Origin of the sequence: Diaphorobacter sp. LI3 (assembly GCF_022807955.1) — a bacterium.
GTDB classification, from domain to species: domain Bacteria; phylum Pseudomonadota; class Gammaproteobacteria; order Burkholderiales; family Burkholderiaceae_C; genus Diaphorobacter; species Diaphorobacter nitroreducens.
Genome location: NZ_CP094346.1, coordinates 1,912,013 through 1,968,438, shown reverse-complemented (window position 1 = coordinate 1,968,438; position 56,426 = coordinate 1,912,013). Strand labels below are relative to the sequence as shown.

The window sequence follows — 56,426 nt, the reverse complement described above, 5'->3', positions numbered from 1 at the left end:
ACGATCTGACGATCACGGACTGCCGCGCCCGCACGACGTTCTTCTTGTGCCAAAAGGAGGCCAAGAACACCGCCCACATGGGGCGCACAAGCGCCACGGCTCTGCCTCTGTTACCGCTGCCTCACCCGCAGCGAGCTGCACACCCCCGCCACCACCGCGCACGCCCCTGCCACCAGCAGTGCCAGCGACTCCGCGCTTCCATCGTGCCCCGGCCGCAGGGCGAAGATGGCTGCGAGCGACACGGCGCCCAGTGTCTGGCCCGTCAGGCGCGCGGTGCCCAGCATGCCGCTGGCCGCGCCGCTGCGGTGCAGCGGGGCCGAGGTGACGATGGTGTGGTTGTTGGGCGACTGAAACAGCGCAAAGCCCGCACCGCACAGCGCCATGCGCCAGGCCACGTTCCAGTCCGCGGGCTGCGCGGGCATCAGGCCCAGCGAGACCAGGCCGGCAGCAAACACCGCCATGCCAATGCCGCCGAGCAGGCCGTCCGGGTAGCGGCCAATCAACCGGCCCGCCAGCGGCGCCACCGCGGCGGTGGCCAGGGGCCAGGCCGTGATGAGCAGCCCGGCCTCCAGGTGGGTGCGGCCCTGCGCCTCCAACAGCAGGAAGGGCAGCGACAGAAAGCCCAGCATCTGCGCGCAGAACGCCCCCACGGACGAGCCCATCGACAGTGCGAACACCGGAATGCGCAGCAGGTCCACCGGAAACAGCGGCGCCGCCAGGCCGCGCTGGCGCCACAGGAACACCGCCCCCACGGCCACACCCGCGGCCAGCAGGATCGCACCCGTGGCCGCACTGCCGCCCTGCGCCGCGCTGCGCACGCCCAGTTGCTCCCCGCCCAGGAACAGCAGCGTGAACATGGCGCCGTTGAGTAGCACGTCGATGGCGGAAAAGCGCGGCGCATGGTTGGCGGACGGAGGATTGACCGGCAGCGCGCGCCGCCCCAGCCACCAGACTCCCACGCCCAAGGGCAGGTTCATGGCAAACAGCCAGGGCCACGACGCCACCGACAGGATGGCCGCCGCCACCGACGGCCCCGCCATGGACGCAGTGGCCACCACCAGCGAATTGATGGCCATGCCGTGGCCCAGCTGCGCGCGCGGATAGATCAGGCGCACCAGCGCCGCGTTCACGGCCATCACGCCCGCGGCGCCCAGGCCTTGCAACGCGCGCGCGGCAATCAAGGCGGGCATGCTGGCCGCCAGCATGGCGCCCACCGACGCCAGCGCGAACAGCGCCATGCCCACCAAGTACACGCGCCGGTAGCCCACGCGCTCGCCCAGCGCGGCCAGCGGCAGCAGCACGACCAGCGTGGCGAGCTGGTAGGCGTTGACCACCCACACGCTCTGCGCCGCGCCCGACTGCAACTGGCGTGCGATGTCGGGCAGCGCCAGGTTGACGATGCTGCTGTCGAGCACCGCCAGCGTGAGCCCGAGAACGATGACCAGCATCGCCTGGCGGCGTGCGGGCTGCGGCAGGCCGTCGGCCAGGAGCGGCGCACCCACGGGTAAGCCGCTCATGGCCGGCGCTCCGGGGCGATGTCTTTCGCGGCGCCGTGCGCGATGCGCTGCGCGCCCGCCGGCCCCAGCGTGATCCAGGTCAGCGCCACCCCCGTCAGCGCCCCTGTGGCCATGCCCACCACCATGGGCAGGGGCGCGTCGCTGGCAAACAGGCCCACCGCCGCCATGGCGAGGGTGCCGATCAGCATCTGCAGCGTGCCCATGAGGGCGGACGCCGTCCCCGCAATGGTGCCGTGCTCCTCCAGCGCCAGCACGGAGGTGGTGGGGATCACCAGCCCCATCAGCGCGCTGGCGACGAAGTACAGCACCAGCAGCACGGCCAGCCGGTCTCCGCCCAGCAGATAATGCGCCAGCAGGGCCAGCATGACCGCGCCCGCGCCGCTGGCGGCCGCCTTCACCACCGGCGCCATGCCGTAGCGCCGCCCCAGCCGCGCCGTGAACTGCGCGCTGGCGAAGAAGGCCGCCGCGTTGACCGAAAACGCCACGCTGTACTGCACCGGCGACAACCCGTAGTGGTTGATCAGCACGAAAGGCGAGCCCGCCAGATAAACGAAGAAACCCGCCATGGAGCAGCCGCCGATGCCCACCAGCCCCAGGTAGTGCCAGTCGCGCAGCAGCGTCGTGTAGGCCGCGGCCGCGCTGCCCACGGAACTACGCACCCGCTGGCCGGCGGGCCGTGTCTCGTGCAGCGCCCGCTGGACCAACACCAGCCCGGCCAGCGCCGCCACCGCCACCACCCAGAACACGCCGCGCCAGCCGGCCAGCGCGATCACGCCGCTGCCCACCAATGGCGCCAACAAGGGCGACACGCTGAACACCAGCATCAGCAGCGACATGAGCCGGGCCGCCTCGGTGCCCGTGTGCAGGTCGCGCACCACCGCGCGCGGAATCACCATGCCCGCCGCCGCGCCCAGCCCCTGCACAAAGCGCAGCAGCACCAGCGTGTGCACGTCGGTCGCCAGCGCGCAGCCCACGCTGGCCAGCGTGAACAGGCCCAGCCCGAAGAACAGCGGCGGCCTGCGCCCGACCATGTCGGACACCGGGCCGTAGACCAACTGGCCCACGCCCAGTGCGAGGAAGAAGGCCGTCAGGCTCCACTGCACCGCCCCCACGTCGGCCCGCAGCGCCGCGCCGATGGCCGGCAGCGCCGGCAGGTACATGTCGATGGCAAATGGGCCGATGGCCGAGAGCAGGCCCAGGATCAGGGCCATGCGGAAGAACGGGGAAAAGGGGCATTCGGGCGATTGTCGCCACACTGGCCGGATCGTGCTGGCGCGCTGCGCGAAGGCCCACATCGCCTCCCATGCAGCGCCGCGGCCGGCACCCGCGTGCGTTCGATGGCCGCAAAAGCCGCCCTTCCAGCCCGCTGTTCACGGGTTGCCTGGCCCTGCCGCCGCCCGACAATCGCGTGCGCGGCTCGGCCCCACTGTTCCTGCCGTCCTGTACTGCCTCGCCCGGAGACACCGCATGCCCCTGCCCCCGATCGCCCCCGCCCTGCGCGGCTGGGCCGCCACCCTGGCCCTGTGCGCTGGCGCCCTGCTCCTGGCCGCGCCCGCCCTCGCCGCCACGGACCGTGAGGACGAGGCCGACGACGCCCCGCCCGTTCCGGTCGCGCCCGCCCAGCCGGTGCTGGTGCCGTCGCCCGACGGCGCACTGGTGATCGACACGCAGGCGCGGCTGGCCTGGCCGCGCTGCGCGCAGGGCATGCAATGGACAGGCGCCACCTGCACCGGCGTGGCCCTGCGCTACACCTACGGCGAGGCCCAGGCGCTGGTGCGCCAGCGCTGGAAGGACGAGGGCGTGCGCTGGCGCCTGCCGCGCGTGCCCGAGCTGCGCCGCCTGGTCAACCGCAACGCGCAGCCGCCCTCGGTCGACCCCCAACTCTTTCCCAATGCACCGCTGGAATGGCACTGGACCGGCACCGCCAGCGTCAACACCCTCAGCGTGAACCCCTACGCCTACGGCAACGTGGCGCGCGGCGGCGCGGGCGAGAGCAGCCTGTCGGTGCAGCAGGGCTGGGCCGTGGACATGACCAGCGGCGAGGCCCGCGGCGACGTGGGCCGCAGCACGCGCCTGCCCATACGGCTGGTGCGCCCGGCGCCCTGAGCGGACGCTCTGCGCACCCTGCACCTGGGCGGACGCGCAAACGCTACATTTTCAATAGCTGCCAGCGCTTATCCAGCAAGCGCCAGAAGCCATTTCAATTCAAAAGCCGGTCACTGCGCGCGCAACGCCGCCCGCAGTTGCGCCCCCAGCTCGGGTTTGTCCGCGAACGGGTCGGTGGGGTTGCGTGCCTGCACCACGTCTTCCATGCGCGTGCGCACGGCCCCCAGCGCCTGCGGGTGGCTGTAGATGTAGAACTGCCCCGCCGCCACGGCGTCGAAGACCTTCTGCGCCACCTCGGCGGCCGTCACCTTGCCGCTGGTGACGGCCTTGCCGATCATGGCCTGGCCGATGAGCTGGCTCTTGGTGGGCCGCTCGTCCGCCAGCACCTGCGGGCGGTTGCGCTCGCTCTGGCTGATGCCCGTGGGCACGAAATACGGACACAGCACGCTGGCGCCCACCTGGTCGGTGACCAGCGCCAGATCCTGGTACAGCGTCTCGCTCAGTGCCACCACGGCGTGCTTGCTGACGTTGTAGATGCCCATGTTGGGCGGGGCCAGCAGGCCGGCCATGCTGGCGGTGTTGACGATGTGCCCGCGCCAGGCGGGGTCGTCCTTGGCGGCCTGCAGCATCAGCGGGGTGAACAGGCGCACGCCGTGCACCACGCCCATGAGGTTCACGCCCAGCACCCATTCCCAGTCGCGGGCCGAGTTCTCCCACACCAGCCCGCCCGATCCCACGCCCGCGTTGTTGAACACCAGGTGCGGCGCGCCGAAATGCTGCACCACGTCCTGCGCCAGCTGCTCCATCTGCGCGGCGTTGGACACGTCCACCCGGCGCGCCAGCACGGGGGCGCCAGCGGCGGCCAGCTCCACGGCGGCGCGCTCCAGCGCGTCCTGCTGCACGTCCACCAGGACCAGGTTCATGCCCAGGCGCGCGCCGATGCGGGCGCACTCCAGGCCAAAGCCCGAGCCCGCCCCCGTGAGCACGGCGGTCTTGCCGGCGAAGTTGTCGATCATGCTGTGTGTCTCCTGCGGTCTATGAATGGAAATCTCATGCGGCGCGGCGCAGCACATAGCCCACGCGTGGGAAGTGCACATGCACGTCGCCCGCGCGCGGATCGGTGCGCGCCAGCGTGTAGCGCGTGCGCGTGGCAGCGATCAGCGTGCCTTCGGTGGGCTCGGGCCCAAAGCTCTCGGCGGTGATCGTCACGCGGCTGCCCAGGGGGATGCCATGCTCGTCCTGGAAGGCCTCGGCGGGCAGCGGCTGGGGTAGCGCGCCTGCGGCAACGGTGACGGCGTCCTGGGCGCTGAACTTCTCCGCGCGGCCCTGGCCCTGCGCGGCCATGCGATCCATCCACTCCAGCACCGCCGGCGTGGCCGAGAGAATGTCGGCCATCACCGGCACGCATTCGCGCGTGAACCACAGCGGGTGGTAGGCGGCAAAGTCGGCCACGCAGGGCTCGGCGCCGAAGAGGAAGTCGTGCTCTTCCACCATGTTGGCGATGCGCCGCAGGTACGAGCGGTAGGCCGCCGTGGCGTCCGCCGGGTGGGTGCGCGCCGTGCCCATGGCGCGGCGGTCGTTGCGAAAGGCCTCGGCCGCACCATCGGGCAGGCCGGCGAACAGCGCCTGTGCACCGCGCGGCTGCAGGCAGTAAGCCATGGCGGCCCCGAACAGCACCATGTCCGCCCACTGGGCGAACACGCGCGAGACGCCTTTGAGGTGCGGCGGGTACAGCACGGGCTCGGGCTGCAGATGCTCCAGCACATCGCAGATCAGCACCGTGTCGCAATAAATGTCAGCCCCGATCTGCAGGAAGGGCGTGCGCCGGTAGCCGCCGGTGAGTGCCACCACGTCGGGTTTGGGCATGACGCTGGGCACGATCACCGACTTCCACGCCAGTTGCTTGAAGCCGAGCACGCAGCGCACCTTGTGTGCGAACGGCGAGGCGGGATAGTGGTGCAGGATGAGTTCGGTCATGCGCGCTCTCCGGTGCGGTGCGAAAGACGGCCCCTGCCTTGCGCCCTTTCAGGCCTGTGGCGGCGGGCTCCACAGCATCTCGACATGCGGGATGTCGTCTTCCAGATAGGGATCGGACACCGTAGCAAACCCCAGGCTGCCATACAAGCGCTGCAGGTGCGCCTGCGCGCTGATGCGCACCGGGCGCCCCGGCCATACCCGCTGGCACTGCGCCAGCCCTTCAGCCACCAGCGCGCGGCCCAGGCCGCTGCCGCGCGCCTCGGGCGCGCAGACCACGCGGCCGATCGAGGGCTCGGCGTAGTTCACGCCGGGGTCCACCACGCGCAGCGTGGCCAGCAACGGCCCCTGCGGCTGTGCGCGGCCCAGCAGGTGCCAGGCGTGCTTGTCCGCACCGTCCGGGTCCTGGTAGGGGCCCTGCTCCAGGATGAACACCCGGCAGCGCAGGGCCAGTGCATCGTGCAGCGCGTGCACGCCCAGGTCGTCAAACCGTGCCCAGCTCCACTGCACCGTCAAACCAGCTTCACCAGTTGCTTGCCGAAGTTCTTGCCCTTGAGCAGGCCCAGGAACGCCTCGGGCGCCGCGGCCAGGCCCTGGGCGATGGTCTCGCGCGGGCGCAGCTTGCCGCTGGCCGCCAGGCCTCCCAGTTCCTTGAGCGCCTCGGGCCACACCTCCATGTGTTCGCTGACGATGAAGCCCTCGACCCTCATGCGGTTGATGAGGATGAGCGCGGGGTTCTGCAGCGGCAGCGGCTGGCCGTCGTAGCCGGCGATCATGCCGCACACGGCCACGCGGGCGAACGCGTTGGCGCGCAGCAGCACGGCGTCCAGGATGTAGCCGCCCACGTTCTCGAAGTAGCCGTCGATGCCGTCCGGGCAGGCTTCCTTGAGCGCGCGGGCCATGCTCTTCAAATCGCCGTTCGCACGGTGGTCGATGCAGGCGTCAAAGCCCAGCTCTTCAGTCACATAGCGGCATTTGTCCGGGCCGCCGGCAATGCCCACCACGCGGCAGCCGCGCGCCTTGGCCAGCGCGCCGAAGGCACTGCCGACGGCGCCGCTGGCGGCGCTCACCACCACGGTCTCGCCCGCCTTCGGGGCGATGATCTTCACCAGGCCGTACCAGGCGGTCACGCCGGGCATGCCCACGGCCCCCAGGTAGGCCGACAGCGGCACGTGGGTGGTATCGACCTTGCGCAGCATGCCGGGCGTGTTGCCGTCGGCCACGCTGTACTCCTGCCAGCCGCCCATGCCGACCACCTTGTCGCCCACGGCATAGGCCGGGTGGCGGCTCTCGACGACCTCGCCCACCGTCCCGCCGATCATCACCTCGCCCAGCGGCTGGCTGGCGGCGTAGCTCTTGCTGTCGTTCATGCGCCCGCGCATGTAGGGGTCCAGGCTCAGGTAATGGTGGCGCACCAGCACCTGGCCGTCCTGCAGTGCAGGCGTATCGGTGGTGACCAGGCGGAAGTTGTCCACCGTGGCTTCACCCTGGGGGCGGTTGTCGAGGAGGATCTGTTGGTTGCGTGGCATGCGAAATCTCCAGGTTAAATTTTGCTATTGTTTCAATAGCTTCTAGCGCTTGATACACAAGCGCCAGAGCCACTTTTCATTCAAGACTCAGTCGGTGGACACGCCGCCGGGCACGGCCTTGGGCACGTATTTGAAGGTGCCCGTGGCATGGCTGCAGACGCGCCCTTCGGCGTCGTACACCGCCCCTTCGACGAAGGCCAGCGAGCGCGTGCGGTGCAGCAGCCGCCCCTTGGCCACCAGCGGGCCGCGCGCCGGGTGCATGAAGCTGGTCTTCATCTCGATGGTGACCACGCCCATGTCCGGCGTATCGCTGCGCGCGGCCGTGGCCAGGGTCACGTCCAGCAGCGTCATGGTGGCGCCGCCATGGGTGACGGCGTAGGAATTCATGTGCTCGGGCCGCGCCTCAAAGTGCAGTTCGGACGTTCCGCCCTGCATGTGATGCAGGGTGAAGCCCAGCTCTTTGACGAAGGGAATGTCGGCACCAAAATCCAGCACGGGAAGCTCCTTGCTCAAGGTAAAAAAAGACCGCAAGGATAGTGCCCCTGGCGCGGTGGTTCGCCCTTGCCGTCAGCCGCCGATGACCGCGCTCACGCCCCCGTCCACGGCCAGCCACTGGCCGGTGATGTGCTTGCCCGCCTCGCTGGCGTACAGCAGCGTGATGCCCTTGAGGTCTTCGTCGTCGCCCAGGCGGCGCAGCGGCGCGTGCGCGGCCATCTTTTCCTCGCCCAGCGTCTCGATGAGCACGGTGGCCATCTTGGTCTTGAAGAAACCCGGGCAGATCGCGTTCACGCCGATGCCATGCACGCCCCACTCGCAGGCCAGCGCGCGCGTGAAGTTGATCACCGCGCCCTTGGAGGTGTTGTAGGCAATGGTCTTCATCTCGATCGGGTTGCCCGCCAGCCCTGCGATGGATGCCACGTTGATGATGCGGCCGCTCTTGCGCGGGATCATGCTGTGCTTGCCGATCGCCTGCGACAGCAGGAAGTAGCCGCGCACGTTCAGGTTCATGACCTTGTCCCATGCGGCCACGGGGTGGTCCTCGGCCGGCGCGCCCCAGCTCGCGCCGGCGTTGTTGATCAGGATGTCCACGTCGCCCATGCGCTGCAGCGTCTCGCTGGCCAGGCGGTGGATGTCTTCCTCGCGCGCGCAGTCGGCGGCGACCCAGCGCGCGTCGATGCCGGCGGCCTGCAACTCGGCGGCGGCCTGCTCCAGGTCTTCGGCCTTGCGCGAGCTGAGCATGATGCGCGCGCCCGCCTCGCCCAGCGCGTGCGCCATCTGCAGCCCCAGGCCGCGCGAGCCGCCGGTGACGAGGGCGGTCTTGCCCGAGAGGTCGAAGAGTTGTTGCGCGGTACGGGCCATGAAGGTGTCTCCCCAAGAGTCTGTGGTACGCCGTGCCATCGCCCACAGTGGGCAACGGAGGCGCGGCGGCAGGATTTTGAGCGGCTATTGTGGCGAGCGGCCCGCGCCACACATGTCACATGCGTGATTCATCGGCAGGGTTTTTGTGTCCAAAGGACAATCCGGCCGCGGCGCCCGCGGGGAAAGCGGGGGCCGCTCATTTTTCAGGAGTTCCCATGTCCAGCGATACCGCCCTGCTGCGCCGGGCCGTGCACCTGGCCCACGACAACCGGGCCCGCGGCGGCCGGCCCTTCGGCGCGGTGATCGCGCGCGGCGGCGAGGTGATCGCCACCGGCGTGAACGACATCGTGCACAGCCACGACCCCAGTACCCACGCCGAGATGCAGGCCCTGCGCGCCGCAACACGCCAGCGGGCGAACCCCAGCCTGGCGGGCTGCACGGTCTACGCCAGCGGCCACCCCTGCCCCATGTGCCTGGCGGCGCTGGTCATGGCCGGCGCGGACAGGGTGTTCTACGCCTTCGACAACCGCGACGCCGCGCCCTACGGCCTGTCCAGCGAAGGCGCCTACCAGCGCCTGCGGCTGCCGCTGGACCCGCCGCCCCTGCCGCTGCAACGCCTGGCCACGGGCATTGGCGTGGAGCAGCTCTACGGCGACGCGCCCTGGCCCACGGACGGCCCCTGACACCCCTGACCACAGCGCCGCAGGGGCCGGTGCCGGCCCCTGCGTATAGGAATGCCTGGCGACGGTGGCGCTGGCCACGCTGAACCGGGGCCCCTTCCCCACGGCCATGGGATCGCCGGGCCGGCATGGGGATTCTCGGCGCCTGCATGTCCCACCCTGCGGCCCATGGCGCTGATGGGCGCGGGGCATGGTTGGCCCCCGCGGCGCTACTGCGCCTGGGCGCGCGCGCCACGGCCACGGCCACCGGCGCGCCGGCATGCGTCGCCGGGCTGCGCGCGGCGCCGTGCAGGCGCGCCCATTGCACCTGGCCACCGCCGCAGGTTATCGCGCCGTGCGGCTGGCAGCATCGGCGGCGCCGGGCTGGCTCGACAACGGTAGGTGCGTGATGCGGGGATGTGCGTTCCGGTATGTGACCTTTCTGGCGCGGCACGCGCACCACGTACGCCGGCCGTGCCACATCGCGGTCACAACATGCACCTTTTGAGGGACTGCAGCCACCCGCTGCCAGTGCGAAACCACAGCCCATGCACCCACTTGGTGCAACGCGGGCACAGGGAGGAACCATGAACCAGAAACCCCATGGGCGCCTGCGCGCCTGGCAAGCCGCCTGCTTGCTGGCGGGCGCCCTGAGCGGCGGCGCCGCCTCGGCCGACATCCTGATCGGGCAGACCACGGCCGTCAGCGGCCCGGTGGCCGCCAGCGTGGGCGAGACCCTCGCGGGCGTGCACCTGTATCTGGACCACATCAATGCCAAGGGTGGCGTGCATGGCGAGCGCATCAAGCTGATCACGCTGGACGACAAGTTCGAACCCAAGCTCGCCGGCGAGAACGCACGCCGCCTGATCGAAGACGACAACGTGGCCGCGCTGTTCATGAGCCGCGCCACGCCGCACACCGAAGCCATACTGCCGCACCTGGCCAAGCACGGCGTGGCGCTGGTGGCGCCCTCCACGGGTGCGATGACCTTCCACAAGCCCGCCAACCCACTGGTGTTCAACGTGCGCTCCAGCTACCAGGCCGAGACCGAGAAGGCCGTGGAGCACCTGCACACCATCATGGTCCAGCGCATCGCTGTGGTGCATGTGGACGACAGCTTTGGCGAGGACTGCCTGGCCGGTGCCCAGAAGGGCTTTGCCAACGTGGGCAGCAAGCCCGTGGCCGTGATCAAGGCCGACCGTGCCAAGCCGGACTACGCCACCATCGTGCCGCAGCTCATCCAGGCGCAGGCCCAGGCGGTCATCTGGATCGGCTCCAGCGTGGCGGTGAGCGACGGCGTGAAAGCGCTGCGCAAGGCCGGCTCGTCCATGCAGGTGGTCACGGTGTCGAACAACGCATCCCGCGGCTTCGTCGCCCAGCTGGGCGACTCGGTGCGCGGAGTGATCGTCACGCAGGTGTTCCCCAACGTGCGCTCCATGGGCTACGCCATCAACCGCGAGGCCGCCGCCCTGGCCAAGGCCAAGGGCAACCTGACGCTGTCGCCCTCGGTGATGGAGGGCTTCACCTCCGCCAAGGTGCTGGTGGAAGGCCTGCGCCGCGCCGGCCCCAAGCCCACGCGCGAGAAGATCGTCACCGCGCTGGGCGGCATGAGCCACTACGACCTGGGCGGGCTGGAGCTGGGCTACGGCCCCGGCGACCGCACGGGCCTGAGCTACGTGGAGCTGTCCATCATCGACGCGGACGGACTGTTCCGCCGCTGACGCCGTCGCTGCCGCGCCACCGGGTCACCGGGTCACCGGGCCACCGGGTCACCGCCCCTCGCGCGCCGCGGCAGCCCCCATCGCCAATCGCGATGCGCCGCCGGCCGCAGCCGGCGCACACGGCCCACGGCAGCCGTTACAACCAAGGGTCGCATTCACCCGGACCCACGCCCGTCGCCCCTATGTCCTCTCAAGATTCCTCACCGGCCCGCTGGTATTTCGGCTGGAACATCGTGGCCGCGGCCACCGTGCTCACAGCCCTCACCGTGGGCCTGCGCCTGGGGCTGGGCCCGCTGTTCCTGCCCATGGCCGAGGACCTGGGCTTTTCGCGCAGCCTGCTGTCGGCCATCGTCGCCGTGGGCATGCTGTGCTACGGCGCGGCCATGCCGCTGGCGGGCTGGCTGGTGGCGCGCCGGGGCACGCGCTTCGTGCTGCTGGCGGGCACGGTCCTGCTGGTGGTGTCGACACTCTGGGCAGTGAACACACGCACGCCGCTGGGGCTGCTGCTGAGCTTCGGCATCCTCATGTCCGTGGGCGCGGGATTCACCAGCCCGGTGGCGCTCACACCGGTCATCAGCCGCTGGTTCAACCGCCGCCGGGGCATGGCGCTGTTCTTCTTGTCCACGGGCTCCATGGCCGGCATCGCCATCATGACGCCCGCACTGGGCATCGCGCTGCAGCATCTGAGCTGGCAGGCCACGCTGCTGGGCTTTGCCGCGCTGTTCACCGCCATCACCGTGCCCACGGCGCTGTGGGTGATCCGCGACGAGGCGCCTGCCGATGGCGATGCCCCGCTGCCCGGCAGCCCCGTTCGTGCGGCGAACCCGGTGGCTCCCGCAGGGCAGCACTACACGGTGCTGCAGGCCATGCGCACCGGCACCTTCTTCAAGATCACGCTGGGCCTGTTCGCCTGCGGCTTCAGCATGAACCTGCTGGGCACGCACGGCATGCCCATGCTGATGGACCATGGCTTTGACGCCACCACCAGCGCCTTCGGCATCGGCCTGATCGGGCTGGTGGCCATTCCCAGCACCATGGTGCTGGGGCGCCTGGCCGACCGGCTGCCGCGACGCAAGCTGCTGGCCGCCATCTATTGCGTGCGCGGCGTGGGGTTCTTCGCGCTGCTGCTGGCGGGCAATACCCTGGAGCTGTACGGCACCTCGGTGATCGGCGGCATTGCCTGGGCGGGCAGCATCGCGCTGTCGTCCGCCATCCTGGCCGACATGTTCGGCGTGCGGCTGGTGGGCGTGCTCTACGGCTGGGCCTACCTGGGGCATCAGGTGGGGGCCATGATCAGCGCCTGGCTGGGCGGCTGGGGCTATGAGCATTTCGGCACGCACTGGATCGCCTTCGGCCTGTCGGGCGCACTGCTGATGGTGGCCGCGGGGGTGGCGCTGCTGCTGCCGGGGCGGCGCCCCCCGGCGCTGCCCACGCCCCAGGCGGCGGGCTGAGCGTTCACCGCCGGCCGCGCGCCACCCGGGCAGCCGGCGCCACCTTGGGCGACAATGGCGGCCCTCGCGCACACCCCGCAGGCCCTTGGCTTGCAGCGCGCTCGATTCAACTTTCCCGCACCGCCATGACCTCTTCAACGACCGCACGCCGTGCGGCGCTGCGCCGCTTTGCCGCAGCCGCCGCCGCTGTCGCCAGCTTCTCTCCCTTCCTTTCCACCCAGGCCGCCGAGCCGCAGGTGCTGCGCGTATCCGCCATCCCCGACGAAGCGCCTACCGAACTGCAACGCAAGTTCAAGCCGCTGGGCGATTACCTGTCGCAGGCCACCGGCATGAAGGTGGTGTTCACCCCGGTAACCGACTACGCCGCCGTGGTCGAATCCCTGGCCACGCGCAAGCTGGACCTGGCCTGGCTGGGCGGCTTCACCTACGTGCAGGCGCGCATCCGCACGGGTGGTACGGCCATTCCGCTGGTGCAACGGGAGGAGGACGCACGCTTTACCTCGCGCTTCATCACCGCCGACCCCATCATCCAGGGCCTGGCCGACCTCAAGGGCAAGACCTTTGCCTTTGGCGCTCCCTCGTCCACCTCGGGCAGCCTGATGCCGCGCTACTTCCTGCAGCAAGCCGGCGTTCAGCCAGAGCGGGACTTCAAGACCGTGGCCTATTCCGGCGCGCATGACGCCACCGTCGCCTTCGTGGCCGCCGGCAAGGCGCAGGCCGGCGTGCTCAACGCCTCCGTCTGGGACAAGCTGGTCGAGACCAAGAAGGTGGACCCGTCCAAGGTACGGGTGTTCGCCACCACCCCACCCTACTTCGACTACAACTGGACCGTGCGCGGCGATCTCGATCCCGCCGTGGTGCAGAAGATCAAGGCCGCCTTCCTGGCGCTCGACCCGGCCAAGCCCGAGCACAAGGCCATCCTGGAACTGCAGCGCGCCTCGCGCTTCATCGCCACCGAGCCGCGCAACTACGACGGCATCGAAGACGCCGCCAAGACGGCCGGCCTGCTGAAGTAAGCGCGCCGGCGCGCGCGGGCCTGGCCCAGGTAGCCCGCGCGTGCACCATTGGCGTTATTGATCAAATCAGCCCCTAGCGCTTGCTGGATAAGCGCTAGCAGCTATTGAAACAAGAGCAATCATGAGCTTCGAGCTGGACGGCGTGGATCTATGCCACCCCGGCGGCCATGTGGCGCTGCGCGGCATTACCCTGGCCGCGCGCCAGGGCGAGAGCCTGGCGCTGATCGGCCCCTCGGGGGCGGGTAAGACCACCCTGCTGAACCTGCTGGGCACAGCCCTGCCCGCCAGCGCCGGCCGCGTGCACGTGCTGGGCTCCGCCCTGGGCGCGTCGTCGCCCGACACGCCCCATGCTTCGTGGCCTCCGCCGCGTGCGCTGCGCGCGCGCATCGGCACCGTGCACCAGGCCCCGCCCCTGCCGCCGCGCCAGCGCGTGGTGACCGCCGTGCTGGCCGGGCGCCTGGGCCAATGGCCCGCATGGAAGGCGCTGGCCTCGCTGCTGTACCCGGCCGACCTGCCGGGTGCGCACGCCGCGCTGCAGCGCGTGCAGTTGCAGGACAAGCTGTTCGCGCGCTGCGACCAGCTCTCGGGCGGGCAGCTGCAGCGCGTGGGCATTGCCCGCGTGCTGTACCAGCAGCCAGCGCTGCTGCTGGCCGACGAGCCCGTCTCTGCCCTCGACCCCACGCTGGCGCTGGCCACCGTGCAGCTGCTGGTGCAGGACGCGGCCGCACGTGGCGCCACGCTGGTCGCCAGCCTGCACGCGGTGGACCTGGCGCTGGCCTGCTTTGCGCGCGTGGTGGGCCTGCGCGAGGGGCGCATCACCTTCGACCTGCCGGCCGGCGCGGTCACGCCCGACCTGCTGCAGGCGCTGTACGCCCCGCCCGGCGACGGCGCGCTCGCGCCGGATGAAACGCCCACGCCGCCCCCGACCACCAGCAGCTACGCCTCATGCCGTTGACGCACCCCGCCCCGCACCTGCGCGACCCGGCCGCACGCGGTCGGCTGGGCGGCGCGCTGCTGGCCGTGGTGCTGCTGTGGCCGCTGTTGCAGGCGTCGGGCTTTGACCTGGCAGCGCTGCTGGCGCCCGAGAACCTGCGCGTGCTGGGCGGGTTCCTGCGCCAGTTTCTGCCGCCTGAAACGGGGGCCGACTTCCTGGCCCTGCTGGCGCGCGCCACTCTGGAAACGCTGGCGATTGCCACTACGGGGCTGGCATTGGCCTTCGTGCTGGCGGTGCCGTTGGCCTACTGGGCCAGCAACGCTGCACGCGAACGCCCCCGGCTGAACCCGGCAGCGCGCGGCGTGCTCACGGTGCTGCGCGGCATCCCTGAGCTGGTGTGGGCGCTGGTGTTCGTGCGCGTGTTCGGCCTGGGTCCGACGGCCGGCGTGCTGGCGCTGGGGCTGGCCTACGGCGGCATGCTGGGCAAGGTGTACGCCGAGATCCTCGAATCCGTGCCCGCCGCACCCGCCCAGGCGCTGGCGCGCAGTGGGGCGCGCCGGCCCATCGCCCTGCTCTACGGCCTGCTGCCGCAGGCGGCGCGCGAACTCACGTCTTACACCGTGTACCGCTGGGAATGCGCGGTGCGCGCCTCGGTGGTGATGGGCTTCGTGGGCGCGGGCGGGCTGGGCCAGCTCATGGACCAGGCCATGAAGATGCTCAACGGCGGCGAGGCGTGCACCATCCTTGTGACCTTCATGCTGCTGGTGCTGGCGGCCGATGCGCTGTCGGGCGGGCTGCGCCGCGCGCTGGATGCGCCCCCCGCGGCACGCGCAGCGCCGCTGGGCTGGCGCAGCGGCGCGTTGACCGCGACGGTGCTGGCCGCCCTGGCCGCCAGCCTGTGGCTGCTGGACATGGACCTGCCCGCGCTCTTCACCGCCGAGGCGGCGCGCAGCATGGCGGAGTTTGCCGGCGGCTTCTTCCCACCCGAGCTGGGCAGCACCTGGCTGCGGCAGGTGGCGCGCGGTGTGTGGGAGACGCTGGCCATCTCCATCGTGGGCACGCTACTGGCCGCCCTGCTGGCGCTGCTGCTGGCCCTGCCGCGCCGGCGCGCGGGCTGGAACCTGCTGCTGAACCTGCTGCGCTCGGTGCCCGAACTGGTATGGGCCACGCTCACCGCCCTGGCCGTGGGCCTGGGGCCGTTTGCCGGCGCCCTGGCCCTGGCCCTGCACACCACCGGCGTGCTGGGCCGGCTGTATGCCGAGGCGCTGCAGAACACCCCGGCCACGGCCGCGCGTGCGCTGCGCCAGGCCGGCAGCGGCGGCGCCATGGCGTTCCTGTACGGCACGCTGCCCGGGGCGGCGCCGCAACTGGTGGCGTACACGCTGTACCGCTGGGAGATGAACATCCGCATGGCCGCCATCCTCGGCTTCGTGGGCGCGGGCGGCCTGGGGCAGTTGCTTTACGTGGAGCTGTCGCTGTTCCACCATGCGCAGGCGGGCACGGTGATCCTGGCGATGCTGGCGCTATCGGTCGCGGTGGACTGGGCCAGCGCGGCGCTGCGCCGCTGGATGGGCAGGGCCTAGTACCGCAACCGGGGAGTGGAGGAACAAAAGGCGATCGATGGCTTCGCCCCAAGGGTCAGGCGCGAACCGCAGCAACGACCGTGGCCATTGCGAGGATTGGCAACGCCGCCTCGCGGGCGAAGGCGCGCTTTCATGTCCCAACACTTTCGGGTCGCAGCACTAGAACACCCCCAGCGCGAGCCCGGTGGCCAGTGCCTCGCCCAGCGCACGGCAGCGCTCCAGGTCCGCCGCGCCGATCTGCTTGGGGGCCAATATCGCCTCGGGCGTCTGGGCGTGGGTGCAGACGATCAGCGGCTCGGCCACGGCCTTCAGCCGCCAGCCCGTGGCGATGCGGGCGATCTGGCGTGCGGCGTTCTGGCCGTCGCTGCCGGCGCAGACCAGGCTGGCGTAAGGCCGGCCATTGATGCGGTCCAGCACCGGGTAGTAGCAGCGATCGAAGAAGTCCTTGAGCTGGCCGCTGATGGCCGCCAGGTTTTCCGGCGTGGCGAACAGGTAGCCCTGCGCGGCCAGCACATCGTCCGGCCCCGCCTGCGCCGCGTGGAGCAGGCGCACCGATACGGCGGGCTCGGCCGCGGCGCCGGCGCGCGCGGCCTCGGCCATCTGGCGCGTGCCGCCGGTCAGCGAGTGGTAGATGATCAGCAGGGTCTGGGGCGCATCCATGCGGCAAGCATAGACCGTTGCCCATGCGGGCGACCACCACCCTGCGGAGAGCGCGTCGCGTCAGAACGCGTCTTCATCCAGTGCCGCGCAGGTCAGGTCCCGCTGGCGCACCACCTGCAGCCAGGCACCGATGCGCGGCAATTCATAGTGGTAAAAATAGCGTGCAGCGCCCATCCTTCCAGCGCTAGCAGCTATTGAAAGAGTAGCATTCCGTGCGAGCACGCTGCACGCCACGTCCAGCCACACCCAGGCCAGCACCGTGTGGCCGAAGGCCTGCATGTAGGGCACGGCGTTGGCCAGCGCCTCGGTAGGGTTGCCGGTGGCCCAGGCGGCCTGCGTGGCTTCGCCCACGTCCTGCAGGGCCTGGGCCAGCTGGTCCGCCCAGGCGGCGAGTTCCGGATGCTTGCGCGCCTGGGCAATGGTGGCGCCAATGGTGCGCGCCAGCAGCTGCAGGCCTGCGCCGCCCTGCATCACCACCTTGCGGCCCAGCAGGTCGGCGGCCTGGATGCCGTGCGTGCCCTCGTGGATCATGTTCAGGCGGTTGTCGCGCCAGTACTGCTCCACGGGGAAGTCGCGCGTGTAGCCGTAGCCGCCGTGAATCTGGATCGCCAGGCTGTTGGCCTCCAGACAGAACTCGCTGGGCCAGCTCTTGGCGATGGGGGTCAACACCTCCAGCAGCAGCTTGGCATCCTGCGCCGCCTGGGGCTCGCCCGTGCGGCCCTCGTCCACCAGCCGCGCGCAGTACAGGTTGAGCGCCAGCGCGCCCTCGCAGTAGCTCTTTTGCGCAAGCAGCATGCGCTTGATGTCCGCGTGCCGGATCAGCGGCACGGGCGGCTGGCTGGCGTCCTTGCCGGCACTGCCCGCGGCGCTGGTGCTGCCCTGTACCGGGCGGCCCTGCAGCCGCGTTCTGGCGTAGTCCAGGCTGGCGTAGTAGCCTGCCAGGCCCAGCGTGGTTGCCGCCATGCCGATGGCGATGCGTGCCTCGTTCATCATGTGGAACATGCACTTCAGGCCCTCGCCTGGCCGCCCCACGAGGTAGCCGATGGCGCCGGCGCCGCCGCGCACGGGGTACCTGCCCTCGCCAAAATTCAGCAGCGTGTTGGTGGTGCCGCGCCAGCCCAGCTTGTGGTTCAGTCCGGCCAGCGCCACGTCGTTGCGCTCGCCCGTCAGTTGGCCATCGGTATCCACCAGCTTTTTTGGCACGATGAAGAGCGAAATGCCCTTCACTCCCGGCACCAGCTTGCCATCCGGCCCGGGGATCTTGGCGAGCACCAGGTGCACGATGTTCTCGGTCAGCTCATGGTCGCCGGAGCTGATCCACATCTTGTTGCCACGCAGGCGGTAGCGCGGGCCCAGCGGGTCGACCTCGAAGTCTGCGCCGTCGGCCTCGGCGCGCGTGGTGATGTCGCTCAAGCTGGACCCCGCCTGAGGCTCCGAAAGGCACATGGTGCCCGCCCAGCGGCCGTTGAATTCATTGGCGGCAAACACCTGCTGCTGCAGAGGCGTTCCATGCACCAGGATGGCGTTGGCGTTGCCCGTGGTCAGCAGGTTGGAGCCAATGCTGATCGACGCGCAGCCAAAGAAACTGTTGGCCGCCGACTCCACGACATACGGCAGTTGCATGCCGCCCAGCGCGTAGTCCTGCGCCGCGCTGAGCATGCCGCTGTCGGCAAACGCCTGGCGTGCGTCGTGCGTGCATTGGGGCAGGATGACGCGCTCACCGTCGAACTGGGGCTCCTGCGTATCCACCGTGCGGTTGAACGGCGCGTACTTCTCGCGCGCGATGCGCTCGCAGGTGTCCAGCACGGCGTCAAACGTCTCGCGCGAGTGGTCCGCAAAGCGCTCGCGCGCATTGAGCGATCCAGCCTGGAGCCAGTCGTAGAGCAGGAAGTCGAGCGTGGAGCGCAGGGAGGTGGTCATGCTCGAAATTATGGAAGGGACGGGCCGATGAAGCCTGTCCGCTGGGTGACGCGCACCGCGGGGGTCCATTGGATCGCGCGCTGGAACACCGGGGCTTTGACCAAATCACCGTCTCGGCGTCTCGGTATTGCCCGTGATTCAGGCGTACGAAGCGGTGGCCATAGACGGCCCGGCCGTTTCGACGCGGTTGCGTCCCGCGGCTTTGCCACGGTACAGAGCCGCGTCGGCTTGTTGCAGGGCCGCCTCCAAGGCGTGTGCATCTGCAAAGCCCTGTGAAACCCCGGCCGTGACCGTGCACTGCAGCGGATGACCACCCTCTGCAATGTCGATGGTTTGCGTCTCGATGGCTGCACGCAATCGCTCCGCCATGTGCATGGCCCCGGGAAAGTCGGTGTTCAGGCAGATCACCGCGAACTCTTCCCCGCCCAGACGGCTTACCAAATCGCCACGGCGCGCCGTGGCCTGGAGTATCTCCGCAACGCGGCACAGGACGGTGTCTCCGGCGTGGTGGCCGTAGGTGTCGTTGATCCGCTTGAAGTGGTCAACGTCGACAACGAGCAAGTGCGCATGCTCCGCCCGGCGCTGGTTGAAAGACAGCTGCAGCGCCTCGGTGAGACCTCGCCGATTGAGCAACTGCGTCATCGGGTCGCGCGCAGCGATATGGCGCAACTGATCGGTCAAGCGGCGCAGAACCAGCCAGACGATCGATGGCGGCAGCACCGTGGCCAGGAATGACGTGTAGATGTAGAACACCAGCTGGAACTGGCGGTCCATCTGCAATGCATCCAGGCCGCCATCCAGAAGCTTCATGAACTTGAGCGCGTTAAGTACGCATAGGCCGCTGATCAGCGCGGCAAAAAAGACCATCTCGCCATACAGATCCTTGGCAAATGTGCGAGCGCCGTAGATCACCGTCAGGGCCATCACAAAAAACAGGAGTGCCGATCCCCCTGAAAGCATGGCGTAGCGTGCCACCGGCCCCAAGCTCCATTGCACCAGTACCTGCGCAAGGCTGTAGAGCGCCCCAAATACGAGAAGTGGAGACAGCAAGGGGACGGCGTGCCCAAAGAAACGCATGGCTCCGAGCCAGTAAACCACCGGGGAGGCCAGCGTCAGCGTGTGGTTCACCACACTCATCGCACTCCAGGCGGGGCCGCCCTCCAGCAGATGCAGCACATAGGCGGAGCCCAGTAGAAAGTTGCCGAGCGCGAAAAGATCCATCCCCATTTTTTGCCCATGCAGCCGTTTGCTGATCAGCAAGAACATCACCGCAAAGCACAGCAGATGCGCGCAGAGCATGCCAACGAGAACGCTTGCGACCATGGGGATATTCAAGGGGACTTGGCCGACCCTTAGGGCGAGTCGTCCAAGCCAGGACGACGGGCAGGGATTGTTGTAACAACCAGTAATTCAGAGGAGTTAAATCGTCCTCACCCGCAGCCGCCTGCTGGGCGGAACTTCAGGACGCTTGCAGCCCCCTCCAGCGGCTGGCTCGCTGCGTCGCTCCCTGTACAGGAACCCGTGTCACAAAAATATCGCTCGTTTCTCCTGCTACCGCCCATGCAGCAAGCGCAGACAGCTATCAAAATAAAAGCAAGCGCCCCGCGCAGACCACATCGTCTGCGCGGGGCGCTTGTTGTTTCAGTCCGAAAGCGGATCAGCGCTTACAGCACTTCAAACACGCCCGCCGCGCCCATACCGCCACCAATGCACATGGTCACGCACACGCGCTTGGCACCGCGGCGCTTGCCTTCGATGAGGGCGTGGCCCGTGAGGCGTTGGCCCGAAACACCGTAGGGGTGGCCCAGAGCGATGGCGCCGCCGTTCACGTTCAGGCGGTCGGCGGGAATGCCCAGCTTGTCGCGGCAGTACAGCACCTGCACGGCGAAGGCTTCGTTCAGCTCCCACAGGTCGATGTCCTGCACCGTCAGGCCCAGTTTTTTGAGCACCTTCGGTACGGCGAACACGGGGCCGATGCCCATTTCGTCAGGCTCGCAACCAGCCACGGCAAAGCCCAGGAAGCGGCCCAGCGGCTGGAGGTTGTTGCGAGCAGCGTAGTCCTCGCCCACCACCACGCAGGCGCCCGCGCCGTCCGAGAACTGGCTGGCGTTGCCCGCCGAGATCAGCCCGCCAGGCATGGCCGGGCGGATACCGCTGATGCCTTCCTTGGTGGTGCCCTCGCGCGTACCCTCGTCGCGGCTCACGGTGACCTGCTTGGTGATCAGGCCCAGCGTCTTGTCCGCGATGCCCGCGGTGACGGTGATGGGCGCGATCTCGGCGTCGAACAGGCCGGCTGCCTGGGCGGCGCAGGCCTTTTGCTGGCTGGAGGCGCCGTACTCGTCCATTGCGTCGCGGCCGATGTGGTAGCGCTTGGCCACCTGCTCGGCGGTCTGCAGCATGCTCCAGTAGATCTCGGGCTTTTGCTTGGCCAGGGCCAGGTCCTGGATCATGTGCAGGTTCATTTCCTGCTGCACACAGGAGATGCTTTCCACGCCACCGGCCACATACACCTCGCCCTCGCCCGCGATGATGCGCTGCGCGGCGGTGGCGATGGTCTGCAGGCCCGAGGAGCAGAAGCGGTTGATGGTCATGCCCGATGTGGTGACGGGCAGGCCAGCCTTGAGCGCGATCTGGCGCGCGATGTTCATGCCGGTGGCGCCTTCGGGATTGGCGCAGCCCATGATGACATCATCGACGGCGGCGGGGTCAATGCCCGCGCGCTGCACGGCGTGCTGCACGGCGTGGCCGCCCAGTGTGGCGCCGTGGGTCATGTTGAACGAGCCCTTCCAGCTCTTGGCGAGCGGCGTGCGGGCGGTGGAAACGATCACTGCGGAGGTCATTGCAATATTCCTTGTTCTGCGTGCTTCAGGCGGACGAACGGGCGCTCAGGCAAAGGCCTTGCCTTCGGCGGCCAGCCGGGCCAGCAGCGGCGCGGGCTCCCAGGCACGGGCGTCGTCCAGCGGGTTGCGGGCAAAGCGCTTCATGGACTGCACCACATTGAACAGGCCCACTTCGCTGGCGTAGTGCATGGGACCGCCGCGGTGGATGGGGAAGCCGTAGCCGGTCAGGTACACCATGTCGATGTCGCCCGACTTGCTGGCGATGCCCTCTTCCAGGATCTTGGCGCCCTCGTTGACCAACGCATAGACCAGGCGCTGCACGATCTCCTCGTCGCTCACCTTGCGCGGCGTGATGCCCAGGGCCTTGCGGTGCTCCTCGATCATCTGGTTCACCACGTCGCTGGGAATCGCGTCACGCTTGCCAGCCTGGTAGTCGTACCAGCCCGCCCCGGTCTTCTGGCCGAAGCGTCCCATCTCGCACAGCAGGTCGGCTGTCTTGCTGTACTTCATGTCGGGCTGCTCGACGGCGCGGCGCTTGCGGATGGCCCAGCCGATGTCGTTGCCGGCCAGGTCGCCCATGCGGAACGGGCCCATGGCGAAGCCGAACTTCTCGATGGCCTTGTCCACCTGCTGGGGCGTGCAGCCTTCGTCCAGCAGGAAGCCGGCCTGCTGGCTGTAGCGCTCGATCATGCGGTTGCCGATGAAACCGTCGCACACGCCGGAGACCACGGCCGTCTTCTTGATCTTCTTGGCCAAGGCCATCACGGTGGCCAGCACGTCCTTGGCCGTGGCCTTGCCGCGCACCACTTCCAGCAGCTTCATCACGTTGGCGGGACTGAAGAAGTGCATGCCCACCACGTCCTGCGGACGCTGGGTGAAGGCGGCGATTTTGTCCACGTCCAGCGTGGAAGTGTTGGACGCCAGGATGGCGCCGGGCTTGGCCACGGCGTCGAGTTGCTTGAACACGGCTTCCTTCACGCCCAGTTCCTCGAACACGGCCTCGATGATCAGGTCGCAGTCCTTCAGGTCGGCATAGTTCAGCGTAGTGGACAGCAGGGCCATGCGTTGCTGGTACTTGTCTTCCTTGAGCTTGCCCTTCTTGACCTGGGCTTCGTAATTCTTCTGGATCGTGCCGATGCCGCGGTCCAGCGCCTCCTGCTTCATCTCCAGGATGGTCACGGGGATGCCCGCGTTCAGGAAGTTCATGCTGATGCCGCCACCCATGGTGCCCGCGCCGATCACGCCGACCTTCTTGATGTCCCGCTTGGGAGTCTCGGACGGGACGTCGGGGATCTTGCTCGCGGCACGCTCCGCAAAGAACAGGTGGCGCAGCGCGCGCGACTCGGGCGTCCACATCAGGTTGATGAACAGCTCGCGCTCGTACGCCAGGCCGTCGGCAAACTTGCGCTTGGTGGCCGCCTCCACGGCGTCCACGCACTTGGCGGGCGCGGGGAAGTTCTTGGCCATGCCCTTGACCATGTTGCGCGCGAACTGGAAGTACGCATCGCCCTCGGGGTGCTTGCACGGCAGGTTGCGTACCAGCGGCAGCGGGCGCACGTCCGCCACGCTTCGGGCGAAGGCCAGCGCTTCCTCGGCCAGCGATTCGGGCGAAGCGGCCATCTTGTCGAACAGCTTCTGGCCGGGCACGGCGCCGATCATCTCGCTCTTGACCGGCTCACCGCTGACGATCATGTTCAGCGCTGCCTCCACCCCCACCACGCGCGGCAGGCGCTGCGTGCCGCCCGCGCCGGGCAGGATGCCCAGCTTCACCTCGGGCAGCGCCACGTTGCAGCCGGGCGCGGCCACACGGTAGTGGCAGCCCAGGGCCAGCTCCAGCCCGCCCCCCATGCAGACGGTGTGGATGGCAGCCACCACGGGCTTGGTGCAGTTCTCGACAGCGTTGATGACGGAGTGCAGATTGGGCTCCTGCAGCGACTTGTCGGTGCCGAACTCCTTGATGTCGGCGCCGCCCGAGAAGGCGCCGCCCGCGCCGGTGATGACGATGGCCTTGACGGCCCCGTCGGCCTGGGCGCGATCGAGGCCATCGACGATGCCCTGGCGCGTGGCCAGGCCAAGCCCGTTGACGGGCGGGTTGTTGAGGGTGATCACGGCCACGTCGCCGTGGACCTGGTATTCAGCCGTCATGCTGTCGTTCCTCTTGAATCTCGGGTGGATGAAAGAAAAGTACGCTCGTGCGTTTTTAGCACGCAAGTCTAGAGGCAGGGGTCGCAGTTTTTTGTCTCAGCCGGGACAAGCACGCCGCGCACACCAACGTCTAACTATCCTTTTGATAGCTAACAGCACTCATCCACAAAGGGCTAGAGGCCAATGAGGCCCTCAAACCTCCAGCCACTCCTTGCGTACATAGCTGTTGGCACGCAGCTCGTCGGGCGTGCCCTGAAAGACGATGCTGCCGTGCCCCATGACCAGCGCGCGGTCGGAGATGGTCATGGCGATGGTGAGTTTTTGCTCGATGAGCAGCACGGAGATGCCCCGCTGCTTGAGCCGCGTGAGGTACTCGCCCACCAGTTCGACGATTTTGGGCGCCAGCCCCTCGGTGGGCTCGTCGATGATGATGAGGTCCGGGTCGCCCATGAGCGTGCGGCACAGGGTCAGCATCTGCTGCTCGCCGCCGGACATGACGCCCGCCTCGATGTTGCGGCGCTCCTTCAGGCGCGGGAACATCTCGTACATGTCTTCAAAGCTCCAGCGGCTATCCCTGCCACTGCCCTTCTGGCCCAGCAGCAGGTTCTGGTGCACGGTGAGGTTGGGAAACACGTCGCGGCTTTCGGGCACGTAGCCGATGCCCAGATGGGCGATCTCGTAGGCCTTCCTGCCATTGAGGTCCTGGCCCTTCCACTGCAGCGTGCCCTGCCAGTCCACCAGGCCCATCACGGCCTTGGCCGCGGTGGAGCGGCCGGAGCCGTTGCGGCCCAGCAGCGCGACGATCTCGCCCGGCTGCACGTCAAATCCCACGCCGTGCAGCACATGGCTCTTGCCGTAGTAGGCGTGCAGGTTCTCGACTTTCAGCATGTCTCAATGTCCCCCGGCCTGCTGCGCGGCAATGACGGAGCCCAGGTAGGCTTCCTGCACGCGCGGGTTGGCGCGCACGTTCTCGGGTGTGTCGAAGGCGATCACCTCGCCATACACCACCACGGCGATCTTGTCGGCCAGGCCGAAGACCACGCCCATGTCGTGCTCCACGGTCAGCAGGGTGCGGCCCTGCGTGACCTCCTTGATGAGGTGGATGAAGCGCGTGGTCTCGCTCTTGCTCATGCCGGCGGTAGGCTCGTCCAGCAGGATCACGCTGGCGCCGCCGGCAATGGTGATGCCGATCTCCAGAGCGCGCTGCTCGGCATAGGTCAGGTTCATGGCCAGGGTGTCACGCTTCTTGTCCAGCTTGATCATCTCCATGAGCTGCGTGGCCCGGTCGTTGGCATCCTGCAACCTGGACAGGAAGCGCCAGAACGCATAGCGGTACCCCAGGCTCCACAGCACGCCGCAGCGCAGGTTCTCGAACACGCTGAGCTTGGGAAAGATGTTGGTGATCTGGAAGCTGCGCGACAGCCCCATGCGGTTGATCTCGAACGGCTGCTTGCCGTCGATGCGCGCGCCGTGCAGCAGCACCTCGCCGCTGGTGGGCGCGAACCGCCCGCTGACGAGGTTGAACAGCGTGGACTTGCCCGCGCCGTTGGGTCCGATGACGGCCACGCGTTCGCCGGGCCGTACCGCCAGGTTGGCGCCGCGGATGATCTCGGTCTTGCCGAAGCTCTTGCGCAGGTCGCGCAGCTCCAGCGCATAGGTTGCCTGGTCCGCCATCAGCCTGCCTCCCCACGCTTGATCTCGTGCTCGATCTCTTCCTGGATCGCGCCCCACTGCCGCATGAACTGCCTGCGACAGAGTTCGAACAGCCCCACGCCGGTCACCAACACGAAGCCGGCGCCGAACCAGCTCGCCACGCTCTTGGCGTTCAGCGTCGCACCCAGAAACTCCAGCTGCGGCCCCAGCGCCTCGTTCAGCTGCAGGTGATAAGTCATTTCGATCATCGCTGCAGCCCCCAGCACCGCAACCAGCGCCGTGCCGCCCAGCGCCAGGTAGGCGCTGATGATGCCGCGCAGCTTGCCGTACTTGGCCAGGCGCAGATTCATCATGATCAGGCTGGCAATGCCGCCGGGCGCATACATGACCATGAAAAGGAACACCAGACCCAGGTACAGCAGCCAGGCCTTGGACAGCTCGGACAGCAGCACCGACGCCAGCACCAGCAGCACGGCGCCGATGATGGGGCCGAAGAAGAACGTGGCCCCGCCCAGGAAGGTGAACAGCAGGTAGCTGCCCGAGCGCACCACGCTCACGCTGTCGGCGGCCGTGACGATCTCGAAGTTGATGGCCGCCAGCGCCCCGCCGATGCCTGCAAAGAACCCGGCAATGATGAAGGCGAAGTAGCGCACACGCTGCGTGTTGTAGCCGATGAACTCCACACGCTCAGGGTTGTCGCGCACGGCGTTGAGGATGCGCCCCAGCGGCGTGCCCGTGAAGGCGAACATGGCGGCCGTGCACACGAAACAATACGCGGCGATCAGGTAGTACACCTGAATTGCCGGACCGAACGTGATGCCCAGTACCGGCTGGCCGTACACGCGGTCCGTGGTGATGCCGCCTTCGCCCCCGAAGAACTCGGGGAACATCAGCGCCATGGAGGCCACGAGTTCGCCGATGCCCAGTGTGATCATCGCGAAGGTGGTGCCGGACTTCTTGGTGGTGACATAGCCCAGCAGCACGGCGAAGAACATGCCCGCCAGCCCTCCCACCAGCGGCATCAGCACCAGCGGGATGGGCAGTCGCCCGTCGCTGGCCATGTTGATGGCGTGCACCGCCAGGAACGAGCCCAGGCCGGTGTACACGGCGTGGCCGAAGCTCAGCATGCCGCCCTGCCCCAGCAGGATGTTGTACGACAGGCAGATGATGATCGCGTAGCCGATCTGCGACAGCATCGTCAGCGCCAGGCTGCTGGTGAACAGTTGGGGCGCCACGATGAGCGCCAGGGCAAACAGGCTCCAGATGACGATGCGCCCCACATTCAAGGGCTTGAAGCGGTAGTACCGCACGGCGCCCCCGGCGGCCGCGGTCGAAGGTGCAGAGGAAGTGGTGTGCATGGCCTTTCAATCCTCCCGCGTGCCCAGCAGGCCCTTGGGCCGGAAGATCAGGATCAGAACGAGGAACAGGTACGGCAGGATCGGCGCCACCTGCGAGATGGTGAGCTTGAATAGCGGGTAGCCAAAGGTCTGTTCGGTGACCTGCACGCCCAGGCGGGCGAAGGCATGCACCAGCGAATAGTCCAGCGCCACCGCGAAAGTCTGCACCAGTCCGATGATGAGTGACGCCAGGAACGCCCCCGCCAGCGACCCCATGCCCCCGACCACCACCACCACGAAGATGATGGAGCCCACCGAGGCCGCCATGGCCGGCTCGGTCACGTAGGTATTGCCGCCGATCACGCCGGCCAGCCCCGCCAGCGCGCAGCCGCCGCCAAACACCAGCATGAACACGCGCGGCACGTTGTGGCCCAGGGCCTCCACCATGTGCGGATGCTTGAGCGCCGCCTGGATCACCAACCCGATGCGGGTGCGCGTGAGCAGCAGCCACACCGACAGCAGCATCAGCACCGCCACCAGCATGACGAAGGAGCGCGACTTGGGAAACTGCGTGCCGTACAGGGTGAAGAGCGGCCCCTGCAGTTGCGCAGGCAGGCCATAGGGCACGGTGGAGCGCCCCCACACCAGCTGCACCACCTCCAGGATCAGGTACGACAGGCCAAAGGTGACCAGCAGCTCGGGCACATGGCCGAACTTGTGCACGCGGCGCAGCGCATAGCGCTCGAAGACCGCGCCCAGCGCCCCCACCAGCAGCGGTGCCACCACCAGCGCGGGCCAGAAGCCGATGGCACCCGACAAGGTGTACGCAAAGTACGCGCCCAGCATGTAGAAACTGGTGTGCGCGAAGTTGAGCACGCCCATCATGCTGAAGATCAGCGTCAGCCCCGAACTCAGCATGAACAGCAGCAGACCGTAGCTGACGCCGTTGAGCAGGGAGATCACGAAAAACTCAAGATTCATCGCAAGACCGCGCAGCAGGTGAAAAAAAGGCCCGAGGAGACTCGGGCCCCAAAGGTCGTCCCACCAGGAACTACATCAGGAAGGCCGCTTCATCTGGCACGACGTGGGCGTGCTGGCCACATAGGGCTCGTAGTACTTCACCGGCACGAAGGTGTAGCCGGTGTTCTCGGCATCGCGGGGATACTTGTCGCCCGCCTTTTCCCAGCGGGTCACGAACAGGCCCTGCTGCAACTGGTGGTCGGACTTGCGCATCTCCACTTCGCCGTTGAAGCTGTTGAACTTCATGCCTTCCATCGCAGCAGCCACCTTCACGGGATCGGTGGACTTGGCCTTCACGAAGGCGGAATCCAGCATGGAGAAGGCGTGGTACACGGCGCCGGTGTACATGTCGTCGTTGAACTTCTTCTTGTAGTCGCCCACGATGCGACCGATCTCGCCCGGCAGGTTCAAGTGGTTGTACGACACCATGTACACCCGGCCCGCGGCACCTGCGCCCATGGCCGTGGGGCTGCCCGTCACGCCACCGTAATAGGTGTAGAAGTTCACGTTGTTCAGGCCCGCATCATTGGCGGCCTTGATGAGCAGCGCGAGGTCGGAGCCCCAGTTGCCCGTGATCACCGTGTCCGCACCCGACTGCTTGATCTTGGCGATGTAGGGCGCGAAGTCGCGCACCTGCGCCAGCGGGTGCAGGTCGTCGCCCACGATCTGCACGTCAGGGCGCTTGCGCTTGAGGTTCTCCTTGGCGTACTTGGAGACCTGATGTCCGTGCGAATAGTTCTGGTTGATCAGGTACACCTTCTGGACCTCAGGATGGTCCTTGATGAAGGTGGTCATGGCCTCCATCTTCATGGAGGTGTCGGCATCCAGGCGGAAGTGCCAGTAGCTGCACTTGCTGTTGGTGAGGTCAGGGTCCACCGCCGCGTAGTTCAGGTAGACGACTTCCTTGCCCGGATTGCGCGCGTTGTGCTTTTCCAGTGCGTCGATGATGGCCAGCGCCGGGCCCGAACCATTGCCCTGCACCACGTAGCGCGCGCCCTGGTCCATCGCGGAGCGCAGTGCGCTGGTGGTCTCCTGCGGGCTGAGCTTGTTGTCGATGCCGATGATCTCGAACTTCACGCCCGACGCGTTCTTCTTGTTGAACTCCTCGGAGATGAACTGGAAGCTCTTGAGCTGGTTGGTGCCCACCGCGGCCATGAGGCCCGACAGCGGATCGAGCCAGGCGATCTTGACGGTTTCCCCTTTTTGGGCGAATGCGCCACCAGCACATGCAAATACTGCGCTAGCAGCTACCATTTTGATAGCGAACTTCATGCCTCGTCTCCTTGTGAGAATGAATACGCCGCAGCGTACAAGGGATGCAACGAGGCGCCGTTCAGGGATTGCCCCTAGCAGCTATCACCCATGTGACCGGCGCGCAGGAACAGTCCCTTGCGCACCGGCCCGGGCGCGCTCACAGGCCGGGCAACTGGTAGCCCGCCAGTTGCTCGCGCAGGCGGGTTTTGAGCATCTTGCCGGTGGCGCCCAGCGGGATCGCATCGACGAACACCACGTCATCGGGGATCTGCCACTTGGCGGTCTTGCCCTCGTAGAACTTGAGCAGTTCCTCGCGCGTGACCTGGGCGCCCGGACGCAGGGCCACCACGACGATCGGGCGTTCATCCCACTTGGGGTGCGGCATGCCGATGCAGGCCGCCATCGCCACGGCGGGGTGCGCCATGGCGATGTTCTCGATGTCGATGGAGCTGATCCACTCGCCGCCGGACTTGATCACATCCTTGCTGCGGTCGGTGATCTGCATGAAGCCATCCGGGTCGATGGTGGCCACGTCGCCCGTGGGGAACCAGCCCCGGCCCTGCTCGTCCTTAACGAGCGGGCTCTCGCCCTTGTAGTAGCTGTCCAGGATCCAGGGGCCGCGTACCAGCAGGTCGCCATAGCTCTTGCCGTCCCAGGGCTGCTCCTGGCCATCGGCGCCGACGATCTTCATGTCCACGCCATAGATGGCACGGCCCTGCTTTTGCAGGATGTGCATCTGCTCGTCCTTGCCCATCTGCAGGTGCTTGTTCTTGAGCGTGCACAGCGTGCCCAGCGGGCTCATCTCGGTCATGCCCCAGGCGTGCAGCACGGACACGCCGTACTCGTCCTGGAAGGCCGTGATCATGGCGGGCGGGCAGGCCGACCCGCCGATGACCGTGCGGCGCAGGGTGCTGAACTTCAGGCCCGCGGACTTCACATGGTTGAGCAGCATCTGCCACACGGTGGGCACGCCCGCGGCAAAGGTCACGCTTTCGGCCTCGATGAGGTCATGGACCGACTTGCCGTCCAGCGCCTGGCCGGGGAATACCACCTTGCAGCCCGTGAGGGCCGCCGAGTACGGGATACCCCAGGCGTTGACGTGGAACATCGGCACCACGGGCAGCACTGCGTCGCGCGCCGAGAGGTTCATCACATCGGGCAGCGCAGCGGCATAGGCATGCAGCGTGGTGGAGCGGTGGCTGTACAGCGCCGCCTTGGGGTTGCCCGTGGTGCCGCTGGTGTAGCACATGCTGGAGGCGGAGTTCTCGTCGAACGTGGGCCACTGGTATTCGGCCGACGCGCCGCCGATCCAGTCTTCATAGCTGGTGAGGCCAGGGATGCCCGAGTCCGCAGGCAGCTTGTCGCTGTCGCACAGCACCACCCACTTCTTGACCGTGGGGCACTTGGCATGCACGGCCTGCACCAGCGGCAGGAAGGTCATGTCGAAGCACAGCACCTGGTCCTCGGCATGGTTCACGATCCAGGCGATCTGGTCAGGGTGCAGGCGCGGGTTGATGGTGTGCAGCACGCGGCCCGAGCCGCTCACGCCGAAGTACATCTCCATGTGGCGGTAGCCATTCCAGGCGAGCGAGGCCACGCGGTCGCTGAACTGCAGGCCCAGCGCATCCAGGGCATTGGCCAGTTGGCGCGAACGCCGGGCCAGGTCGCGATAGGTGTAGCGATGGATGTCCCCCTCCACGCGGCGCGAGACGATTTCCCCGTCGCCATGGTGACGCTCGGCGAACGAGATCAACGAGGAAATCAAGAGAGGTTGGCTCTGCATCAGGCCCAGCATGGATGCTCCTTTGGTAATGAATTGTGGGTGTACGAAGACTGCGCCATCGTAGCGGGGAACATGGGGCTTTCCAGCCACGGAGCCATCCGGAGAAATCCCACGTTCGCGCCAGCCCCCGCGCACAAGGCCTTGGCCCAGGGCGGGGCATAGGGGCCCGGGGGACAATCCCCGCATGACGTTTGCCCCCACCCCTGACGCTACCCCGGTCGCGCCACTGGTGCCCGCCTGGCTGCCGGGCTTCGCCGCGCTGGGCTCGGCCTTCTTCACGCCGCTGCGCCCCACTCCCCTGCCCCAGCCTCACTGGGTGGGCACCAGCGCCGAGGTAGGCGCCTTGCTGGGCCTGCCCGAAGCCTGGCAGCAGCGCGACGACGCACTGCAGGCCTTCACAGGCAACACCCTGCTGCCCGGCAGCCAGCCGCTGGCCAGCGTGTACAGCGGCCACCAGTTCGGCGTGTGGGCCGGCCAGTTGGGCGATGGCCGTGCCATCCTGCTGGGCGAAACCGCCACGGGCCAAGAGGTGCAGCTCAAGGGTAGCGGGCGCACGCCCTATTCGCGCATGGGCGACGGCCGCGCCGTGCTGCGATCGTCGATCCGCGAATTCCTGTGCAGCGAAGCCATGCATGCGCTGGGCATACCGACCACGCGCGCGCTGTGCGTGACCGGTTCGCCCGCGCCCGTGCAGCGCGAGGAGGTGGAAACCGCCGCCGTGGTCACGCGCGTGGCTCCCAGCTTCATCCGTTTCGGCCACTTCGAGCACTTCGCGGCGCGCGGCCAGGAAGCCGAGCTGCGCGCCCTGGCCGACTACGTGATCGACCGCTACTACCCCAACTGCCGCCGCTCGCAGGAATGGGAAGGCAACGCCTACGCCGCACTACTGCATGCCGTGAGCGAGCGCACCGCTGCACTGCTGGCGCAATGGCAGGCCGTGGGTTTTTGCCATGGCGTCATGAACACCGACAACATGAGCATCCTGGGCCTCACGATGGACTACGGGCCTTTCCAGTTTCTGGATGCTTTCGACCCCGGACACATCTGCAATCACAGCGATGTGCGCGGCCGCTACGCCTTCGACCGCCAGCCCAGCGTGGCGTACTGGAACCTGTTGTGTCTGGCCCAGGCGCTGCTGCCGCTGATCGGCGAGGTGGACACGGCGCGCGCCGCGCTGCAGTCGTACGAAGGCAGCTTTGGCCGGCAGTTCCTGGCGCGCATACGCGCCAAGCTCGGCCTGCAGCAGGCGCGCGAAGGCGACGCCGCATGGGTCGATGGCCTGTTGCGGCTGCTGGCCGCCGACCGCGTGGACTACCCCATCTTCTGGCGCCGGCTGTCTGGCGCAGTAGCCACGGAGGATTTCGAACCCGTGCGCGATCTGTTCCTGGACCGTGCAGCTCTGGACGCCTGGTTGCTACAATATAAGGAGCTATTAGCGCTTGATGGATGGGCGCTAGCAGCCGATTTGATGCATAAAACCAATCCACGCTTCGTGCTGCGCAACCACCTGGGCGAACAGGCGATTCGCGCCGCGAAACTCGGGGACTTCTCCGAACTCCAAACATTGCAAAGGTTGCTGGCGCGCCCCTTCGACGACCACCCGGGGCACGAGGCCTACGCCGGCTTTCCGCCCGACTGGGCGTCCTCCATCTCCATCAGCTGTTCCTCATGACCTACCCCATCCAGAAAACCGAAGACGAATGGCAGGCGCTGCTGCAGGCCAAGGGCGCCGAGCCCGCGGCTTACCAGGTCACGCGTCACGCGGCCACCGAGCGGCCCTTCAGCGGCAAGTACGAAGGCCACTGGGCCGACGGCAGCTACCACTGCGTCTGCTGCGGCGCCAAGCTGTTCGACTCCGACACCAAGTTCGACGCGGGCTGCGGCTGGCCCAGCTTCTCACTTGCCGTGCCCGGTGCCATTCGGGAGATCGAGGACCGCAGCCACGGCATGGTGCGCACCGAGACCGTGTGTGCACAATGCGGGGCCCACCTGGGCCATGTCTTCCCCGACGGCCCGGCTCCTTCGGGTCTGCGCTATTGCATGAACTCCGCCTCGCTCGATTTTGAACCCCCGGCGCCATGAAACTGCTCATCGACTTCTTTCCGATCATCCTGTTCTTCGCCGCATTCAAGGTCTGGGGCATCTACGTGGCCACGGCCGTGGCGATTGCCGCCACCGTCGTGCAGATCGGCTACATCCGCCTCAAGCACGGCAAGGTCGAACCCCTGCAATGGCTGAGCCTGGGCGTCATCGTGCTGTTCGGCGGCGCCACCCTGCTGGCACACAGCGAAACCTTCATCAAATGGAAGCCCACCGTGCTCTACTGGCTCATGGGTGGCACCTTGCTCGTCGGCCAGTTGGTGTTCCGCAAAAACTTCATCCAGTCACTCATGGGCGCTCAGATCGATCTGCCCGCGCCCGTGTGGCGCAACCTGAACTGGGGCTGGACGGGCTTTTTCGCCACCATGGGTGTACTCAATCTGTGGGTGGCCTACAACTTCGACACGGACACCTGGGTGAACTTCAAACTGTTCGGTGGCATCGGCCTGATGTTCGCCTTCGTCATTGCCCAGGCGCTGTACCTGAGCCGCCACGTCAAGGATGAGGGCGATGCCGCGCCCAAGGACCTGCAACCATGAACACCACGCCCTCCATCGCTATCACGGCAGAGGCCATGGCCGAACGCCTGCGCGCCGCACTATCGCCCACCCATCTGGAAGTGGTGGACGAAAGCTGGCAGCACGAAGGCCATGCCGGCGCCAATGGAACCGGGTTTGGCACCCATTTCCGCGTGCGCATCGCGTCACCGTTATTTACAGGCAAGCGCAAGGTTGCACAGCATCGCCTTGTGTATGATGCGCTGCAGATTTTCATTGACCAAGGCGCCCACGCCATTGCCATTGAAACTCTCTGAAACAACCCCGATCCAAGGGCGTTGCAGCCAGTCGTCTGCAGCCTATTTCCCAATCAGTGGATTCCCAATGAAGAAAAAGCTCTTGTCCGGCCTCGTGGCCGCAGCCGTGCTGGGCACGATGGCATTGCCCGTTGCCGCGCAAAACCTCGCCATCGTCAATGGCAAGGCGGTTCCCAAGGAACGTGCCGAAGTCCTGAAGCAGCAGGTGGAGCGCTCGGGCCGCCCGGTCACGCCCGAACTGGAAAACCAGATCAAGGAAGAAGTAATCGCCCGCGAGATCTTCATGCAGGAAGCGCAAAAGCGCGGCCTGGAAGGCTCTGCCGATTACAAGGCCCAGATGGAGTTGGCGCGCCAGACCATTCTGATCCGTGAACTGTTCGTGGATTTCCAGAAGAACAATGCCGTGACCGATGCCGAGATCCAGGCCGAGTACGACAAGTTCGTGGCCGCCAACGCTGGCAAGGAATACAAGGCCAGCCACATCCTGGTCGAAAAGGAAGACGAGGCCAAGGCCATCATTGCCTCCATCAAGAAGGGTGGCAAGTTCGAGGACATTGCGAAGAAGCAATCCAAGGACCCCGGATCCGGCGCCCGCGGTGGCGACCTGGACTGGGCCAGCCCGAGCAGCTACGTGGCTGAGTTCACGGAAGCGCTGGTGAAGCTGGAGAAAGGCAAGATGACCCAGACCCCCGTGAAGAGCCAGTTCGGCTGGCACGTCATCCGCCTGGACGATGTGCGCGAAGCCCAACTGCCGAAGCTGGAAGAGGTCAAGCCCCAGATCGCCCAGCAACTGCAGCAGCAGAAATTGGCGAAGTTCCAGGAAGACCTGCGCGCCAAGGCCAAGGTGGAGTAACCACTACAGGCGCCTCGCGCACTACAACGCGGCCTTCGGGCCGCGTTTTTTTATGCCCGCCCCGCCAGCCAGCCTGCCAGCAACAGTCCTCCGATCAGGACGGGCTGGTGCAACATGTAATAGCTGAGGCTATAGCGTCCCAAACCAGCCAGGGGCGCTACCACACGCGGCAACGGGCGGGACAGCCAGCCGTCCGAGCGCACAACGAGCCACTGCCCCGCCGCCATCCCCCACCACATGACGCCCAGCCACGGAAAGAGCGGCACATAGTCCTCGGTAAAGGGCTTTCGCGAAATCCAGCCCAACCAGTTGAGGCCCCGTCCATTGAATAGCGGCGCCCATTCTGAAAGAGGCCCCTGCAGCGCCCAGCCTGCGACCCAAGGCGACACCAGTGCCAGCAGCCCGGCCAACCACAGCCACCTGCCCCACCCCGCCGTCAGCCGCGTGATGACGAGCATCACTGCCATGCCATGCAGCACACCAAAGTAAATGAAACTGCGCGGGAACATCAGAAAAGACCCAACCGTTACCAGCAATGCACAGGCCGTGATCTGGCTCCAGCGCCGGGCGAAACGCGCCCACCCAACCTGACGTTGCCAAGCCACCGCTTGTCCCAGCCCCGCACATCCCAGGAACAGACTGACGATGAGGGTTCGCTGCACAGTCCACAAGGGATCTGCCCGGAAGTCCTGGGGCCAGTAGCCAAAATGGCTGAGGTCGAAGCAGAAATGGAAGGCCGTCATCCATACCATGGCGAACCCGCGCAATGCGTCCAGTCGGTCATGGCGTGTCTCAGCAGTTTTTTGAGCGCTCGTCAGCAAAACGCGTCCCACAAGTCCAGGAAAAAGGCTGGCGCTTCAGCCAGCCTTCAATAATCACCCTCCCCAGTACTCGCTCGATCAGGACAACCCAGCAAGCAGGGGGAGGTGTCAAATTATGGGGTGCGTATCACGGCGACGCCGCCGCATTAAGGTTTCTTTGCAGACGTTGGCTCGTTCACCAAATTCATAGCAGGCTCCTCGGCGCTGGACTGCTCTGCCTCCTGGAATCGGCCGGCCCGGTTTGCATAGGTGGACTCATCGCCACCCGCTCCAAAGCGTCGCGCCTGGCCGCCATCCGCCGCATTTTCACCATCCACGATAGGCTCGTCCGTGGAGTCCTCCCGCATACCGTAGTTGTTGAAATGTCCACGGTCGCGTGCGCGTTGTTTCTGGTCTGCCGCCAGCCTTTCGGGAAGAGGCGCCGTACCAAATACTGCTTCTTCAGACATGCTTCTGCTCCTGCAATGAAAAATTCATCCTAGGAAGACAGGAACGGCACTGATGTAAGACGGTGCCGGGGAAGCCCAGCGGGAATTGTCTGTCACCTAGCCAGCGAACATGACAGCCCGCAAAATCAAAAACAAAAGGGGTTAGGTCAATAGACCTAACCCCTTGATTCAGTTGGTCGGAGCGGCGGGATTCGAACTCGCGACCCTCTGCTCCCAAAGCAGATGCGCTACCAGGCTGCGCTACGCTCCGACAGCTGGCATTCTAACCTGCCAGATTCTGTTCACCGCCAAAAATCGGCGGTATTTGTCACACTCAGCGATTGCCGGATGACGAGCCGGTGCCCGGCCCAGGGCCGCGCCCTGCAAGGTGGCGGAAAGTGATACGGCCCTTGGTCAGGTCGTAGGGCGACATTTCCAGCGACACCTTGTCGCCTGCCAGGATGCGGATATGGTGCTTGCGCATCTTGCCGCCGGTATAGGCGATGAGTTGGTGGCCGTTATCCAGCGTCACGCGAAAGCGCGAATCCGGCAGGACTTCGGTCACGCTACCCTGCATTTCAATCAGTTCTTCTTTGGCCATGTGTGTGGTCAGTCTCTTGATAACAATTATCTATGGCGGCGCCTGGAAAAAGCCGATGCGTCCACTAACCCAAGGGCCGCATCGGCCCTTGAGGGGCTCGAAGCAAGGTGCAATGCAGGCAGGTGAGTTGCTGCACCAAAGGCGCAGGAGGCCGTAAGGCCGGGGAAACGGCTTCAATGGACAGGCGAAGCGCTGTGCATAAGCGGCGGAATTGTACTGCGATGTCGAAGCCGGGCCTATGGCCGGGCAACCGCGGCAGCCAAGGTCTTCACGAGGTCCGTCTGCGTGATGATGCCAACCAATTCCTGCGCATCGTTCACCACCGGGATGTGGTGGTGTCCCGCCTCAGAGAACAGAGGCACCAGATCCATCACATGCTGCTCAGACAGCACCTGCTGCACGGGAGACGACATCAGGCCTTGTACTTGCTCGGGACGTTTGGGCCGCCCCATGATGAGCGAGCGTAGACGCTGGCCCATGCCTTCATGCATGTCCAGATTGGCCAGGCGCATGAAGTCTGCCACCGTGACGATGCCGACCACCCTGCGCGCCCCGTCCACTACCGGCAACGCCTTGACGGCGTGCTTGCGCATGAGCGCCCAGGCATCCTTGAGGGGCGTCTCGGCAACCACCGCATGCACCGGTGATGACATGATCTCGCCGCATCGCAGCTCGCCAAGCGTGCGCTGGAAGGCGGCCTTGCCAGCCAAGTGCAAAAGCCCCTCCAGGTCGGCGCGACTGACATCCAGCACTTGGTTGTAGTGCGATAAGGCGGCATCCAAATCCGCCGAGATGAAAGCGCCAGATCCCTTATGCGCGGCCCCCCGCGCTCTTTGTGCATGCGGATAGCTGCGCCCGGTCAAGTGATTGAAGGCCATCCCCGTCAACACCAGCGCCAGCATATTGAGCAGCACCGGAAATACCGCAAAAGCCGCGCCGTCCTGCGGATTGAGCACAGCGAACAAGGCCATCGCCCCGCCTGGGGGGTGCAGGCAGCGCAATGCCAGCATGACCGCCACGGCAAGTCCCACGGCTGCGCCGCAGGCCAGAGCGACGTGGGGAACCAGCGTGGCGCAGGCAACGCCTACCATGTACGACAGCACGCTGCCCGCCAGCACTGGCCACGGCTGTGCGAGGGGGCTGGACGGCATCGCAATGATGAGCACCGCACTGGAGCCCAGCGAGGCCACCATCCACGGGACCGGCAGGCCAGCCCCGAACCAATGCGCAAACAGCGCCACCACGGCCACGCAAAGCGTGATACCCGACACCATGCGCAGGCGTTCGCGCTGATTGACGCCAGCGGGTGCCGGCCAGAAAAGGCGCAGCCAGCCAGCGACGCGCCGTAAGACTGACGGCGGCGGCTCTACCGCAGCGTCTGTGCGAGGGAATGGGGGTGCAGACATGAATGGGAGAAGGCACCAAGCCGCGCAGAGAATCGGCGCGGCGGCCGTTGCTCGAGGAAGCCGCGCATTATCCGGGCAAGCCCTGAACTTGCAGGGCATGTGGTTTTTTGCACTATCACAGGCAGTCCACAACCGCACGGGACGCACGGCTGGGGCGCAATTCACCCTCCCCTTAGAATCATCCGACTCCATCACCAGGATTACCGCCACGTGTCTGATCGTATCGCCGTACTGCCTCAGTACTTGTTACCCAAACAAGCCCTGACCTCCTTTGCCGGACGTATGGCGTCTGCGCGTGCGGGCCAATTGACCACCGCGGTGATCCGCCGGTTTGTGGCGCGCTACGGCGTGGACATGAGCGAGGCGGCCAATCCGGACATTGCGAGCTACGCAACCTTCAACGACTTCTTCACACGTGCGTTGCGCCCTGGACTGCGCCCGCTTGCCGATGCTGCGGTGGTATGCCCTGTGGATGGAGCGGTCAGCCAGATCGGTCCTATCGAGCAGGACCAGATCTTCCAAGCCAAGGGCCACCTCTACTCCACCGCGGCTCTGCTTGGCGGCGACGCCGAAATGGCCGCGCAGTTCCAGGATGGCAGCTTCGCCACCATCTATCTCAGTCCACGCGACTACCACCGCATTCACATGCCGTGCGATGGACGACTGGTGCGTATGGACCATGTGCCTGGGGCATTGTTTTCAGTGAACCCGACCACCGCACGCGGTGTGCCCGGACTGTTTGCGCGCAACGAACGTGTGGTCTGCCTGTTCGAAACGCCCCTGGGCCCCATGGCGCTCGTGCTGGTAGGCGCCACCATTGTCGGCAGCATGGCCACGGTATGGCACGGCCAGGTCAATCCACCGCGTACCGGCCAACCGCGCCGCTGGGATTATGGGGACCGAGAAGTCGTGCTTCGTCAGGGTGATGAAATGGGGCGTTTTCTGCTGGGCTCCACGGTCGTGCTGCTGTTTCCCCGCGGCGCAGTTCAGTTCATGCCGGGATGGGAAGCAGCGCGGCCCGTGCGGCTGGGTGAAGCTATGGCGCACCGCTGCGGCATCTAGTTCACCTATTGGTGCGTTGATACCCGCTGTTCAGTGCCTCTCTGGCACCCGAGCAGTGGTAAACAAGGTGGGTTCGAGCTCCAGGTCCAGGGGGTCCACGGGTTCAGCGCGCCCCACCAGGTACACAGCCAGATCCTGGCGCCGCAGTGCTACATGGCTGACAGTTTCCCAACTTCCGGCTCGCCTCACCCGGGTGCCCGGCTTGAAGACCGGCATGCGGAATTGTCTGGACCATCCCCACGGCGCCTCGGCCGGATCTTGCGCTACGAGAGAGGGACTGGAAACCTGCATGCGCGCATCTTAGCGCGTCAGCGCAATGACCGTTGCTGCGCGAACCGGAGTGCTGCCTCCACCATACGTTGCAGCGTGGGCTGAATGCGCCCGGCGCGCTCTGGCAGGTAGTTGAACGGCGGTGCCTCCTGCATATAGCTGCACTGTGTCATCTCCAGTTGGACCGCGTGGATGTTGCGCGCAGGCTCGCCGTAACGGCGCGTGATGTAGCCCCCCTTGAACCGTCCGTTGAGCACGGCCGTGTGGTCGGGCGCCGTTTCGGCAATGGCAAACAGCTCCTGCGCCAGCGCTGCATCGCAGCTCGTGCCTCCGGCGGTACCCAGGTTCAGGTCTGGCAATGTGCCGTCGAAGAAGCGCGGAAGGACCGACCGAATCGAGTGCGCATCCCACAACACCGCCACGCCATGGGTGGCGCGCATACGGTTCAACTCTTCCCGCAACTGGGCATGGTAGGGCTCCCACAATGCCTCGCGCCGCGCGGCAACCTCGGCTGCGTCCGGCACAAGCCCGCCTCCATACAACGGCGTGCTGTCAAAGGCGTCCACAGGGCACAGCGCAGTGACGCTCTGGCCTGGGTAGAGGTTGGAGTCATCAGGAGGGCGATTGAGGTCAATCACATAGCGCGAGTGCGTGGCGACCAGTACTGAAGCTCCCATCGACTTCGCAAAACCGTAGAGCCGTTCCAGATGCCAATCGGTGTCCGGAACGCTCCGCGCCTCGGGATTGAGGCGCCTTGCGATGGCGTCTGGCACATGGGTGCCCACGTGGGGCATGGAAACCAGCAGTGGCGCGGTGCCTCTGTGGAAGGTGAAAGGGGGGCAATCGGAAGGCACGACATTCATGGCTGCGCATTCCACTGATGGCGGACAGTGATTCCATTCCCATCGCGGACAGCGTTCCAGGCGATGGCGGACACGTTGCGCGGGTGTCCTGAGTGACGCTCAAATCGTAGCCGAAGTGTCCGCCATCAGCGTGGAATGGCGGTCGGCGCGGCCGGCTCAGACGGCCTTGGTGAGCTTGCGCATCGACTCGCCCTTGAGGGCTATCTTGTGCGAGCCGTGCACGATGCGGTCCAGGATGGCGTCGGCCAGCGTGGGCTCGTCCAGCCAGGCGTGCCAGGCCGTCACCGGCAACTGGCTGGTGATGAGCGTCGAGCGCGTGCCCACCCGGTCGTCCAGCAATTCCAGCAGGTCGTTTCGCTCGTGCGCGGCAATCGGCGCGATGCCGAAGTCGTCCAGGATGAGCAGGTCCAGCCGCGCCAGTTGCGCCAGCCGTTTGCCCAGGCTGCCATCGCCGTGGGCCACGTGCAGCTCCTGCAGCAGCCGTGGCGCGCGGGTGTAGAGCACCGAGAAGCCCAGGCGCGCGGCCTGCTGCCCCAGTGCGCAGGCGAGCCACGTCTTGCCGCACCCGGTGGCGCCGGTGAGCAGCACGTTGTGGCCATGGCGCAGCCAGTCCCCGCCGGCCAGGCTGGTGATGACCTCTCGGCTCAGGCCCCGGCTGGCGCGCCAGTCGATGTCCTCCAGGCAGGCACTGGAGACCTTCAGGCGGGCCGCCTTCAACAGGCGCTCCAGGCGCTTGCTGTCACGCCAGTCCACCTCGCGCTGCACCAGCAGCGCCAGGCGTTGTTCAAAGGGCAGCTCGCTGGCCGTGATGTGGGTGGCCGCGTCGCTGAGGGCGGCCACCATGCCGTCCAGGCGCAGGGCGCGCAGTTGGTTCAAGGTCTGTTCGTTGAGCATGGTTCTTCCTTGTTAGGTTTGCTTGCACGTTGGAGTTCAGTGGTAGTAGCCCGGCCCGCGCACGTTCTCGTGCAGCGGCAGGCTCGCCTGTGCGGCCATCGGCGCATCCAGCGGCCGCTGGTCCAGGCCGCAGCCCAGGATGGAGGCGATGCTCTTGTAGGACGGTGAGCGAATCGACTGCGCCCGCGCACAGGCGGCCTCCAGCCGGTCAGCCCCGTACTCACGGCCCAGGCGCATGAGGCCCAGACAGGAGCGGTAACCCTGCTCGGGATGCTGGCGGTGCTCCATCTGCCAGCGCACCACGGCGGCGGTGGCCGCGCCCACGCGCTCACCCCAGGCGATGAGCTTGGCCGGCGTCCACTGCAGGTGCGCCCGGTGCGAGGCCGGCATGTGCTCGGGCGTGGTGGTGTGTGCACCCCGTCGGGGATTGAGGGCGTGGGCGGCCACGCGTTTGCTGCCGTGCAGGACTTCGAGCGTGCCGGCCGTGATGCGCAACTCCACCGGCTCACCCACCAGGGCGTGGGGCACCGAGTAGTAGTGGCCATCGAGCTCAACGTGGTAATCGATGTTGACGCGGGCGGGTTTGAAGCGCGCGATGGGCATGCGCACCGGCGGCAGGGGGCGCAGGGCTGGCCGGTCGAGTTCGGCGAAGGCGCTAGTGCGGTTGCCCGGCAGCTTCTTGAACGCGCGCTGGTTCAAGTCCACCAGCAAGGCGGCAATCGCCCGGTTGAGCTCGGCCAGGCTGAAGAAGGTCTGGTGGCGCAGCCTGGCCAGAATCCAGCGCTCGACCACCTGCACAGCGACCTCCACCTTGGGTTTGTCGCGTGGCTTGGCCGGGCGCGCGGGCATCACGGCCAGGCTGTAGTGCGCACAGAGCTCTTCGAGCAGGCGGTGCGCGGTGGGCTCGTAACGGTCGGGTCGGGCCATGAGGGCGCGCGGCTGGTCAGGCACCAGCAGGCGGGGCACGCCGCCGATGAACTCCAGCGCGCTAATGATGCTGGCCACCCAGTCGGTGGTCTTCTGGCTGGCGGTGGCGCAGGCGTAGGTGTAGTTCGATGCGCCCAGCACGGCCACGAAGACCTGGGCCTGGCGTATCTCGCCAGTGTCGGCATCCACCACGGGAACGGTCTGGCCGGCGTAGTCCACAAAGAGCTTGTCACCGCCCGTGTGGGTCTGGCGCATGGAGCGCTGCAGGCGCCGGGCCCAGGCCTTGTACTTCTCGCAGAAGGCGCTGTACTTGTACGCCTGCCCGCTGTGCTGTTGCTGGTATTCCTCCCAAAGCAACTGCAGCGTCACGCCAGGTCGGCGCAGTTCGCGGTGGATGTGGGCGTGGTCGGGTTCAAGGTGCCGGGACTCGCGCGCCACGGGTGGCTTGTAGAGCCGGGCCTGGAGTTCGTCGTCGTTCAGGCTCTGGGCCAGTGCCCAGTCCACGCCGGCCACGCGCGCGTAGCTGGCTATCTCGCTGACAGTGGATTTGGAGATGCCGAGGGCGGCACCGATTTGACGGGTGCTCAAGGCCCCGCGGTGCAGCAGTTGCAGTGTGTGTCGTAGTTTGCTCATGGTGACCCTGGGTGTGGGCATCGCTGGTTCCGGTCAAAAAACCGGGCAGCGTATGCCGCGTTCGGGTCACTCAGAACACCCCGCAGGTGTCCGCCATCAGTTTGGAATGCTGTCCGCCTTCAGCGTGGAACACTGTCCGCCATCACGCTGGAACACTGTCCGCCATCAGCATGGAATCGTGTCCGCCATCGCGTGGAATACGCACATGGCAATGGACAAGCGGGCGAACCAACAGTTGGCGTTAGTGCGCAACCTGGGCCGCAGTATGGCGCATCATCTTGAGGCTCAAGGGATCCCGTCCCACCTGCTGCACCGGCAACGACACACGCGCGTGTAGCCAAAGGCCAATGAGTCAGACCACTGTCCTCATGTATTGCCGAAGGGCTTTAAGGACCCGCCCGTATAATTTGTCCACCATGCCGAGATGGTTGATTGCGGTTTTCACCCTCCACTTCCTGCTGAGCGTGGGTGTCTCCGCATTTGGCAAGGTGCCACCCGTGGAACACCTGCGGCCAGCGGTCGCCTCCGTGCAGTTGGCACCAGCAGGCGAGGCCGCAATGGCAGCAGCCGCTGACCCTTCCGTGGCAAACGACGCGTTATCCGAAGGCGAGCACGGCCTGATGGACGCGCAGCAGGATCTACCGGACGATCAGAACATACGCGCCTTTCGCGGCAAGCCCCTCCATGGCTTGTTCAGTTGCCCCGCCCAATGGGAGAGAGCCGCCCTCTCCCCTGTGCTGAAAAAGCAGCCTAAACCTCCCAGGTCCCTGACTACGCGCGCCTAAAAGGTTGCGCCCGCCTGGACGCGTTCTGCGAACGCGAAAGACAGGTGCGCCGCGCAACGCCGGCGTGCAACCCCCTTCCTCTTTTCCCTCCTGACCATCGGACCGATGGCTTCAGGCCCTTTTCCTACCCTCAGGAACAGCACCATGCGTTTGACCACCCGAGGCAAACTCGCCGTCACTGCGGTCACCGATCTGGCCTTGCGCTCCCACGGCCGGCCGATCGCGCTTCCCTCCATCAGCGCCCGCCAAGGCATCTCCCTGTCATATCTCGAAGACATCTTCAGCGCACTGCGCCGCGCCGGCCTGGTCCACAGCATTCGCGGGCCCGGCGGAGGGTACACACTGACACGGCCGCCACAGGAACTCTCCGTGGCCGATATCGTCATCGCCTCAGAAAAATACATGGGCGGCGCCGATGACAAGGGCACGGACACCGGCACCGCATCGGCACCAGGCGAGATGACGGCCGAGCTGTGGGCCAGCTTTCACTCGCGTGTCATGGAATACCTGCAGTCCATTACGGTGGCGGACCTGCTGACCCAACGGGAAGCCAGCGCCTGCCATGCAGACCATTCTGCAGCCGTGGTAGTGGCCCCGCCCGCCAGCGCCACAGGCCGACGGGCAGCGAAAACCCAGCTACCGTCAGGGGATGTGCCGAACTCCGTATTTGCCTTGGGGCTTGCCGTTCCGCGCACCCGGACGAGTTGATGCGCCGGCATCCGTAGCGTCCTTCCCCGGAACGACACGGATGCCCGCCCTGGACGACGACACCGCCGACTATTTGCCGAGCAGGACCTTCAATGCGCTCTGCAGGCGGCGCGCGCCTGCCTCGTCGCTGGCGCCTTCCAGCACGCGCGCCACATCCTGCGTCCAGGTTTGCGCCGGCGAGGGATCGTTGCGACGCGTGAGCAACTGCAGCTGCAGAGCACGCCGTGCGGCCAGTTGGTCTGCGGGCGTCGGGACCTCCGCCGCGATCTCCAGCCGCAGCAATGCTTCCGGGGCTCCCCCGGCCGCAGGTGCCGCAAGCGCCTGCGACCAGGCGGTGCGCGCCGTGGGGGGCACCTTGCCGCCCAGTTCCTGGACGCTGGGCAATTGCGCAGCGTCGCGGCTCTTCCAGGCCGACAACAGCTGCGTGAGCGCTTCGCCATGGGCCTGTGCCGCCAGCTTGCGCAGCGCGCCCTGCGCATGCTCCATGGCATCGCGTTGCGCGCGGAAAGCCACATCACCCAGACGCGGACCTCGCGCAGCAGCAGCACCATCGCGCTCCCGCCCCCGCCCCTGCATACCGCTGTCCCGTGGGCCGCGGCCGTCACGCCGGTCGCCACCACGGCCGGTGACCGTGGGCTGCGCGGGCACCGCCTTGCGCGCCCCCGGCCGGTCATCGCCACGCACGGCCACCACCGGGCGCGCCGCAGGCACGGGTTTGGAAGTCGGCGCATCGTTTTGATCTGCTACCGAATCAGTAGCTGCTTGCGCTTGACCATCAATGGTTTGATCGGCTTTTTTATCCAAATTCTCGGAATCCCCCGATCCGCCGGCAGGCTCCTTCAGCGCGCGCTCCAGCGCGGCCATGGCACCGCGGATCTTCTGCGCATCGCCCGACGCATTGGCGGCCTCCAGCGCCTTGGATGCCTCCAGCACGGCCCGGTCGCGCGCGCTCAACTCGGAGGCACTGCGCTCACGTTCGGCCGACTTGCGGTTGAACGCCTCGTCGATGGGCTTGCGGAACGCGTCCCAGAGCTTCTGTTCATGCTTGCGATCCAGCGGCACCGCCTGCGCCTCGGCCTGCCAACGCTGCTGCAAGGCCTTGATGGCATCGATGCGCAGACTTGGGGCCGCACCCAGGGCGCCTGCCTCCTCGATCATGGCGTGGCGGCGCTCCAGGCTGGCCTTCTGCGCAGCCTCCAGCGGAGCGCTGGCAGCCGCCAGTGCCTGCTTCCACAGTGGCTGCAGTTCAGCGAACATCTTTTCGCTCACATGGCCACCGGTGCGCCAACGCTCGGCAAACTGGTGCAATGCACGACTGAAGGACTTCCAGTCCTGCGCAGCGGCAGCGGCTTGCGATTGGGCCCAGGCATTCACCTCTTCGATCAGCGCCAACCGCTGCGCACGGTGTTCGGCACCTTCGGTACGCACCTTCTCCAGCCAGCCCTCGACCACCTTGTGCGCGGCATTGCACGCATCGTCGAATTTCTTCCACAGGGCGTGGTTGGCCGGCGCCCCCTGGTCGGCCTGCTTCCACTGCTCGCGCAGCTGGCGCAGCGTTTCCTGCATCTTGCGCCCGCCGAGGGACTGTCCTTCCGGCCTGCGCAGCAGTGCCTCGGCCCGTGCCACGAGATCCTCGCGCACCTGGTCGGCGCTCCAGCGCTGCCAGCCCTCCAACTCGCCCGCGGCCACAAGGGCGGCGTGCACTTTCTGCTCCAGTTCGGCATCGATCAACTTGCCGTGCACCTTAAGCACGGCGCGCAGCGCAGTCGCTGCGCCAGCGCTGGCCTTGCCATGGCCCTGTGCGGTTTCCTGCTCCAGCTTGGCCAGGGCCTCCTGGACGGCCTGCAAGGCCTTCTCGCGCATTTCAGGAGTCGCCTGCGGCTTGGATGGGCGGGGGGCAGGCGTCTTGGCGGCGGCTCCCGCTTCTGGGGGTAGCCCGCGCGCCTGGCGCAGTTCGTCGGACCACACGGGCACGGGCGGCAGGGGAGCCGAGGGGTCTTCGGCCGCAAGGACAGCCTGCGCCAATGCCGACTGAAACGCTTCCCACACCACCAGCAGCTGGGTGCGCGAAGCATCGAGCAACGCGGGAAAGCGCGCCTCTACGCTGGGCCAGGCGCTGTCGTCGGCAAGTGCCTGGGCCTGCTCCTGCCAGCGGCCGACATCGGCATTCAGCAGTTCCAGCGCAGACTGCGCATCCTTCCACGGTTTGGTGGAGAGCACTTCGATGCGCTGCGCGAGCAGAACGGCGGCTTCGCGCTGCACCTGAACACGATGCTGCAGGTCTTCGATGGTTTTCACGCGCTCGTTCAGGCGCTGTTTGAGCACCGACAGAGGTTCGCGAGACAGCGGCGCGCCGGCCTTGGCCGCATCGCGCTGCCAGGCGAGCGCGTCGGCAATGTTGAGCTTGGCGGCTGCGAGCAGCGCTTCGGCCTTGGCTGCCCATTCGGCGGCGATCGCCTCCTGGCCCTCCGCGCGCCGAATCTCGTCCAGTCGCTCACGCACTGCGCGCGCGGCGCCTTTGTCCCGCGCACTCAATTCCTTGAATACTTCCTGGAGCTTTTCCACGCCAGGCTGGGTGGACAACCATTCACGGATGCGTGCCGAGCGTTCACCCGACGTGGCCGCAGAGAAAGCGCCGCCCGTCAATGCATCAAGGGGATGCGGCTCGCTGGTTTTGGCAGGGACCGGGGTCGCGTCAGATGCGTCGGACATTTTGCTACGTGAAGAAAAAGGGAACATGGATTCATCAAGGTGCAAGCGAGCCACCTTGCGCCAACAGCGCAAGCAGTAGGTGGGCATCGCTCACGGACAAGCGGCTATTTTCGCCCGGTTTTACACCGCCTTCCCGCTGCGCCAGATCAGGAATCTGAGGGATAGACGGGGATGGCGCGGGAACCGCGCTCGCATTCGAACGGTACTGTACCGGTAGCCGCACCCTGTGAGGTTACAAAATCCCGCGCGCCCCTCACTGGGCATTCAAAGAAAGCTCTGCCTTCGGCCGCGATGGCGCATCGCCCTCCCCCCCCGGCTGCAGCTTGCTTGCGCCTACGAACAAACGTTCAAGCGGGACTTGCTGTTGCGCCAGGTAGTCCCGCACGGCCACCCCTCGCGCCAAGGCCAGATCCGCCATGGCGTTGTCCGGAACTGTCAGGTTGTGCATCAGCAGGGCCTCCATCTCTGCAACGGGTACGTCCTTCGCCAAGCCGACGAAGTTGCGCGGTTTGCGGATGTCGGACCGGCGATACAACTCCTTCAGCAGCGCAGGGTATTCCTCCTCAGTGAGCGGTGCGATGCTGTCCGCAGGTTCACCCGCACGGATGGCTGCCCTGCGCTTTTGCGCCTCGGCCATGTCTCGCAAGCGCTGGCGTTTCCATGCCAGCTGCTCGGCGTCGGGCTGTGCCCAACCCACGACCGTGACCTTCAGTGCGGGGCGGTTGTTCAGTTCGTTGGCGATTTTTTCCAGTTGCTGTCGGGCCTTCTCATCCAGTTCTGCGCTGCCCAGCGCGAAGAGAACCGCGCCCTGCTCGCCCGCGTCGCTGAAAGCGCCAGCCAACAGGGAAAAGGGGGCGGTGATCGCTTTCATGATGAGGTTGCCGATGACCTTCAGGATGACCGCTCCGAGACGGAATTCGGGGTCGTTGAGGGAGCCGCTGATGGGCAGATCCACGTCGATGATCCCATTGCGGTCCGCCAGCAGGGCCGTCGCCAGCCGCACGGGCAGACTGGCGGACGCGCCCTCCACGGGTTCCCCAAACGCCAGTTGGTTCAATACCAGCTTGTTGGTAGCGATGAGCTGCCCATCGGGCAAGATCTTGTACGCCACGTCCATGCTGAGCTTGCCCTTCTCTATCCCATGACCCGCGTACTTGATGCTGTAAGGCGACAACGGGGGCAGCTCAAGGTCACGCATGCGCCCCTGAATATCCAGCGCCAGGGGCTTGACCAGCGGGTTGATGCGGCCGGTGACTTCCAGTGACGCCGTCCCCTGGGCGCGACCGCGCAATTCCAGGTCGGCCATCTGCGGCGCTGCCCCCGCCTCCGGCGACACCGAGGAAAATGCGCTCAACCCGCCCGTGAGCGCACTCAGGTCGGCAGAGTAGTTGGGTTTGATGAAGTAATCCGTGAAACGCACCGACCCATTGGTCAGCGCCACGGGACCAAAGCGGATCTGCGGAGCCGAAGGGGCCGCTGCCGGAGCGGCGGCTGCAGCGTTCGATGCCGCAACCGCGTCTTCCGCTGCCGAAACCTTGCGAATATCCTGCAAATTGATGCGGCCGTCTTCCTGCACGATGATCCGTGCGAAGAAATCGCTGAGCGCCGTTTCCTTCACATCCAGAGACACAGGCTGGTCTGGCTGCAAATTCATCGCCACCCCGCGCAACGCCAGGGATTTCCAGCGCAGCAGATCCTCGCCCCGCGCACCTACGCTCCGCTCGCCGGCCTTCGTCTCCTCAGGCATGTCCAAGCCAGCCTTGGCGCGCACGCGCACCTCGTCCAGCGACACATCCCCCTTGACCGAAACAGTGGCGCCGGCATTCCCCTGGACATAGCGCACGTCTCCGTGGAAGCCTCCATCGGCGCGGAGGACGTCGACATTAAGCTCCTGCCCTACATAGGGCTCCAGCGCGTGCAACGGCAGGTGTTGGGCGCGTACCTTGCCCTGCGCCGTCAGAACGGGCGCCATCGCCACCGAGCCCTCGTAGCGCAACCGGCCTGGTTCGGTCCTCCCTGCACCCACCCGGCCTTCCAGGCGCAATGACGTGGGAGTGACCCGCCCGTCCGCATAAGCAAAATCCCGCGCGTGCAGTTGCAGATCGAACACATTCAGCGCTACGGCGCTCTGCGCTACCGCGTCGCGCAAAGCCACTGCTGCGCCATCGATCTCCAGGGAAGCCAGCCCCATGGACCAGGGAAGACCCGCAGCCTTTGGAGCGTCTGCGTTGGGCCCCGTCACCCCCGGGTGCGACACGCCCCACTGTTCAAACATCCATTCCCCCGTGCGAGTGCGCGACAGCAGCAGGCTCGGCCTCTGCAACGAAATCCGCTCTACCGATACGGCGCGCTGGGGCCAGCGTATCCAGGCATTGCCCGCTTCCAGCCGGCTCCACGCGGCCAGTGAATCCGCAGGCGCGTCCTGGATTCCTGCGCTCTGCAGTGGAACGCATTGTTCCTTGGAGGCGCAACGCAGCGCCAACTTATCCACGGACAACGCAGCCACCTTCGCCAGCACGACATCGCCATGCCGTGCTATTCCCAGGTCCGCATCCACGGAACCTTCCACGCGGGGTTGCAGCACGCCCGCCAGATAGGGCGCAGCGATGGACAGCGGCAGGCCCTTGATGGAAAGGGCAGCCTGCGCCTGCGAGGCGCTCACTTGGCCCAGCACAGCCAATCGCGCGGATTCGCTGCTGCCGGCGACCGCAGACTGCCTGAGGGAAGCACTCGCACGCAGTTGCATGGGCTGTTCCAGCGGCAAGGCAATGGACGACGCTTCTACCTGCAGGTCTTCCACCTCCCACGCGGCGGTCCCCCGCGGCAGGCTGGCATCGGTCCATTGGATGAAGCCATCCCGCAAACCCACCCTGGCGATATGGACACGCCAGGGCTCCGCAGACTCCTTTGTCTGTGGCGCTGGGTGCTCGTCCCTGTCGGCCCGTGGCAATCCCGCAAGCTTTACTTCACCCGCCTCGTTTCGGCGTACATGTGCACGCGCGCCGCGCCATTCCAGCAGATCAATGTTGATCCTGCGCCGCAGGGGCTCCGCCTCCTTGAATACGGCACGCATTTCCTCGAATTGCAGCAAAGGCTGCTCCTGCGCATCGGTGGCATGTACCCCGCTCAGTTGCACATCCCCGGAAATCCGCAGTCGAGGGGTCTCCCGCTGCTCGAACCCTAGTTGAATATCCGCGCCCAATCGCCCCGCCTTGAGCCGCACCGGCACGCTGGGCGGCAGGTAGCGGCCGAAGGGGGCCAGGTCGAAATTCTCAATATGCAGGCGAACCTCGGCTTGCCTGGCGTCCGTGAAGGGAGTGGCCATCGCTGAGGTATCAAAGGTGCTGCCGTTGAGCTCAAACGCCAGGCGCGGCGTCACCTTGACCTCGCGGTCCGCAGAAAAACTGCTCAGGAAAGGAACGTCCAGTTCCACGCGGCGCAACGTGTGCACCACCTCCACCGTACGGTCATCGAATTCGACGACACCACCCTTCAATGCGATATTGAAGAGCGCGAAATGTGCCGGCTCCGTGGCTGATTTCTCGCCCTGCGGCTTCGCCGCCATGAGCGCGAGCAAGTCGTCCACGTCATAAACCCCTGGGGCCAATTGCGTGACACGAACTACCGGGTCGTCTACCTGCAGCGCATCGATCACTGGAGCGCCCCGCCAAAGGGATTGCAATTCAGCGTCTATATAGATGCGGCCCACCCGTACCTGCTCTGAACTGCCATCCTTTGACGCCAGGGCTACGCCGTGCAAAGTGGCCTCCAAAGTCCAGGGCAAAAACTCCACCCGTTCGACCGTCAGCTTGCGCCCCAGCGCTTCACTCGCATGCCTTTCAATCTGCGACTGCGCCAGCGGAGGGACCACCAGCCAACCGAGCAGCCACGCGCCGCCCCAGCACAGCACCAACCATGCAAATCGACGAATCCAGGGGTTGTTCTTGATGGCTTGCAGCACGCGGCACCTATTCTGTTGAGCTACCAACGCAATGGGACCGTTCCCGCGCTGACGCAGGCAGGTAAAAAAACGCAAAAAAAGAAAGCCCGGTGTCGAACTTCTTCGCACACCGGGCTTGACGGCTGACACAACGGTCTTTCGCCATCTTTTTGCGCTTGGGAGAGGATCGTCTCAAGCGCAGGAGGCAAGGGATTGCCTCCAGGGGTTGCCTTGGAGGAGATCTCATGTGACGCGGCACTGTCTGCCATTCATCGCGCTGATCGCCCCGTTTGGCGGATGCCTGAATCGTTCAGGCGCCTCAAAGATAGCAAATTCGAGCGCGCGTTCCAACAGCTTTTAGCAATGAAAAAATTCATGCAATTGACTGTTTCATTAAGCAGTCGAATTGCTTGCGCACAGGCCCTTCCTAAAGGACATGCGTGAAAAATCTGTGCTTTCCCACAGATATAACAGAACTTTTTGTTCTAAAAAATTCAAATGTTAGTATTGACCTTGAATTTGGAGACCTCCTAGAATCCGCGAGCCCTCAACCAAGGCCTAGTAAAAACCCTAGCCGCTACAGATTTCGGCTACGACAGTCAACAGATTCCCCTGGGCCTAACGCGCCTAAACGGACTGAACGGCATACCCACCCAGACCCCACCGTCTGGCAGGACCGGACTCCTGAGCAACCACGACAGTGCTCTTCGCTCAGGAGCCGACTTAGAAAGGAAAGCTATGACAGCGTCAGGAAATGTGATTGCCGGCGTCCGCACGTTTGCGGGCGATGTGATCAACGGTTTTCTGGAAGTGACACACAGCGGCTTCGCCCTGCTCGGGCTGGGCGTCGTCTTCGGCGTGATCACACTAACGGCACGCCCGGATCTGCGCCAAGCAGGCGAAGAAGAACTCATGGGCTGGCTGCAGGCCCGCCAGGAAGCCGTAGTGGGCTTCCCTATGGAGCTTGCCGCAAGCGAGCGGGCAGTAGCGCTCAACCCCAAGGAGTTGCCGCGGGAACAGGCTGCCGTGGCCTACTGGCTCAGCAAGAAGTACCGCGTGGCGCCCGAACCGCTGGCGGCACTGGTCACCGAGGCGTATGAAATCGGCGCACGGACCAAGCTGGATCCCACCTTGATCCTGGCCGTCATGGCCGTGGAATCGAGCTTCAACCCGTTTGCACAAAGCCCGGTAGGTGCGCAAGGATTGATGCAGGTGATGACGCGTGTGCATACCGACAAGTACGAAGGCTTTGGTGGGCACCTGGCGGCATTCGATCCCGTGGCCAACCTGCGCGTGGGCGTGAAGGTGCTGCAGGAGTGCATCGCGCGCGCCGGCTCGCTGGAAGGCGGACTGCGTTACTACGTCGGCGCAGCCAACTTGCCTGACGACGGGGGCTACGCCGCCAAGGTACTGGCGGAGCATTTCCGGCTGCGCCAGGTCGCCAATGGTCGCACGGGCGTTTCTCCCGCCGGCCCCGTGAATCCACCTCTCCTGTCCACCAAGGCTCCTGCCACACCGCAAGCCGCACCTGCAACCCCTGCCACTGGCGAGAAGGTGGCCCTGCTGAGCGGCCTCTGAAGAGCCTGCTCTGGCACTGATGAAGGGCGTGCTCAGCTACACTAGCAGGGCACGCAACTGGCGATAGGCGCGGACGTCCCCCGGGGCACCGCCGCTGACGTGGACACCGGCAGGAAACAGCGTTTTTCTGCAAACCACTGGGGAGCGTGCCGCGCGGCAGGCACCAGCCCCGCAGCGATCCGTCGTTCGCCTGGGCAGCCCTTGATTGCCAAGGGACACTTAGTTCATCGGACTGCCATGTACCAACGCAATATTCTTGTCGAACAAACCGATCCCGAGGTGTGGGCCGCCATCCAGGCCGAAGACCGCCGCCAGGAAGAGCATATCGAGCTGATCGCCAGCGAGAACTACGCCTCGCCCGCCGTGATGGCCGCTCAGGGCTCGCAACTCACCAACAAGTACGCCGAAGGCTACCCCGGCAAGCGCTACTACGGCGGCTGCGAGAACGTGGACGTGATCGAGCAGTTGGCCATCGACCGCATCAAGCAACTCTTCGGCGCCGAAGCGGCCAATGTGCAGCCCAACTCGGGTTCGCAGGCCAACCAGGCTGTGCTGATGGCCTTCCTGAAGCCCGGCGACACCATTCTGGGCATGAGCCTGGCCGAGGGCGGCCACCTCACGCACGGCATGTCGCTGAACATGAGCGGCAAGTGGTTCAACGTAGTCTCCTACGGACTGAACGACAAGGAAGAGATCGACTACGACGCGCTGGAAGCCAAGGCCCGCGAGCACAAGCCCAAGCTGATCATCGCCGGCGCCTCCGCCTACGCCCTGCGCATCGACTTCGCGCGCTTCGCGAAGATCGCCAAGGAAGTCGGCGCCATCTTCTGGGTGGACATTGCCCACTATGCCGGCCTGGTCGTCGCGGGCGAGTACCCCAACCCGGTGCCGTTTGCGGACGTGGTGACCTCCACCACGCACAAGAGCCTGCGCGGCCCGCGCGGCGGCATCATTCTGATGAAGGCCGAGCACGAGAAGGCCATCAACAGCGCCATCTTCCCCGGTCTGCAGGGCGGCCCGCTGGAGCACGTCATCGCTGCCAAGGCCGTGGCCTTCAAGGAAGCCCTGTCGCCCGAGTTCAAGCAGTATCAGCAGCAGGTGACCAAGAACGCCAAGGTGTTCGCGGAAACGCTGATCCAGCGCGGACTGCGTATCGTGAGCGGTCGCACCGAAAGCCACGTGATGCTGGTGGACCTTCGCGCCAAGGGCATCACCGGCAAGGAAGCCGAGGCAGCCCTGGGCAAGGCCCATATCACGATCAACAAGAACGCGATCCCCAACGATCCCGAAAAGCCGATGGTCACCAGCGGCATTCGCGTGGGCACGCCCGCCATCACGACACGGGGTTTCAAGGAAGAGGAAACGCGCCTCACGGCCAACCTGGTGGCCGACGTGCTGGACAACCCGCATGACGAGGCGAACCTGGAAGCCGTGCGCGCCAAGGTGCACGCGCTGACCAGCCGCTTCCCGGTCTATCGCTGATCGACCACCGCGATGAAGTGCCCCTTTTGCAGCCATCAGGAGACGCAGGTCGTCGAAACCCGCGTTTCCGAGGACGGGGACTTCATCCGCCGCAGGCGCCAGTGCGGCGCCTGCGACAAGCGCTTCACGACCTACGAACGACCGGAAGTCAACTTCCCCACGGTCGTCAAGAAGGACGGCCGCCGCGTCGAATACGACCGCGAGAAACTGCTGGGATCGTTCAAGCTGGCGCTGCGCAAGCGCCCGGTGAGCACAGTGCAGATCGACTCGGCCATCGAGCGCATCGAGGAAAAGCTGCTCAACCTGGGGCAGCGCGAGATTCTGTCCAGCCGCATCGGCGAGCTGGTCATGCGCGAGCTGAAGAAGCTCGACAAGGTGGCCTATGTGCGCTACGCCAGCGTTTACCGCAGCTTCGAGGACATCGACGAGTTCCGCGCGCTGGTGGACGAAGTCCGCAAGTAAGCCGCCGCTCCCCCATCGCTCTTCTATTGATAGCTGGCAGCGCCCACGGGGCGGGCGCTACAGCCGTTTTTGACCATCACCCCTGGCGGACTGCCGGAATCGGAGCCACGGCCTGCACCACGTCGCCGCATTGCGCACGGTGGCGCAGCGCATGGTCCATGATGACCAATGCGAGCAACGCCTCGGCGATCGGCGCGGCGCGGATGCCCACGCAGGGGTCGTGGCGCCCCTTCGTGATCACCTCGGTACTCTGGCCGTGGATGTCGATGGACTCGCGCGGGCTGATGATGGAACTGGTGGGCTTGATGGCCAGCGACACCTCGATGTCCTGCCCGGTGCTGATGCCGCCCAGCACGCCACCCGCGTTGTTGCTGGCGAAGCCCGTGGGCGTGAGCGAATCGCCATGCGTGGTACCGCGCTGGGCCACGCTGGCAAAGCCGGCACCGATCTCCACACCCTTCACCGCGTTCAGGCCCATCATCACATGGGCGATGTCGGCGTCCAGCTTGTCGTACAGCGGCTCGCCCAGCCCCACGGGCACGCCGTTGGCCTGCACACGAATGCGCGCGCCGCAGGAGTCGCCGGACTTGCGCAGCGCGTCCATGTAGTCCTCGTAGGCCTGCACGTCGGCCACCGGTGCGAAGAAGGGGTTGTGCGGCACATGCTCCCAGCTCTCGAACGGGATGGGCAGTTCGCCCAGTTGGGTCATGCAGGCACGAAAGCGGGTGCCGTATTTCTCGGCCAGCCATTTCTTGGCCACCGCGCCGGCGGCCACGGTGGGTGCCGTGAGGCGCGCAGACGAGCGGCCGCCACCGCGCGGGTCGCGCAGGCCGTACTTGTGCCAGTAGGCATAGTCGGCATGCCCCGGGCGGAAGCTCTGCGCGATGTTGCCGTAGTCCTTGCTGCGCTGGTCGGTGTTGCGGATCAGCAGCGCGATGGGCGTGCCGGTGGTCTTGCCCTCATATACGCCCGAGAGGATTTCCACCGCATCCGGCTCGTTGCGCTGCGTCACATGGCGGCTGGTGCCGGGGCGGCGGCGGTCCAGGTCGGCCTGGATGTCAGCCTCGGACAGTTCCATGCCGGGCGGGCAGCCGTCGATCACGCAGCCGATGGCGGGGCCATGGGATTCACCAAAGTTGGTGATGCAAAAAAGGGTACCGAGTGTGTTGCCGCTCATAGGAGTGCGATTATCCCCGAGCCACTGTTACTACCAAAAAAATAGCTGCCAGCGCTTGATTGACAAGCGCTGGCAGCTATTTTGATCACCAAATCAGTTGGCCGGCCGCGATTCTTCGTGCGGCCAGTCGCGGATATAGGCCTTGAGCAGCTTGTTCTCGAAATTCTGGCTGTCCACCACGGCCTTGGCCACGTCGTAGAAGCTGACCACGCCCATCAGCATGCGCTTGTCCATCACGGGCATGTAGCGCGCGTGGCGGCCCAGCATCATGCGGCGCACCTCGTCCATGTCGGTCTCCAGCGTGCAGGTCAGCGGCGCGTCGTCCATGGCGGTACGCACCAGCATGGTGCCCACGCCGCCACCATTTTTAGTCAGCGCCTGGATCACCTCGCGGAAGGTGAGCATGCCCACCAGGTCGCCATGCTCCATCACGACCAGCGAGCCGATGTCCTTCTCGGCCATGGCATCCACGGCGCGGGCCAGCGGCTCGTCGGGATGCACGGTGTAGAGGGTGTTGCCTTTGAGGCGCAGGATGTCGCTGACTTTCATGGGGAGTCTCCGAAGGGTTCTGCAGGCGCTGCATGCAGCCCGATAGCGAATAAATATAGCCCACAATGGCGCACAAATTCACCACTTTGGAGACATGAATGCCCGGATATTCCGACCCCGGCTTCGACACGCTGGCCCTGCACGCCGGCGCGCAGCCGGACCCCGCCACAGGTGCGCGCGCCGTGCCGATCCACCTGAGCACCTCGTTCGTCTTCGAGTCGAGCGACCATGCGGCGGCCCTGTTCAACCTGGAGCGCCCGGGCCATGTGTACAGCCGCCTGAGCAACCCCACCAACGCGGTGCTGGAGCAGCGCGTGGCGGCGCTGGAGGGCGGCGTGGGCGCGATCGCCGTGGCCAGCGGGCAGGCCGCATTGCACCTGGCCGTTGCCACGCTGATGGGCGCAGGCAGCCACATCGTGGCCAGCACGGCGCTGTATGGCGGCAGCCAGAACCTGCTGCACTACACGCTGCGCCGCTTCGGCATTGACACCACCTTCGTAAAGCCCGGCGACATCGACGGCTGGCGCGCAGCCATCCGCCCCAACACCAAGCTGTTCTTTGGCGAAACCGTGGGCAACCCCGGGCTGGAGGTGTTGGACATCCCCACGGTCGCGGACATTGCGCATGAAGCCGGCGTGCCCCTGCTGGTGGACTCCACCCTCACCTCGCCGTGGCTCATCAAGCCCTTCGAGCATGGCGCGGACCTGGTGTACCACTCGGCCACCAAGTTCCTCTCAGGCCATGGCACGGTGATCGGCGGCGTCGTGGTCGATGGCGGCAGCTTCGACTGGGAAGGCTCCGGCCGCTTCCCCGAGCTGACCCAGCCCTACGACGGCTTTCACAACATGGTATTCACCGAGGAGAGCACCGTGGGCGCCTTCCTGCTGCGCGCGCGCCGCG

At 66.3% G+C, this 56,426-nt stretch carries 48 protein-coding genes, 1 tRNA gene and 1 riboswitch (1 of these 50 cut by a window edge); of the genes, 18 read left to right on the top strand and 31 right to left on the bottom strand.

All coding sequences use genetic code 11. The annotated features are described in order from the left end of the window. Nucleotides 1-110: 110 nt before the first annotated feature. Together MRB47_RS09135 and MRB47_RS09130 are read right to left on the bottom strand one after the other, a co-directional pair. Nucleotides 111-1,517, bottom strand: coding sequence for an MFS transporter (locus MRB47_RS09135; RefSeq protein WP_252102508.1), 1,407 nt, complete (start codon nucleotides 1,515-1,517; stop codon nucleotides 111-113). Next, complete coding sequence (locus MRB47_RS09130) at nucleotides 1,514-2,728, bottom strand: multidrug effflux MFS transporter (protein WP_252102507.1); 1,215 nt, start codon at nucleotides 2,726-2,728, stop codon at nucleotides 1,514-1,516. Before MRB47_RS09130 ends, MRB47_RS09135 begins: the two co-directional genes overlap by 4 nt. A gap of 256 nt (nucleotides 2,729-2,984) precedes the next feature. On the opposite strand from MRB47_RS09130, the gene MRB47_RS09125 reads away from it, so the two are divergent. After that, nucleotides 2,985-3,623, top strand: coding sequence for a DUF1566 domain-containing protein (locus tag MRB47_RS09125; protein ID WP_047351373.1), 639 nt, complete (start codon nucleotides 2,985-2,987; stop codon nucleotides 3,621-3,623). A 110-nt stretch (nucleotides 3,624-3,733) separates the two neighbouring features. On the opposite strand, the gene MRB47_RS09120 is transcribed toward MRB47_RS09125, so the two are convergent. From MRB47_RS09120 to MRB47_RS09095, 6 genes are all read right to left on the bottom strand, one after another. Next, nucleotides 3,734-4,639, bottom strand: a complete 906-nt coding sequence (locus tag MRB47_RS09120; protein ID WP_011804970.1) for an SDR family oxidoreductase — start codon at nucleotides 4,637-4,639, stop codon at nucleotides 3,734-3,736. 34 nt (nucleotides 4,640-4,673) lie between these two features. Further along, entirely contained in the window at nucleotides 4,674-5,600 is a 927-nt protein-coding gene (locus tag MRB47_RS09115) for a glutathione S-transferase family protein (protein WP_252102506.1), read from the bottom strand. A gap of 48 nt (nucleotides 5,601-5,648) precedes the next feature. Next, nucleotides 5,649-6,113 carry a GNAT family N-acetyltransferase gene (locus tag MRB47_RS09110; protein WP_015913501.1) on the bottom strand — a complete coding sequence of 155 codons (465 nt, stop codon included), beginning with the start codon at nucleotides 6,111-6,113 and terminating at the stop codon, nucleotides 5,649-5,651. Further along, nucleotides 6,110-7,126, bottom strand: coding sequence for an NADP-dependent oxidoreductase (locus MRB47_RS09105; protein WP_088886546.1), 1,017 nt, complete (start codon nucleotides 7,124-7,126; stop codon nucleotides 6,110-6,112). The genes MRB47_RS09110 and MRB47_RS09105 overlap by 4 nt, the downstream gene beginning before the upstream one ends. 87 nt (nucleotides 7,127-7,213) lie before the next feature. Then, a complete protein-coding gene (locus MRB47_RS09100; protein ID WP_015913503.1) occupies nucleotides 7,214-7,621 on the bottom strand; it encodes a PaaI family thioesterase in 408 nt (135 codons plus the stop codon). A gap of 72 nt (nucleotides 7,622-7,693) precedes the next feature. Further along, the gene (locus MRB47_RS09095; RefSeq protein WP_011804965.1) at nucleotides 7,694-8,485 is read right to left on the bottom strand and encodes an SDR family oxidoreductase; all 792 of its coding nucleotides are present in this window, start codon (nucleotides 8,483-8,485) and stop codon (nucleotides 7,694-7,696) included. A gap of 215 nt (nucleotides 8,486-8,700) precedes the next feature. On the opposite strand from MRB47_RS09095, the gene MRB47_RS09090 reads away from it, so the two are divergent. The 6 genes from MRB47_RS09090 to MRB47_RS09065 all read left to right on the top strand — a co-directional run bounded on the left by MRB47_RS09090 (nucleotide 8,701) and on the right by MRB47_RS09065 (nucleotide 15,849). Then, nucleotides 8,701-9,168: a nucleoside deaminase gene (locus MRB47_RS09090; RefSeq protein ID WP_252102505.1), complete on the top strand. Its 468-nt coding sequence runs from the start codon at nucleotides 8,701-8,703 to the stop codon at nucleotides 9,166-9,168. A 563-nt stretch (nucleotides 9,169-9,731) separates the two neighbouring features. Continuing rightward, nucleotides 9,732-10,865, top strand: coding sequence for an ABC transporter substrate-binding protein (locus MRB47_RS09085; protein ID WP_252102504.1), 1,134 nt, complete (start codon nucleotides 9,732-9,734; stop codon nucleotides 10,863-10,865). A gap of 182 nt (nucleotides 10,866-11,047) precedes the next feature. Beyond that, nucleotides 11,048-12,316 carry an MFS transporter gene (locus MRB47_RS09080; protein ID WP_252102503.1) on the top strand — a complete coding sequence of 423 codons (1,269 nt, stop codon included), beginning with the start codon at nucleotides 11,048-11,050 and terminating at the stop codon, nucleotides 12,314-12,316. A 125-nt stretch (nucleotides 12,317-12,441) separates the two neighbouring features. Continuing rightward, the gene (locus MRB47_RS09075; protein WP_252102502.1) at nucleotides 12,442-13,332 is read left to right on the top strand and encodes a putative selenate ABC transporter substrate-binding protein; all 891 of its coding nucleotides are present in this window, start codon (nucleotides 12,442-12,444) and stop codon (nucleotides 13,330-13,332) included. Nucleotides 13,333-13,453: 121 nt separating this feature from the next. Next, a complete protein-coding gene (locus MRB47_RS09070; protein WP_252102501.1) occupies nucleotides 13,454-14,287 on the top strand; it encodes a phosphonate ABC transporter ATP-binding protein in 834 nt (277 codons plus the stop codon). Next, complete coding sequence (locus MRB47_RS09065) at nucleotides 14,278-15,849, top strand: PhnE/PtxC family ABC transporter permease (RefSeq protein ID WP_252102500.1); 1,572 nt, start codon at nucleotides 14,278-14,280, stop codon at nucleotides 15,847-15,849. The genes MRB47_RS09070 and MRB47_RS09065 overlap by 10 nt, the downstream gene beginning before the upstream one ends. A 159-nt stretch (nucleotides 15,850-16,008) precedes the next feature. Here the strand turns inward: MRB47_RS09065 and MRB47_RS09060 are convergent, their stop codons facing one another. From MRB47_RS09060 to MRB47_RS09010, 11 genes are all read right to left on the bottom strand, one after another. Continuing rightward, nucleotides 16,009-16,509, bottom strand: a complete 501-nt coding sequence (locus MRB47_RS09060; protein WP_252102499.1) for a flavodoxin family protein — start codon at nucleotides 16,507-16,509, stop codon at nucleotides 16,009-16,011. Between the two features lie 60 nt (nucleotides 16,510-16,569). Continuing rightward, the gene (locus tag MRB47_RS09055) at nucleotides 16,570-18,429 is read right to left on the bottom strand and encodes an acyl-CoA dehydrogenase (RefSeq protein WP_252102498.1); all 1,860 of its coding nucleotides are present in this window, start codon (nucleotides 18,427-18,429) and stop codon (nucleotides 16,570-16,572) included. 138 nt (nucleotides 18,430-18,567) lie between these two features. Beyond that, the gene (locus tag MRB47_RS09050; RefSeq protein WP_252102608.1) at nucleotides 18,568-19,752 is read right to left on the bottom strand and encodes a GGDEF domain-containing protein; all 1,185 of its coding nucleotides are present in this window, start codon (nucleotides 19,750-19,752) and stop codon (nucleotides 18,568-18,570) included. Between the two features lie 341 nt (nucleotides 19,753-20,093). Further along, nucleotides 20,094-21,269, bottom strand: coding sequence for an acetyl-CoA C-acyltransferase (locus MRB47_RS09045; protein ID WP_252102497.1), 1,176 nt, complete (start codon nucleotides 21,267-21,269; stop codon nucleotides 20,094-20,096). 45 nt (nucleotides 21,270-21,314) lie between these two features. Continuing rightward, nucleotides 21,315-23,414: a 3-hydroxyacyl-CoA dehydrogenase NAD-binding domain-containing protein gene (locus tag MRB47_RS09040; RefSeq protein ID WP_123675704.1), complete on the bottom strand. Its 2,100-nt coding sequence runs from the start codon at nucleotides 23,412-23,414 to the stop codon at nucleotides 21,315-21,317. A 192-nt stretch (nucleotides 23,415-23,606) separates the two neighbouring features. Beyond that, nucleotides 23,607-24,302, bottom strand: a complete 696-nt coding sequence (locus MRB47_RS09035) for an ABC transporter ATP-binding protein (protein ID WP_252102496.1) — start codon at nucleotides 24,300-24,302, stop codon at nucleotides 23,607-23,609. Between the two features lie 3 nt (nucleotides 24,303-24,305). Continuing rightward, nucleotides 24,306-25,088, bottom strand: coding sequence for an ABC transporter ATP-binding protein (locus MRB47_RS09030; RefSeq protein ID WP_011804953.1), 783 nt, complete (start codon nucleotides 25,086-25,088; stop codon nucleotides 24,306-24,308). Beyond that, nucleotides 25,088-26,425 carry a branched-chain amino acid ABC transporter permease gene (locus MRB47_RS09025; RefSeq protein WP_103737958.1) on the bottom strand — a complete coding sequence of 446 codons (1,338 nt, stop codon included), beginning with the start codon at nucleotides 26,423-26,425 and terminating at the stop codon, nucleotides 25,088-25,090. The genes MRB47_RS09030 and MRB47_RS09025 overlap by 1 nt, the downstream gene beginning before the upstream one ends. 6 nt (nucleotides 26,426-26,431) lie before the next feature. Then, the gene (locus MRB47_RS09020) at nucleotides 26,432-27,385 is read right to left on the bottom strand and encodes a branched-chain amino acid ABC transporter permease (protein WP_011804951.1); all 954 of its coding nucleotides are present in this window, start codon (nucleotides 27,383-27,385) and stop codon (nucleotides 26,432-26,434) included. Nucleotides 27,386-27,460: 75 nt separating this feature from the next. After that, on the bottom strand, nucleotides 27,461-28,696 hold the full coding sequence (locus MRB47_RS09015) for a branched-chain amino acid ABC transporter substrate-binding protein (RefSeq protein WP_103737959.1): 1,236 nt from the start codon (nucleotides 28,694-28,696) through the stop codon (nucleotides 27,461-27,463). Nucleotides 28,697-28,835: 139 nt separating this feature from the next. Next, nucleotides 28,836-30,473: a 3-(methylthio)propionyl-CoA ligase gene (locus tag MRB47_RS09010; protein ID WP_252102495.1), complete on the bottom strand. Its 1,638-nt coding sequence runs from the start codon at nucleotides 30,471-30,473 to the stop codon at nucleotides 28,836-28,838. 172 nt (nucleotides 30,474-30,645) lie between these two features. Between MRB47_RS09010 and MRB47_RS09005 the strand changes: the two genes are divergently transcribed. The 5 genes from MRB47_RS09005 to MRB47_RS08985 all read left to right on the top strand — a co-directional run bounded on the left by MRB47_RS09005 (nucleotide 30,646) and on the right by MRB47_RS08985 (nucleotide 34,228). After that, the gene (locus MRB47_RS09005) at nucleotides 30,646-32,133 is read left to right on the top strand and encodes a protein adenylyltransferase SelO (RefSeq protein ID WP_252102494.1); all 1,488 of its coding nucleotides are present in this window, start codon (nucleotides 30,646-30,648) and stop codon (nucleotides 32,131-32,133) included. Further along, complete coding sequence (gene msrB, locus MRB47_RS09000) at nucleotides 32,130-32,543, top strand: peptide-methionine (R)-S-oxide reductase MsrB (protein WP_011804947.1); 414 nt, start codon at nucleotides 32,130-32,132, stop codon at nucleotides 32,541-32,543. Before MRB47_RS09005 ends, msrB begins: the two co-directional genes overlap by 4 nt. After that, nucleotides 32,540-33,100, top strand: coding sequence for a septation protein A (locus MRB47_RS08995; RefSeq protein WP_011804946.1), 561 nt, complete (start codon nucleotides 32,540-32,542; stop codon nucleotides 33,098-33,100). Before msrB ends, MRB47_RS08995 begins: the two co-directional genes overlap by 4 nt. After that, on the top strand, nucleotides 33,097-33,375 hold the full coding sequence (locus tag MRB47_RS08990) for a BolA family protein (protein ID WP_011804945.1): 279 nt from the start codon (nucleotides 33,097-33,099) through the stop codon (nucleotides 33,373-33,375). Before MRB47_RS08995 ends, MRB47_RS08990 begins: the two co-directional genes overlap by 4 nt. A 67-nt stretch (nucleotides 33,376-33,442) precedes the next feature. Next, nucleotides 33,443-34,228, top strand: coding sequence for a peptidylprolyl isomerase (locus MRB47_RS08985; protein WP_015913520.1), 786 nt, complete (start codon nucleotides 33,443-33,445; stop codon nucleotides 34,226-34,228). Nucleotides 34,229-34,278: 50 nt separating this feature from the next. Here the strand turns inward: MRB47_RS08985 and MRB47_RS08980 are convergent, their stop codons facing one another. From MRB47_RS08980 to MRB47_RS08960, 5 genes are all read right to left on the bottom strand, one after another. After that, nucleotides 34,279-35,049, bottom strand: coding sequence for a heparan-alpha-glucosaminide N-acetyltransferase (locus MRB47_RS08980; RefSeq protein WP_411275740.1), 771 nt, complete (start codon nucleotides 35,047-35,049; stop codon nucleotides 34,279-34,281). A gap of 146 nt (nucleotides 35,050-35,195) precedes the next feature. Next, nucleotides 35,196-35,498: a hypothetical protein gene (locus MRB47_RS08975; protein ID WP_252102493.1), complete on the bottom strand. Its 303-nt coding sequence runs from the start codon at nucleotides 35,496-35,498 to the stop codon at nucleotides 35,196-35,198. Nucleotides 35,499-35,671: 173 nt separating this feature from the next. Beyond that, nucleotides 35,672-35,748 (bottom strand) — tRNA-Pro (locus MRB47_RS08970). Nucleotides 35,749-35,811: 63 nt separating this feature from the next. Further along, nucleotides 35,812-36,078 carry a translation initiation factor IF-1 gene (infA, locus tag MRB47_RS08965; RefSeq protein ID WP_011804941.1) on the bottom strand — a complete coding sequence of 89 codons (267 nt, stop codon included), beginning with the start codon at nucleotides 36,076-36,078 and terminating at the stop codon, nucleotides 35,812-35,814. 236 nt (nucleotides 36,079-36,314) lie between these two features. Continuing rightward, complete coding sequence (locus MRB47_RS08960) at nucleotides 36,315-37,484, bottom strand: HPP family protein (RefSeq protein WP_252102606.1); 1,170 nt, start codon at nucleotides 37,482-37,484, stop codon at nucleotides 36,315-36,317. A 210-nt stretch (nucleotides 37,485-37,694) separates the two neighbouring features. Here MRB47_RS08960 and asd point away from each other — a divergent pair, with 210 nt between their 5' ends. After that, nucleotides 37,695-38,546: an archaetidylserine decarboxylase gene (gene asd / locus MRB47_RS08955; RefSeq protein WP_015913524.1), complete on the top strand. Its 852-nt coding sequence runs from the start codon at nucleotides 37,695-37,697 to the stop codon at nucleotides 38,544-38,546. A 308-nt stretch (nucleotides 38,547-38,854) separates the two neighbouring features. Here the strand turns inward: asd and hutG are convergent, their stop codons facing one another. From hutG to istA, 3 genes are all read right to left on the bottom strand, one after another. Beyond that, nucleotides 38,855-39,679 carry an N-formylglutamate deformylase gene (gene hutG / locus MRB47_RS08945; protein WP_047351394.1) on the bottom strand — a complete coding sequence of 275 codons (825 nt, stop codon included), beginning with the start codon at nucleotides 39,677-39,679 and terminating at the stop codon, nucleotides 38,855-38,857. 156 nt (nucleotides 39,680-39,835) lie between these two features. Beyond that, nucleotides 39,836-40,573 carry an IS21-like element helper ATPase IstB gene (istB, locus tag MRB47_RS08940; protein ID WP_011805003.1) on the bottom strand — a complete coding sequence of 246 codons (738 nt, stop codon included), beginning with the start codon at nucleotides 40,571-40,573 and terminating at the stop codon, nucleotides 39,836-39,838. Nucleotides 40,574-40,609: 36 nt separating this feature from the next. After that, nucleotides 40,610-42,154: an IS21 family transposase gene (gene istA, locus MRB47_RS08935; RefSeq protein ID WP_252100662.1), complete on the bottom strand. Its 1,545-nt coding sequence runs from the start codon at nucleotides 42,152-42,154 to the stop codon at nucleotides 40,610-40,612. A 908-nt stretch (nucleotides 42,155-43,062) separates the two neighbouring features. Between istA and MRB47_RS08930 the strand changes: the two genes are divergently transcribed. Then, complete coding sequence (locus MRB47_RS08930) at nucleotides 43,063-43,626, top strand: Rrf2 family transcriptional regulator (RefSeq protein WP_252102492.1); 564 nt, start codon at nucleotides 43,063-43,065, stop codon at nucleotides 43,624-43,626. A 69-nt stretch (nucleotides 43,627-43,695) separates the two neighbouring features. Here MRB47_RS08930 and MRB47_RS08925 read toward each other — a convergent pair whose 3' ends face one another. Both MRB47_RS08925 and MRB47_RS08920 read right to left on the bottom strand, forming a co-directional pair. After that, complete coding sequence (locus MRB47_RS08925) at nucleotides 43,696-46,338, bottom strand: DUF349 domain-containing protein (protein ID WP_252102491.1); 2,643 nt, start codon at nucleotides 46,336-46,338, stop codon at nucleotides 43,696-43,698. Nucleotides 46,339-46,591: 253 nt separating this feature from the next. Continuing rightward, a complete protein-coding gene (locus MRB47_RS08920) occupies nucleotides 46,592-50,299 on the bottom strand; it encodes a DUF748 domain-containing protein (protein WP_252102490.1) in 3,708 nt (1,235 codons plus the stop codon). Between the two features lie 717 nt (nucleotides 50,300-51,016). Here MRB47_RS08920 and MRB47_RS08915 point away from each other — a divergent pair. From MRB47_RS08915 to nrdR, 3 genes are all read left to right on the top strand, one after another. Beyond that, nucleotides 51,017-51,856: a lytic transglycosylase domain-containing protein gene (locus MRB47_RS08915; protein WP_252102489.1), complete on the top strand. Its 840-nt coding sequence runs from the start codon at nucleotides 51,017-51,019 to the stop codon at nucleotides 51,854-51,856. Nucleotides 51,857-51,899: 43 nt separating this feature from the next. Beyond that, nucleotides 51,900-52,059: riboswitch (ZMP/ZTP riboswitch) on the top strand. 34 nt (nucleotides 52,060-52,093) lie between these two features. Then, nucleotides 52,094-53,338: a serine hydroxymethyltransferase gene (gene glyA / locus MRB47_RS08910; RefSeq protein WP_252102488.1), complete on the top strand. Its 1,245-nt coding sequence runs from the start codon at nucleotides 52,094-52,096 to the stop codon at nucleotides 53,336-53,338. A gap of 12 nt (nucleotides 53,339-53,350) precedes the next feature. Next, nucleotides 53,351-53,800, top strand: coding sequence for a transcriptional regulator NrdR (nrdR, locus tag MRB47_RS08905; protein WP_011804930.1), 450 nt, complete (start codon nucleotides 53,351-53,353; stop codon nucleotides 53,798-53,800). A gap of 76 nt (nucleotides 53,801-53,876) precedes the next feature. Here the strand turns inward: nrdR and aroC are convergent, their stop codons facing one another. Together aroC and MRB47_RS08895 are read right to left on the bottom strand one after the other, a co-directional pair. Then, on the bottom strand, nucleotides 53,877-54,977 hold the full coding sequence (gene aroC, locus MRB47_RS08900; protein WP_252102487.1) for a chorismate synthase: 1,101 nt from the start codon (nucleotides 54,975-54,977) through the stop codon (nucleotides 53,877-53,879). 93 nt (nucleotides 54,978-55,070) lie between these two features. Then, complete coding sequence (locus MRB47_RS08895) at nucleotides 55,071-55,526, bottom strand: CBS domain-containing protein (protein ID WP_252102486.1); 456 nt, start codon at nucleotides 55,524-55,526, stop codon at nucleotides 55,071-55,073. Between the two features lie 98 nt (nucleotides 55,527-55,624). Between MRB47_RS08895 and MRB47_RS08890 the strand changes: the two genes are divergently transcribed. Further along, on the top strand, nucleotides 55,625-56,426 hold the 5' portion of the coding sequence (locus MRB47_RS08890; protein ID WP_252102485.1) for an O-acetylhomoserine aminocarboxypropyltransferase. Its footprint extends 512 nt past the window's final position; 802 of the gene's 1,314 nt are visible here — the first part of the coding sequence; its start codon is at nucleotides 55,625-55,627; its stop codon lies off the right edge, out of view.

What these genes read in the sequence shown, in the direction of transcription:
- MRB47_RS09120 (WP_011804970.1), bottom strand. Translation starts at nt 4,639, where the DNA reads ATGATCGACAACTTCGCCGGCAAGACCGCCGTGCTCACGGGGGCGGGC.
- MRB47_RS09125 (WP_047351373.1), top strand. Translation starts at nt 2,985, where the DNA reads ATGCCCCTGCCCCCGATCGCCCCCGCCCTGCGCGGCTGGGCCGCCACC.
- aroC (WP_252102487.1), bottom strand. Translation starts at nt 54,977, where the DNA reads ATGAGCGGCAACACACTCGGTACCCTTTTTTGCATCACCAACTTTGGT.
- MRB47_RS09015 (WP_103737959.1), bottom strand. Translation starts at nt 28,696, where the DNA reads ATGAAGTTCGCTATCAAAATGGTAGCTGCTAGCGCAGTATTTGCATGT.
- MRB47_RS08915 (WP_252102489.1), top strand. Translation starts at nt 51,017, where the DNA reads ATGACAGCGTCAGGAAATGTGATTGCCGGCGTCCGCACGTTTGCGGGC.
- MRB47_RS09085 (WP_252102504.1), top strand. Translation starts at nt 9,732, where the DNA reads ATGAACCAGAAACCCCATGGGCGCCTGCGCGCCTGGCAAGCCGCCTGC.
- MRB47_RS09060 (WP_252102499.1), bottom strand. Translation starts at nt 16,509, where the DNA reads ATGGATGCGCCCCAGACCCTGCTGATCATCTACCACTCGCTGACCGGC.
- glyA (WP_252102488.1), top strand. Translation starts at nt 52,094, where the DNA reads ATGTACCAACGCAATATTCTTGTCGAACAAACCGATCCCGAGGTGTGG.
- MRB47_RS08925 (WP_252102491.1), bottom strand. Translation starts at nt 46,338, where the DNA reads ATGTCCGACGCATCTGACGCGACCCCGGTCCCTGCCAAAACCAGCGAG.
- MRB47_RS08985 (WP_015913520.1), top strand. Translation starts at nt 33,443, where the DNA reads ATGAAGAAAAAGCTCTTGTCCGGCCTCGTGGCCGCAGCCGTGCTGGGC.
- MRB47_RS09135 (WP_252102508.1), bottom strand. Translation starts at nt 1,517, where the DNA reads ATGAGCGGCTTACCCGTGGGTGCGCCGCTCCTGGCCGACGGCCTGCCG.
- infA (WP_011804941.1), bottom strand. Translation starts at nt 36,078, where the DNA reads ATGGCCAAAGAAGAACTGATTGAAATGCAGGGTAGCGTGACCGAAGTC.
- MRB47_RS09075 (WP_252102502.1), top strand. Translation starts at nt 12,442, where the DNA reads ATGACCTCTTCAACGACCGCACGCCGTGCGGCGCTGCGCCGCTTTGCC.
- MRB47_RS08930 (WP_252102492.1), top strand. Translation starts at nt 43,063, where the DNA reads ATGCGTTTGACCACCCGAGGCAAACTCGCCGTCACTGCGGTCACCGAT.
- MRB47_RS09065 (WP_252102500.1), top strand. Translation starts at nt 14,278, where the DNA reads ATGCCGTTGACGCACCCCGCCCCGCACCTGCGCGACCCGGCCGCACGC.
- msrB (WP_011804947.1), top strand. Translation starts at nt 32,130, where the DNA reads ATGACCTACCCCATCCAGAAAACCGAAGACGAATGGCAGGCGCTGCTG.
- MRB47_RS09115 (WP_252102506.1), bottom strand. Translation starts at nt 5,600, where the DNA reads ATGACCGAACTCATCCTGCACCACTATCCCGCCTCGCCGTTCGCACAC.
- MRB47_RS09130 (WP_252102507.1), bottom strand. Translation starts at nt 2,728, where the DNA reads ATGGCCCTGATCCTGGGCCTGCTCTCGGCCATCGGCCCATTTGCCATC.
- MRB47_RS08895 (WP_252102486.1), bottom strand. Translation starts at nt 55,526, where the DNA reads ATGAAAGTCAGCGACATCCTGCGCCTCAAAGGCAACACCCTCTACACC.
- MRB47_RS09070 (WP_252102501.1), top strand. Translation starts at nt 13,454, where the DNA reads ATGAGCTTCGAGCTGGACGGCGTGGATCTATGCCACCCCGGCGGCCAT.
- nrdR (WP_011804930.1), top strand. Translation starts at nt 53,351, where the DNA reads ATGAAGTGCCCCTTTTGCAGCCATCAGGAGACGCAGGTCGTCGAAACC.
- MRB47_RS08990 (WP_011804945.1), top strand. Translation starts at nt 33,097, where the DNA reads ATGAACACCACGCCCTCCATCGCTATCACGGCAGAGGCCATGGCCGAA.
- istA (WP_252100662.1), bottom strand. Translation starts at nt 42,154, where the DNA reads ATGCCCACACCCAGGGTCACCATGAGCAAACTACGACACACACTGCAA.
- MRB47_RS09025 (WP_103737958.1), bottom strand. Translation starts at nt 26,425, where the DNA reads ATGCACACCACTTCCTCTGCACCTTCGACCGCGGCCGCCGGGGGCGCC.
- MRB47_RS08975 (WP_252102493.1), bottom strand. Translation starts at nt 35,498, where the DNA reads ATGTCTGAAGAAGCAGTATTTGGTACGGCGCCTCTTCCCGAAAGGCTG.
- MRB47_RS08960 (WP_252102606.1), bottom strand. Translation starts at nt 37,484, where the DNA reads ATGTCTGCACCCCCATTCCCTCGCACAGACGCTGCGGTAGAGCCGCCG.
- MRB47_RS09090 (WP_252102505.1), top strand. Translation starts at nt 8,701, where the DNA reads ATGTCCAGCGATACCGCCCTGCTGCGCCGGGCCGTGCACCTGGCCCAC.
- MRB47_RS09095 (WP_011804965.1), bottom strand. Translation starts at nt 8,485, where the DNA reads ATGGCCCGTACCGCGCAACAACTCTTCGACCTCTCGGGCAAGACCGCC.
- istB (WP_011805003.1), bottom strand. Translation starts at nt 40,573, where the DNA reads ATGCTCAACGAACAGACCTTGAACCAACTGCGCGCCCTGCGCCTGGAC.
- MRB47_RS08995 (WP_011804946.1), top strand. Translation starts at nt 32,540, where the DNA reads ATGAAACTGCTCATCGACTTCTTTCCGATCATCCTGTTCTTCGCCGCA.
- MRB47_RS09030 (WP_011804953.1), bottom strand. Translation starts at nt 25,088, where the DNA reads ATGGCGGACCAGGCAACCTATGCGCTGGAGCTGCGCGACCTGCGCAAG.
- MRB47_RS09055 (WP_252102498.1), bottom strand. Translation starts at nt 18,429, where the DNA reads ATGACCACCTCCCTGCGCTCCACGCTCGACTTCCTGCTCTACGACTGG.
- MRB47_RS09010 (WP_252102495.1), bottom strand. Translation starts at nt 30,473, where the DNA reads ATGCTGGGCCTGATGCAGAGCCAACCTCTCTTGATTTCCTCGTTGATC.
- MRB47_RS09035 (WP_252102496.1), bottom strand. Translation starts at nt 24,302, where the DNA reads ATGCTGAAAGTCGAGAACCTGCACGCCTACTACGGCAAGAGCCATGTG.
- MRB47_RS09050 (WP_252102608.1), bottom strand. Translation starts at nt 19,752, where the DNA reads ATGGTCGCAAGCGTTCTCGTTGGCATGCTCTGCGCGCATCTGCTGTGC.
- MRB47_RS09005 (WP_252102494.1), top strand. Translation starts at nt 30,646, where the DNA reads ATGACGTTTGCCCCCACCCCTGACGCTACCCCGGTCGCGCCACTGGTG.
- hutG (WP_047351394.1), bottom strand. Translation starts at nt 39,679, where the DNA reads ATGAATGTCGTGCCTTCCGATTGCCCCCCTTTCACCTTCCACAGAGGC.
- MRB47_RS09045 (WP_252102497.1), bottom strand. Translation starts at nt 21,269, where the DNA reads ATGACCTCCGCAGTGATCGTTTCCACCGCCCGCACGCCGCTCGCCAAG.
- MRB47_RS09080 (WP_252102503.1), top strand. Translation starts at nt 11,048, where the DNA reads ATGTCCTCTCAAGATTCCTCACCGGCCCGCTGGTATTTCGGCTGGAAC.
- MRB47_RS09105 (WP_088886546.1), bottom strand. Translation starts at nt 7,126, where the DNA reads ATGCCACGCAACCAACAGATCCTCCTCGACAACCGCCCCCAGGGTGAA.
- MRB47_RS09040 (WP_123675704.1), bottom strand. Translation starts at nt 23,414, where the DNA reads ATGACGGCTGAATACCAGGTCCACGGCGACGTGGCCGTGATCACCCTC.
- MRB47_RS09020 (WP_011804951.1), bottom strand. Translation starts at nt 27,385, where the DNA reads ATGAATCTTGAGTTTTTCGTGATCTCCCTGCTCAACGGCGTCAGCTAC.